We start from the raw sequence: 57,671 nt of genomic DNA, 5'->3' as shown, positions 1-57,671 counted from the left end.
ACCCATGACCTGATGGCCATGGACTTCGGGCTCGGTGCGTACGACGCCGAGGAGTGCGCCGAGATCTTCGCGATGCTGCGGCCGCTGCGGGTGGCGGCGGCGGACTTCACGGAGGGCCAGGGCGAGGAGTAGCGGGGCCGTGCCCGGGGCGGGGGGTGGCGAAGATCGCCCCGGAACGGGCGGTTACGCTCGGGGCATGAAGCGAAGTGTCCTGACCCGATACCGGGCGATGGCCTACATCACCGCCGTGATGCTCCTCGTGCTCTGCACCTGCATGGTTTTCAAGTACGGCTTCGGGATGGGCAAGGACCTGACCCTCGTCGTCTCCCAGATCCACGGCGTGCTCTACATCATCTACCTGGTGTTCGCCTTCGACCTGGGCTCCAAGGCCAAGTGGCCGTTCGGCAAGCTGCTGTGGGTGCTGGTCGCCGGGACGATCCCGACGGCCGCCTTCTTCGTCGAGCGCCAGGTCGTCCGCGAGGTCGAGCCGCAGCTCGCCGAGGCCGCGCCGCAGCCGGTCAAGGCCTGAGGCCGGCCGCCTTCCGCTTCCGCTCTCGTCCGACGCGCCCGCCCCTGTGGGGGACGGGCGCGTTTGCGTTGCGTAGTCGTCCGATCACCCTCGCAGACTCGTCGCCCGCTCCCATCGACAATTACTAGGACGTCCTAGTAAATTCGAAGGTATGGACGCTCACGCGATCGATGAGGGCCGCCGCCGCTGGCAGGCTCGGTACGACTCCGCACGGAAGCGCGATGCGGACTTCAGCACGCTCTCCGGCGATCCGGTCGAGCCGGTCTACGGCCCCCGGCCCGGCGACAGCGTCGAAGGCTTCGAGCGGATCGGCTGGCCCGGTGAGTACCCCTTCACCCGCGGGCTGTACCCGACCGGCTACCGCGGCCGTACGTGGACGATCCGCCAGTTCGCGGGCTTCGGCAACGCCGAGCAGACCAACGAGCGCTACAAGATGATCCTCAAGGCGGGCGGCGGCGGCCTGTCCGTCGCCTTCGACATGCCGACGCTGATGGGGCGGGACTCCGACGACCCGCGCTCGCTCGGCGAGGTCGGCCACTGCGGGGTCGCCATCGACTCCGCCGCCGATATGGAGGTCCTCTTCAAGGACATCCCGCTGGGCGAGGTCACCACGTCCATGACGATCTCCGGGCCGGCCGTCCCGGTCTTCTGCATGTACCTGGTGGCGGCGGAGCGGCAGGGCGTGGACCCGGCGGTCCTCAACGGCACCCTCCAGACGGACATCTTCAAGGAGTACATCGCGCAGAAGGAGTGGCTCTTCCAGCCCGAGCCCCATCTGCGTCTGATCGGCGACCTGATGGAGCACTGCGCGCGCGACATCCCCGCGTACAAGCCGCTTTCGGTCTCCGGCTATCACATCCGTGAGGCGGGGGCGACGGCCGCGCAGGAGCTGGCGTACACCCTCGCGGACGGGTTCGGCTATGTGGAGCTGGGGCTGTCGCGCGGGCTCGATGTCGATGTCTTCGCGCCGGGGCTGAGCTTCTTCTTCGATGCGCATCTCGATTTCTTCGAGGAGATCGCCAAGTTCCGCGCCGCGCGCCGGATCTGGGCCCGCTGGATGAAGGAGGTGTACGGCGCCACGACGGACAAGGCGCAGTGGCTGCGGTTCCACACACAGACCGCGGGTGTCTCGCTGACCGCGCAGCAGCCGTACAACAACGTCGTCCGTACGGCCGTCGAGGCCCTCGCGGCCGTGCTCGGCGGGACCAACTCGCTGCACACCAACGCGCTGGACGAGACCCTCGCGCTGCCCTCCGAGCAGGCCGCGGAGATCGCGCTGCGTACGCAGCAGGTGCTGATGGAGGAGACCGGGGTCGCCAATGTGGCCGATCCGCTGGGCGGTTCGTGGTTCATCGAGCAGCTGACGGACCGGATCGAGGCCGACGCCGAGAAGATCTTCGACCGGATCAGGGAACGCGGCGCCCGGGCGGTGCCGGACGGCCGGCATCCGATCGGTCCGATCACCTCCGGGATCCTGCGCGGCATCGAGGACGGCTGGTTCACCGGCGAGATCGCCGAATCCGCCTTCCGGTATCAGCAGGCGCTGGAAAAGGGCGACAAGCGGGTCGTGGGCGTCAACTGCCACCATGGTTCGGTCACCGGCGACCTGGAGATCCTGCGGGTCAGCCATGAGGTCGAGCGCGAGCAGGTACGCGTCCTGGCGGACCGCAAGTCGGCCCGCGACGACGCCCGGGTGCGCTCCGCCCTGGACGGCATGCTGGCCGCCGCCCGCAACGGCGGCAACATGATCGAGCCGATGCTGGACGCGGTCCGCGCGGAGGCCACCCTGGGCGAGATCTGCGGGGTGCTGCGGGACGAGTGGGGCGTGTACACGGAACCGGCCGGGTTCTGACCGGGTTCTGACCGGGGTCAGGCCGGATTCTGAAGGGCCCCGTTGCGCGCTACGGCTGCGCCACCGGCACCCGCAGCCGGAACAGCGCCCCGCCCCCGGGCGCCCGTTCCGCGGTGAGTTCGGCGCCGTGGGCACGGGCGATCTGGCGGGCCATGGCCAGGCCCAGGCCGGAGCCGGGCAGGGCGCGGGCCGCCTCGGCGCGGTAGAAGCGGTCGAAGACATGGGGGAGGTCCTCGGCCGCGATGCCGGGGCCGTGGTCGCGTACGGTCAGGTCCAACGCGCCTGAGGTGAGGGCGAGTTCGGTGTCGACAGAGGCGCCCGGCGGGGAGAACTTCGCGGCGTTGTCGAGCAGGTTGGACAGCAGCCGGGCGAGGCGGGGCGGGACGCCGGGGACGGCCACGGCGGCCGCGGCCGGGTCGATGCGGGCGGAGAAGGCGATCTGCGGCCAGTGTTCGCGGGCCGCGGCGAGGGCGTGTTCCAGGAGGGCGGCCGGGCGTACCTGTTCCACCAGGGGCTGCGGTTCCTCGTCGCGGGCGAGTTCGATCAGGTCGTTGACCAGGGTGGTGACCTCGCGCAGCTGACGGCCCAGTGCCCCGGCGGCGCGGTCGCGCTGGGCGTCGGTCAGCCGGTCGGCGCGGGCCAGGAGTTCGGCGTTCGTGCGCAGGGCGGTCAGTGGGGTGCGCAGCTCGTGGGAGGCGTCGGCGACCAGGCGGCGCTGGGCGGTGACGGACTGCTCCAGGGCGGTGAGCATGGTGTTGAAGGTGGCGGCGAGGCGGGTGACCTCGTCCTCGCGGGCCGGGGGTCCGGCCGGGAGCTCGATGCGGTGGCGTGGGTCGCGGGTGGCGGCGATGCGTTCGGCGGTGGCGGTCAGGCGGGCGACCGGGGCCAGGCCGGTACGGGACACGCCGTAGCCGAGCGCGGCGGCCAGCAGGACACCGGCGGCGCCGACCGCGGACAGCGCCCAGGCCGCCTGTGTCACGCTGCGCTCGACGGTGTCCGAGCGCAGCGCCACCTGGAGCGCCTCGCGTTCGCCGGGGACGCGGCTGGTGTACATCCGGACGGGCTGTCCGGCGACCGTGAGTTTGCTGTAGTACGCGGTGCGCCGGCCGGCGGCGACCCCGCGGGTGGCGGGGGTGACCGGCAGGACACGGTAGCCGTCGCGGGGGTCCTTGGTGGCGTCGGCGGGGACGATCTGGACGCAGGAGGTGGCCTGGTACTGGCAGGAGGCGTCGGCCGGGGTCGGGCCCCAGCCGCGGGTGTGCCGGGCCTCCTGGGCGGCCGTCTGGACCAGACTGCGGTCGAGCTGGCGGGTCATCTCGTAGCGGATGATGACGAAGGCCGCGGCGCAGGCACCGAGCGCGACCAGCGCCACGGCCGCGGAGGCGGCCAGCGCCAGCCGGGTACGCAACGGCCGACGGCGCACCCAGCGTCCGCCGAGCCCGCGCCGGCCCGTCATGCCTCCTCCGCCCGGTCCAGGCGGTAGCCGATGCCGTGGACGGTGTGGACGATGCGGGGCTCGCCGCCCGCTTCGAGTTTGCGGCGCAGATAACCGATGTAGACGGCCAGCGAGTTGGAGTCGGGCCCGAAGTCGTGCCCCCAGACGCGTTCCAGGATCACCTCGCGCGGCATGATCTGGCCCGGGTGGAGCAGCAGCAGTTCCAGCAGCGCCCACTCGGTGCGGCTGAACTCCAGGGGGCGGCCCGCCCGGTGGCCGCTGCGGGTGCGCGGGTCGACCACCAGATCGCCGAAGGCCAGGGTGGCGTCGTCGGCGACGGGGGCGGCGGCCCGGCGCAGCAGGGCCCGTAGCCGGGCGAGGAGTTCGTCCAGCGCGAAGGGCTTGACCAGATAGTCGTCGGCCCCGGCATCCAGGCCGTCGACGCGTTCGCTGACCGAATCCAGCGCGGTCAGGACGAGGATGGGCGTACGGTCGTCCAGCGCGCGCAGCCGGCGGCAGACGGCCAGACCGTCCAGGACCGGCATCATGACGTCCAGGACGAGGGCGTCCGGCTGCCAGGCGGCGACCTCGGACAGCGCCGCCAGGCCGTCGGCGGCGCCGCGTACCTCGTAGCCTTCGACGGCGAGTCCGTCCTCGACGGCGGCGCGCACCTCCGGCTCGTCATCGACGACGAGGATCCGGGGCGCGGGGGACGGGGGCGCCGGGGGACGGGGCGCGGGGGACCGGGGTGTGGACGGCATGGACACAGGCTGCCAAACACCTCTCTTAGAAGCTTCTTAGGGCACTTCGCGAGCGTGGCGGCCATGCGCACACCACTCTCCGTCGTGATCGGTGCGGGCGGCACCGGCGGCCACATCTACCCGGGGCTCGCCCTCGCCGACGCGCTGCGTCGCGCGGTGCCCGATGCGGTGATCTCGTTCGTCGGGACCGAACGGGGCCTGGAGACCCGGCTGATACCGCAGGCCGGTTACCGGCTGCACACCGTCGACATGATCCCCTTCGATCCGGCGCTCGGCGCCCGGCGCTATCTGCTGCCGGCCGCGCTGCTGCGTGCGGGCGCCCAGTGCCGGGCCATCCTCAAGGACCAGCGCGCCCAGGTGGCCGTCGGCATGGGCGGCTACCCGAGCGCGCCGGTGATCGTCGGGGCGCGGCTGGCCGGGCTGCCGAGCCTGATCCATGAATCCAATGCGGTGCCCGGCCGGGCCAACAAGTTCGCCTCCCGGCTCACCCCGCATATCGCGGTCGCCTTCGACACCGGCCATCTGCCCGGCGCGGTCACCACCGGGATGCCGGTCGCCGCGGCCCTGGCCGGGCTCGACCGCAGCGCGCTGCGCGACGCGGCCCGCCGCGCGCTGCGGGTGCCCGACGGCGCCCGGCTCGTCCTGGTCAACGGCGGCAGCCTGGGCGCCGCCCGGCTCACCGAGGCCGCGATCGGGCTCTCCCACCGCTGGGCCGCCCGCGCCGACGTCCATCTGCTGGTCAAGACCGGGCCGGCGGCCCTGGAGGAGACCGAGCGGCGGCTGGCGGCGAACGCCCGTGCCGTGCCGTATCTCGACCGGATGGACCTGGCCTACGCGGCCGCCGATCTGGTCGTGTGCCGGGCCGGTTCGGCGACCGTCGCGGAGCTGGCCACCGTCGGTGTGCCCGCCGTGCTGGTCCCGTATCCGCACGCCCCCGGCGACCACCAGACCCATAACGCCCGGGTGCTGACGGATGCCGGCGCCGGGCTGCTCCTCGCCGACGCCGAGACCACCGCCGACCGGCTCGCCGCGCTCGTCGAGCCGCTGCTCGCCGACCCGGCCCGCCTGACGGCCATGGGCGCGGCCGCCGACCCCGGCCCGCACGCCCGCGCCGCCGAACTGCTCGCCGAGCGCACCCTGCGGCTCGCCGCACACCCGTACACCACAGCCCTCAAGGAGGCAGCATGACTGCGACAACGAACTGGTCCGGCCGCAAGGTTCTGGTCACCGGGGCCGAGGGGTTCATCGGCTCCACCCTGGTCGATCTGCTCGTCGAGCGCGGCGCGCAGGTCCGCGCCCTGGTCCACTACAAGCCGTATGCCGAGAAGGGATATCTCGCCCACCGGATGCACGAGGTCGAGATGCTCGCGGGCGACGTCCGCGACGCGGGCCGGGTGAGCGACGCCGTTGCCGGCTGTGACACCGTCTTTCATCTGGCGGCGCTGATCGGGATTCCGTACAGCTACGACTCGCCCGGCGCCTACGTCCAGACGAATGTCGTCGGTACGGAGAACGTCGCCGAGGCCTGCCGCCGGCACGCCGTCCGCCGCCTGGTGCACACCTCCACCAGCGAGGTCTACGGGACCGCGCGGACCGCGCCGATCGGCGAGGACCATCCGTTGCAGCCCCAGTCGCCGTACTCCGCCTCGAAGATCGGCGCCGACATGATGGCGCTGTCGCACTGGCACGCCTTCGAGCTGCCGGTGACGGTCGTGCGGCCGTTCAACACCTACGGCCCGCGGCAGTCGGCGCGCGCCGTGATCCCCACGATCCTGGCCCAACTGCACTCCGGAGCCCGGCAGATCAGGCTCGGCTCGCTCACCCCGACCCGGGACTTCACCTATGTCACGGACACGGCCGCGGGCTTCTTGGCGATGGCGGAGTGCGACCGGGCGCTGGGCGAGGTGGTCAATCTCGGCACCGGGCGGGAGATCGCGATCGGGGCGCTGGCCGAGGCGCTGATCGCGGCTTCCGGACGGGAGGCGGAGGTGGTCGTCGATCCGGCGCGGCTGCGGCCCTCGGGCAGCGAGGTGGAGCGGCTGCTTTCGGACAACTCCCGGGCGCGCCGGTGGGCCGGGTGGGAGCCGGAGGTGTCGCTGGAGGAGGGGCTGAAGCGGACGTCGGAGTGGGTGGCCGAGAATCTCCGGCTGTTTTCGGCCGACCGGTACCAGGTCTGATCCGCGGGGCCGCCCCGCCTCGGCCACCGGGCCGGGCAGCCCCGCCTCGGCCACCGGGCCCGGACGCCCCTCAGCCCAGCCCCACCAGCCCCGTCAGCAGCAGCGTCGCGAAGTTCTGCGCCCAGGCCGGGTCCACCGGCTCGGAGGAGACCAGGGTGCGGTGGATGATCGCGCCGGCGATCACGTCGAAGATCAGGCCGATGGCCTGGCCGGCGGCCAGCGCGCCCTCGGTACCGGGGCTGTCGGGCGGCAGTTCCCCGCGCTGCTGGGCGCGTTCGCGGCCCAGGACGACCAGCCGCTTCTGGCGGTCGACGATCGCCGAGCGGATCCGTTCGCGCAGCGCGTCGTCGGTGGTGGACTCGGCGACCACGGCCATCAGCGCCGTTTTGGTCTCGGGCCGGGCGAGCAGCGCGCCGAACTGGAGCACCACGCCCTCGATATCGGCTTTCAGACAGCCCCGGTCGGGCAGTTCGAGCTCGTCGAAGAGGACTGCCACGGCGTCCACGACGAGTTCGTTCTTGTTGGCCCAGCGGCGGTAGAGGGTGGTTTTGGCGACGCCGGCGCGGGCCGCCACCTCGCCCATGGTCAGTTTTCCCCAGCCCACGTCGACGAGCGCGGCGCGGGTCGCGTCCAGGATGGCGCGGTCGGCCTCGGCGCTGCGCGGGCGGCCGGGGCGGCCTTTCCGGGGGCTGGTGGAGTCGGGCATGCGGGCGACCATACCGGCCGGTAGGGGGCCGGGCGGCGCGCCTCGTGAGCCAGATCACGTCCGGCGGGGCCGGATATCGGTGCCGGACGGGGGTCGTGGCCAGTTACGCTACGGGTCGTAGCGTAAGAGCTCGCACGATACGGGCTCGCGCAGCGACAACCACCGGCCGTGGGTGGGGACCCATGGCCACGCAGCAGTAGCGGTCCTCCTCGGGACCGTACGCCGGTTCTCCTCGGGACCGGCTCCGGGTACGGCCCGGGCGTACGTCGGCAAGCCGGCGGGGCGTACGCAGGGTGCAGGCATTCCGGACCGCTTTCCGGATCGCTTTTCGGAACAAGGCGCCCAGGGGGGAGGATGGACCCATGCAGCCACGCAACATGTCCATGAGTGGAGTCGTCGACCTCGCAGCGGTGAAGTCGGCCGGGGAAGCGAAGCAGAAGGCCGAACAGGCACGCGCCGAGGCGGCCCGCACGGGCGCGCCCGCGGGCGGGGCCCAGCTGGTGTTCGACGTCGACGAGGCGGGGTTCCAGCAGGACGTCCTCCAGCGCTCCACCGAGGTTCCGGTCGTCATCGACTTCTGGGCCGAGTGGTGCGAGCCGTGCAAGCAGCTGGGTCCGCTGCTGGAGCGCCTCGCCACCGAGTACGCCGGCAAGTTCGTGCTGGCCAAGATCGACGTCGACGCCAACCAGATGCTCTTCCAGCAGTTCGGGGTGCAGGGCATCCCGGCCGTCTTCGCGGTGGTCGCCGGCCAGCCCATCCCGCTGTTCCAGGGCGCGGCCCCGGAGGCGCAGATCCGCCAGGTGCTCGACCAGCTGGTCCAGGCCGCCGAGCAGCAGTTCGGCATCGTGGGCGCCCCGGTGGACGCCTCGGCCGCGGACGAGCAGCCGGCCGAGCAGCCCAAGCCGGCCGGCCCCTACGACGCGCTGCTGGAGGCGGCGGGTACGGCGCTGGACGCCGGTGATCTGGGCGGCGCGATCCAGGCGTACAAGAACGTCCTGTCCGACGACCCGGCCAACCCGGAGGCGAAGCTGGGTCTGGCACAGGCCGAGCTGCTGCGCCGGGTGCAGGACCTGGACCCGCAGGCGGTGCGCAAGGAAGCCGCCGACGCCCCGGCCGATGTGGCGGCGCAGATCCGCGCCGCCGATCTCGACCTGGTCGGCGGGCATGTCGAGGACGCCTTCGGGCGGCTGGTCGACACGGTCCGGCGGACCGCGGGCGAGGACCGGGAGGCCGCGCGGGTGCGGCTGCTGGAGCTTTTCGAGGTGATCGGCGCGGAGGACCCGAGGGTCACCGCGGCGCGTACGGCACTGGCCCGCGTACTGTTCTGACACCTCTTCGAGGGCTACGGGTTATTCCGCCCCGTACGACCTCCACACACCTCCCACGAGGTGTCTCGGCAAACGGAATGGCGCCTACGCTTTACCAAATCTTGGTAATCGTAGGCGCTGTTACTTGGAGTAAGCCAGGCCACCGGCTTCGCGGTGATGTGCCCGCAAATGCCCGATGTCCCGTCACGGTCAGTACGACGGTGTGTGGCCGTTCGGTATCAGCGGGTCGCGGCTAGTTTATCGGTCCGTTACCCGCAAGTAACGAGCCCCTTGTGCGGCGGCTCCGAATGCACGACGATCGGCCACGCTCGGTCCCTTCCCGCAGCCCGGCATCCGGTTGGCGCCGCGGGGTACTTGGGTCCCCACCGAGTGGTCGGCGACGGTGAGCGCCGGCCGTGGACAGGGGGGTCTCTGCCCCACCCGGCAGGGCCTGTCCAGTGCGGTTGCGCGTGAGCGTGGCCAGTGGTTGTCGCTCGGGGGTGATCGCCGGTAATCGGAACGCGAAGCGCCTCCGAGGACAGGCGCTCTCCTTCCCGAGGACGTAGCACTTCTCCCATCCCAGGTGCGGCTGCTCTCAACTGAGAGGGCGGGTACCGGAGATGTACGTCCGAGAAGGAGGAAAGTCATGGAGTCCCTGGCTCGTGGCGGGACCAGATGGAAGCGGTTCGCCGTCGTCATGGTGCCGAGCGTTGCCGCGACGGCCGCGATAGGTGTCGCCCTCTCGCAGGGTGCGCTCGCGGCGTCGTTCAGCGTTTCCGGCCAGCAGTTCAAGGTCGCTACCGACCGCCTGGACGGCACCGGGTTCGTTCAGTACGGAGCCGTTGACACGCAGAAGGGCGGCAAGAACGTCCCGGTTGCGGTCTCGGGGTTCTCGAACGCCAAGATCCACAACCTGTGCCAGTCCGTCGTGGTGCCGGTTCCGGTCTTCGGCGATGTCTCGATGAAGCTCCAGGCCGGTGGCGGCAGCACGCCGGTGGAGGCCAAGAACCTCTACATCGACCTGGATCAGCTCAGCGCGGACGCGACCTTCAACAACATCAACATCGGTGTTGCTGCGGGCTCGACGTCCAAGGGCCCGGGCATGCACAAGGGCGACAAGGCCGACCCCGGCTCGTTCGCCCAGGAAGCCGACTCGGCCACGCTGACCCACGTCAAGCAGCGCGCCTGGGCCACCACGGCCGGCACGTTCAAGCTCAGCGGCCTCAAGATGAGCGTCAGCCAGGGCAAGAACGAGTGCTACTGACGCACTGAGCGTGCGGGCGCGGGGCGAGCTGTGCGGCGGTATTTCGCCGTGCCCCGTGCCCGTATGCCCCGTGCGCAGAGCGGCACTCCAGCTCAGTACCACCGATTTGCCAGTCCCGAGGAGCTGTACATCATGAGCGCCGACACGCGACCCCGGCTGATCGAGTCCATCGGCCAGAAGCGCCGTTCGTTCGGGGAGTGGCGCGGCCGCCGCCCGTTCTGGGGCGGCATGCTGACGCTGCTCGCCGGCGTCCCGATCATGTACTTCCCCTACGCGCACCTCTCGCTCGGCGGGATGACCCTCAGCATGGCCACCACCGCCGGCGCCGGCTCGCTGATCATCGGCGTACTGCTCGTCGTGCTCGGTCTGACCATGTGGTTCCAGCCCGTTTCGCGGGTGTTCGCGGGTGTGGCGGCGATCCTGCTCTCCCTCGTCTCCTTCGTCGTCTCGAACTTCGGCGGCTTCGTGGTCGGTCTGCTCCTGGGGCTGATCGGCGGTGCGCTGGCGGTCGCCTGGGCGCCGGGCAAGCCGCTTGCGGAGGGTGATGACGGCGAGCAGGACCGCAAGGTGATCGCCGGGCCGGTGGTCGCCACCAATCCCGCGCCGGCTACCGGTGGCGGGTCCGGGTTGGGCTTCGGACTGGGCGACCTGTCAGGAACGAGCCCGAACGACGGATTGAACGGGAGGCACCGTGCCGGGTGATGAGCTGCACGAGAACGCAGCCGCCGGGCAGAGAACCGGGCCGCGGCACGCTGCGCCGAGGAAGCCGCTGCTGACTCGGCTCCACATGCCCGCGGGCAAGGCAATCGCCATCGCCGCCATGCCGTCCGCCGTGCTCATGGGCATGGGGCTCACGCCCCAGATGGCGATTGCCAAGACTGCGCCCAAGAGCCCGTTCAAGGACGGCCCGTGCGTCACCGCCCCGGACAAGGCGGGCGGGGACACCAAGGCCAAGCAGGACACGAAGGACCAGCCGAAGAAGGACGCCACCCAGCCGTCCGCGAAGCCGTCCGCCAAGCCCTCGCCGTCGCCCTCGGCCGGCAAGGACGCGGGCAGCACGCCCGCACCCGCGCCGTCCGCGTCCCAGAAGACCGATGAGCCCTCCGGCTCCGCGACCCCGTCGCCGTCGGCCTCCTCGGACACGAAGGACGACGGCGGTCTGCTCGGCGGCATCGGCGATGCGCTCGGCGGTCTCTTCGGCGGGAAGTCGTCCGACGACTCCTCCAGCAGTCAGCCGTCGTCGTCGCCGAGCCCGTCGGCGGCCAAGACGGCCTCGCCGAGCCCTTCGCCGTCCGCGTCCAAGGACACCTCGTCCGCGGACACCTCGTCCTCGTCCAAGGACTCCGGATCCGGGACCAACCAGCTCTCGGAGACGGTCAACGGCCTCAAGGACGGCGCCACCAGAGCCGTCCAGGACCCGTCGAAGGCGGCCAACGACACCGTCCACGGTGCCGTCGGCACGGCGGACAACGCCCTGCCCGGCGGCGGGCTCGACGGCAAGGACGCCAGCGGCAAGCAGTCCTACCCCTGCGTCGTCGAGAACAAGCAGAAGGGCAAGGACGAGCAGACGCCCGTCACCCTGCCCGACGAGCCCTGGCACCTGGAGTCCAGCGGGCTCACCCTGCGCGGTCTGAACTACGAGGGTGTCGTCAACGTCACCACGCAGAACGGCCACACCAAGCAGGTGCTGAAGTTCACCGCCGACAGCATCGACATCGGCGACCTGCACCAGATCGTGGACGACAAGGCGACCGGCAAGAAGTACCACGTCCAGTCGACGCCCGGGTCCACCTCCACGATCCGCGGCGGCAAGGTGACGATGTACACCGAGCGGCTCCAGGGCAATCTGTTCGGGCTGATCCCGATCGTCTTCGATCCGGAGCACCCGCCGCCGCTCAATGTCTCGTACGCCTATTTCACCAAGGTGAAGCTCGACCAGGCGGGCCAGTTCGGCGGCAATCTCCACGTCCCCGGTATGAACGTGTCCATCAAGGACTCGTGACCATCAGGGACTGAAACCCCCGAGCCCCTCCGGGAGCCGCACAAGGAAGGCCCCGTTCCTCCGAGGAGGAACGGGGCCTTCCGCATGCCGGGGGGAGCCTCAGGCGCGGCCGCCGCCCAGGTGGTGCACCCGCACCATGTTGGTGGTGCCGGGAACGCCGGGGGGCGAACCGGCGGTGATCAGCATGGTGTCGCCCTCGCTGTAGCGCTGGAGCTTGAGCAGCTCGGCGTCCACCAGGTCGACCATCGCGTCGGTGTTGTCCACGTACGGCACGACGAAGGGGTCCACGCCCCAGCTGAGCGCCAGCTGGTTACGGGTGGCGACCTCCGTGGTGAAGGCCAGGATCGGCTGCGCGGCCCGGTAGCGGGACAGCCGGCGGGCGGTGTCGCCGGACTGGGTGAAGGCCACCAGCGCCTTGCCGTTGAGGAAGTCGGCCATCTCGCAGGCCGCACGGGCCACCGCGCCGCCCTGGGTACGCGGCTTCTTGCCCGGCACCAGCGGCTGGAGGCCCTTGGACAGCAGCTCCTCCTCGGCCGCCTCGACGATCTTCGACATCGTCTTGACGGTCTCGATCGGGTACTGGCCCACCGACGACTCCGCGGAGAGCATGACCGCGTCCGCGCCGTCGAGGATGGCGTTGGCGACGTCGGACGCCTCGGCGCGGGTCGGCCGGGAGTTGGTGATCATCGACTCCATCATCTGGGTCGCCACGATCACCGGCTTGGCATTGCGCCGGCACATCTCCACCAGGCGCTTCTGCACCATCGGGACCTTCTCCAGCGGATACTCCACCGCCAGGTCACCACGCGCCACCATGACCGCGTCGAAGGCCATCACGACGTCCTGCATGTTGGCCACCGCCTGCGGCTTCTCCACCTTGGCGATGACCGGGACGCGGCGGCCGACCTCGTCCATGACGCGGTGCACGTCCTGGACGTCCTTCGCATCGCGGACGAAGGACAGCGCGACCATGTCGCAGCCCATGCGCAGCGCGAACTTGAGGTCCTCGATGTCCTTCTCGGACAGCGCGGGGACGTTCACCGCGGCGCCCGGCAGGTTGATGCCCTTGTGGTCGGAGATGACCCCGCCCTCGATGACGATGGTGCGCACCCGCGGGCCGTCGACCTCGACGACCTGGAGGGCGACGTTGCCGTCGTTGATCAGGACCGGGTCGCCCTTGGAGACATCGCCGGGCAGGCCTTTGTAGGTCGTGCCGCAGATGGTCTTGTCGCCGGGCACGTCCTCGGTGGTGATGACGAACTCGTCACCGCGTACCAGCTCCACCGGGCCCTCGGCGAAGGTCTCCAGACGGATCTTGGGGCCCTGGAGGTCGGCCAGCACGCCGATGGCGCGGCCGGTCTCCTCCTGAGCCTTGCGGAGGCGGTGGTACCGCTCCTCGTGCTCCGAGTGGGTCCCGTGGCTCATATTGAAACGGGCCACATTCATACCGGCCTCGATCAGCGTCTTCAGCTGCTCGAAGGAGTCGACGGCGGGGCCCAGGGTGCAGACGATTTTGGAACGGCGCATGGCTTGGATCCTATCGGTTTGTTTCTGAGCGGAATATTCCGGTAGGTGGAAACACCAACGTCTAGGCGTTGACCAGGGCGTATGTCTGCTGGGCGATCTCCAGTTCCTCGTCGGTGGGGACGACGGCGACCGCGACCCGGGCGTAGTCGGGCGAGATCAGCCGGGGCTCGCCGGACCGCAGCGCGTTCAGCGAGGCGTCCACCGCCATGCCCATCTCCTCCAGGCCGGCGATGGCGGCCTCGCGCACCGGGGCGGCGTTCTCGCCGACGCCCGCGGTGAAGGCCACCGCGTCGACCCGGCCGAGCACCGCGCTGTAGGCGCCGATGTACTTCTTCAGCCGGTGGATGTAGATGTCGAAGGCCAGCTGCGCGCGCTCGTCGCCCTCGTCGATCCGGCGGCGGATCTCGCGCATGTCGTTGTCGCCGCACAGCCCGATCAGCCCGCTCTTCTTGTTGAGCAGGGTGTCGACCTCGTCCTCGTCCATCCCCGCCACCCGCTTGAGGTGGAAGGTGACGGCCGGGTCGATGTCGCCGGAGCGGGTGCCCATGACCAGGCCCTCCAGCGGCGTCAGGCCCATGGAGGTGTCCACGCAGCGGCCGCCGCGGACGGCCGACGCGGAGGCGCCGTTGCCCAGGTGCAGCACGATCACATTGACCTCCTCCGGCGCCTTGCCCAGCAGCTCGGCCGTCTTGCGGGACACATAGGCGTGCGAGGTGCCGTGGAAGCCGTAGCGGCGGATGCGGTGGGCGTCGGCGGTGGCCACGTCGATGGCGTAGCGGGCCGCGTACTCCGGCATCGTGGTGTGGAAGGCGGTGTCGAAGACCGCGACCTGCGGCAGGTCCGGGCGCAGCGCCTGGGCGGTCCGGATGCCGGTGATGTTGGCCGGGTTGTGCAGCGGGGCGACCGGTATCAGCCGCTCGATCTCCTTGAGGACCGCGTCGTCGATGACGGTCGGCTCGGTGAACTTCAGCCCGCCGTGCACCACCCGGTGCCCGATCGCCGCCAGCTCGGGCGAGTCCAGCCCCAGCCCGTCGGCGGCCAGCTCCTTCGCGACGGCCTTGAGAGCGGCCGTGTGGTCGGCTATCGGGCCCTCGGTCTCGCGCCGCTCGCCGCCGGTGGCCAGCGGGGTGTGCGCCAGGCGCGAGGTCTCCTCCCCGATCCGCTCCACCAGGCCGACGGCGAGACGTGCGCCGTCGGTCATGTCGAGCAGCTGGTACTTCACCGACGAGGAGCCGGAGTTGAGGACGAGGACACGGGTGGCAGTGGCAGACATGTACGGCTTTCCGGTGAGAGGTGACGAGTTCAGGCGGTCTGTCCGGCGCCGGGCTGCGCGCCCTGCGCCTGGATGGCCGTGATGGCGACGGTGGTCACGATGTCCTGCACCAGCGCACCGCGCGAGAGGTCGTTGACGGGCTTGCGCAGACCTTGGAGGACGGGGCCGACGGCGACCGCTCCGGCCGAGCGCTGGACGGCCTTGTAGGTGTTGTTGCCGGTGTTGAGGTCCGGGAAGATCAGCACGGTGGCCTTGCCGGCGACGTCGGAGCCGGGCAGCTTGGTCTCGGCGACCGCGGCGTCCACCGCCGCGTCGTACTGGATCGGCCCCTCGACCAGCAGATCCGGGCGCCGCTCACGGACGATCTCGGTGGCCTTGCGGACCTTGTCGACATCGGCGCCGGAGCCGGAGGTGCCGGTGGAGTACGACAGCATCGCGATCCGCGGCTCGACGCCGAACTGCGCCGCGGTGGTCGCCGACTGGATGGCGATGTCCGCCAGCTGCTCGGCGTCCGGGTCCGGGTTGACCGCGCAGTCGCCGTAGACCAGGACCCGGTCGGCCAGGCACATGAAGAAGACCGACGACACGATCTGCGCGCCCGGCTTCGTCTTGATGATCTCGAAGGCGGGGCGGATGGTGGCGGCGGTGGAGTGCACGGCACCGGACACCATGCCGTCGGCCAGCCCCTCCTGCACCATCAGCGTCCCGAAGTACGAGACGTCCGCGACCACGTCGTGGGCCAGCTCGAAGGAGACGCCCTTGTGGGCGCGCAGCTGCGCATACAGCTCGGCGAACCGCTCGCGCAGCTCGGAGGTCTGCGGGTCGATGATCTGGGCGCCGGCCAGGTCGATGGCCAGATCGGCGGCGCGCTTGCGGATCGCCTCCTCCTCGCCCAGGAGGGTCAGATCGCAGACATCGCGGCGCAGCAGCACATCGGCGGCGCGCAGCACCCGCTCCTCGCCGCCCTCGGGCAGCACGACCCGGCGGCGGCCGGAGCGGGAGCGTTCGATCAGCTCGTGCTCGAACATCATCGGGGTGACCCGGCCGGAACGGGCGACGGAGATACGGTTCGTCAGCTCGGCGGTGTCCACATGCCGCTCGAACAGGCCCAGCGCGGTCTCCGCCTTGCGCGGCGAGGCGGCGTTGAGCTTGCCCTCGATGGCGAACAGCTCGCCGGCGGTCGGGAAGGACCCGCCCGGTACGGACACGACCGGGGTGCCCGGGGCGAGCCGTTCGGCCAGCGCCATGATGTCGGGGCCGGGCCGCTCGTCGAGGGTGAGCACCACACCGGCGATCGGCGGGGCGCCGGCGCTGTGCGCGGCCAGCGAGCCGATGACCAGGTCGGCCCGGTCCCCGGGGGTGATCACCAGGCAGCCGGGGGTCAGCGCCTTGAGGAACGTCGGCAGCATGGCGCCGCCGAAGACGAAGTCCCGGGCGTCGCGGGCGAGCCCGGAGTCGTCGCCGAGCAGCACCTCGGCGCCCAGGGTGTGCACGATCTGGCGGACGGTCGGCGCCGAGAGCGAACCGTCCTCGGGCAGCGCGTAACAGGGCACGGGCAGCCGGGCGGCGAGCCGCTCGACGACGGCGGTGCGCAGTTCGGGGGCCACCCGGTTGGCGACCATGGCGACGACGTCGCAGCCCAGCGAGTGGTAGGCGCGGTAGGCGTTGCGGACCTCGGCCCGTACGGACTCCGCGTCCTGGCCCTGGCCGCCGACCACCGGCAGCACCGCGGCGCCGAATTCATTGGCGAGACGGGCGTTGAGCGCCAGCTCGGCCGGGAGGTTGGTGTCGGCGAAGTCCGAGCCGAGGACCAGGACGTACTCGTATTCCTTCGCCACCGCGTGGAAGCGGTTGACCAGCCGGGAGACCAGCTCGTCGTCGCCGCGCTCGGCCTGGAGCGTGGCGGCCTCGGTGTAACCGATGCCGTATACGGTGTCGGGGGACTGCGAGAGCCGGTAGCGCGACCGCAGCAGATCGAAGAGCCGGTCGGGTCCGTCGTCGTGGACCAGCGGGCGGAAGACGCCCACCCGGTCGACATGGCGGGTCAGCAGTTCCATGACCCCCAGCTCGATGACCTGGCGGCCGTCGCCGCGGTCGATCCCGGTCACGTACACGCTGCGCGTCACGCGTGCTCTCCGTCCGTCGCATTGTTCGAGCCATTGTGTGGCTCACAAGGTCAAATTACCCGTTATGGTGGGCTTGCCCCTCTTGACAATACCTGCGCAGAGGGATAGGTCGCTCTCCTAGTGTCCCCGAGGGGGCCGGTACCCAGGACGGCAGGGTGGGACGCGGGGTGAGCACGGGCACGGTGCGACCGTGAAACAATCGGACCGGCTCACAAGAACCCACCGCGAGCACAGGAGACACAGCACGATGCGTATCGGAGTCCTCACCGCAGGCGGCGACTGCCCCGGACTGAATGCTGTGATCCGGTCTGTTGTCCACCGGGCCCTGACCGGCCACGGCGATGAGGTCATCGGTTTCGAGGACGGCTTCGCCGGACTGCTCGACGGCCGCTTCCGCAAGCTCGACCTGGAGGCGGTCAGCGGCATCCTCGCCCGCGGCGGCACCATCCTCGGCTCCTCCCGGCTCGAACGCGCCCGGCTGCGCGAGGCCTGCGAGGACGCCAAGGACCACTCCAAGGACTACGGCATCGACGTCCTGATCCCCATCGGCGGCGAGGGCACCCTCACCGCCGCCCGGATGCTCTCGGACGCCGGGCTGCCCGTCGTCGGTGTCCCCAAGACCATCGACAACGACATCTCCTCCACCGACCGCACCTTCGGCTTCGACACCGCCGTGGGCGTGGCGACCGAGGCGATCGACCGCCTCAAGACCACCGCGGAATCGCATCAGCGGGTCATGGTCGTGGAGGTCATGGGCCGGCACGCGGGCTGGATCGCGCTGGAGTCCGGGATGGCCGGCGGCGCCCACGGCATCTGCCTGCCGGAGCGGGAGTTCGACGTCAGCGATCTGGTCGAGATGGTCGAGGAGCGCTTCGCCCGCGGCAAGAAGTTCGCCGTGATCTGCGTCGCCGAGGGCGCCCACCCGGCCCCCGGCACCATGGACTACAAGAAGGGTGCCATCGACCAGTACGGCCACGAGCGGTTCTCCGGCATCGGCACCGCCCTCGCCCATGAGCTGGAGCGGCGGCTGGGCAAGGAGGCCCGCCCGGTCATCCTCGGCCATGTGCAGCGCGGCGGCCCCCCCACCGCCTACGACCGCGTCCTGGCCACCCGCTTCGGCTGGCACGCCGTCGAGGCCGCCCACCGCGGGGACTTCGGCAAGATGACCGCCCTGCGCGGTACGGACATCACGATGGTGCCGCTCGCGGAGGCCGTCACCGAGCTCAAGACCGTCCCCGCGAACCGTATGGACGAGGCCGAGTCGGTCTTCTGACCGCCCGTCAATACCATCCGTCAACAGCCGGGAGGCGGCGCGCCGTTGGGCGCGCCGCCTCCCGTTCTTCTACGGGCCCGCTACTGCGCGCCGATGGCCTGGAGCATGTTCAGCCGGGCGGCGCGGCGGGCCGGCCACAGCGCGGCCAGAACGCCCACGACCAGCGCGATCAGCAGGAACAGGCCGAGCCGGCCCCAGGGCAGGACCATCGCGTACGTCGGGAAGGACGAGCCGACCAGGCTGCCGCCCGCCCAGGCCAGGAAGACGCCCAGGCCCATCCCGAGCACCGCGCCGAACAGCGAGATGACCACCGACTCCAGCCGGACCATCTGCTTGATGCCGCTGCGCGCCAGCCCGATGGCGCGCAGCATGCCGATCTCCCGGGTCCGCTCGAACACCGACATCGCCAGGGTGTTGACCACGCCGACCACCGCGATGACGACGGCCATGCCCAGCAGCCCGTAGACCATGTTCACCACGGTGTCGATCTGCCCCGCGGCCTCCTTGCGCAGATCGTCACGGCTCTGGATCTTCAGCAGCGGGCTGTCGCCCAGGGCGTGCCGGATCTCCCCGGCCACTGCCTCGGATCCGCCGCCGGCGGCCTTGACCAGCAGCGTCTCGTCCTTGGCACGTTCCGCGTGCGGGGCGACCAGGGACATATCGGCGAAGGCATCGCCCAGCGTCTCGTTGTCCGCGTAGACCGCGGCTATCTTCAGCTTCGCCTTCTTCTTGTCGGTGAACTCGGCAGGTATCACCTCACCGGCATGCCAGCCGCGCTGCTTGGCCCAGGTCTGCGAGACGGCGATGCTGTCGCCCCGGACGGCGTCCAACGAGCCGTGGGTGAAGGTGAGTTGGGCGACCTTGCCGAGCTGCGGGACATCGGTGCCGCGCAGATACCCGAAGCCGCCGCCGCTGCCGATGCCCGTCCCGCGGAACGGGACCGCCGCCTCGACGCCCGGTATCTTCGCCACCTTCTTGGACAGTTCGGGGTCCAGTCCGGTGAAGGTCGAGGTCTCGATCTTGTAGTCGGCGGTGAGGCCGTTGGCCGCCATCTTGTCCATGGCCACCTGTGCGGAGTGCCCCACGACCGTCATTCCGGTGATCATGGTGAGGCCGATCATCAGCGCGGAGGCGGTGGCGGCCGTACGGCGCGGATTGCGCAGCGCGTTCTCCTTGGCCAGCTTGCCGCCGATGCCGAACAGCCGGGTGGTGACCAGCCCCGCCAGCGAGACCACCGGCCGGGACAGCAGCGGCGCCAGAATGATCACGCCGGTCAGCGTCAGCATCGAGCCCGCCATGGCGATCGGCAGATCGTCGCCGGACTTCAGGGTCGAGACATACAGCATGACGGCCACACCGGCGCCGGTGACCACCGCGCCGATCGCGTTGCGCACCACCAGACTCCGCGGTGCGGGCGGCGCCTCAACGCTGCTCAGCGCCTCCACCGGGGCGATCCTGGCGGCCTTGCGGGACGGCAGCCAGGCGGCCAGGACGGTCACCACCACCCCCACGGCCAGCGCGGCCAGCACCGTGGACGGGCTGATGACGACCGGTCCGTCCGGGAAGCCCGCGCCGTTGGCGTCCAGCACCGCGCGCAGCCCCACCGCGATGCCCGCGCCCAGCGCGAACCCGATGACCGAGGAGATCAGGCCCAGCAGCGCCGCCTCGGCCAGCACCGAGCGGACGACCTGCCGGCGCGCGGCGCCCACCGCGCGCAGCAGCGCGATCTCGCGGCTGCGCTGCGATATCAGCATCGTGAAGGCGTTGGCGATGATGAACACCCCGACGAACAGGGCGATCCCGGCGAAGGTCAGCAGGGTCTTGCTCAGCGCGCTGTTCTGCTGGGCGATCATCTTGGCCTGCTCGGCGGCCAGTTCACTGCCGCTGGTCGCCAGGGCGCGGCCCTTGGGCAGCAGCTCGCGGACCTTGGCGGTCAGCGCCTGCTGGTCGGTGCCGGGGGTGGCACTCACCACCAGCTCGTCGAACTGCCCCGGGTGCAGATACAGCCGCTGCGCGGTGGCGGTGTCGAACAGCGCCAGACTGCCGCCCGCGGTGACCTGCGGATCGTCCGTCGCCACCGTCCCGACCAGCTTCTTCGTCAGCACCGGCCCATCCGTGGCGAACCGCACGGTGTCCCCGATGCGGTACCCGGCGGCCTTGGCCGTGCTCTCGGCCAGTGCCATCTCCTTGCCGTTGGCCGGGCCGCGCCCCGCCGCCAGCGGATAGCGGCTGTCCTTGCCGTCCTTGCCCGGCTGGTAGTTGACGGCGCGGTTCTGCCAGCCGTTGCCGACGGGTTGGCCGTTCGTGCCCGCGAGGGTCGCCTTGCCGGTGACATCGGACCGTACGGAGGCCACGCCGGGCAGCGCCCGGATCCGGTCCGCCAGCCGGTCGTCGAGGGCGGTGGCTCGCTTGCCGTCCTTGTCCGCCTTGCCGGCGTCGGGTGCTTCGGGGTCGTCGTTGGTCGCCTGGACGGAGACGGCGACATCCTTGAGGTTCTTGGCGGAGGCGTTCTTGACCGCCTCGCCGACGGTGTCGCTGAAGATCAGGGTGCCGGCGACGAAGGCGACGCCGAGCAGGACCGCGAGCGCGGTCATCATCAAACGGGCTTTGTGCGCAAGGACGTTGCGCAAGGCGGTTCGCAGCATGGTGGTGTGTCAGTCCTGAGGTGAAGGAGCCCTGAGGTGAGGGGCCCGGGTGCGGGGAGGCCGGGTGCAGCCGGTGCGTGGGGCGGCCTTGCGCCGCCTCAGCTCGTACGGCCCTTGGCGTCGAACAGCCGCATCCGGTCCAGGACGGCGTCGGCGGTGGGCTCGTAGAGCTCCTCGACTATCCGGCCGTCGGCGAGGAAGACCACCCGGTCCGCGAAGCTCGCGGCGACCGGGTCATGGGTGACCATCACCACCGTCTGCTGCATGGCCTGTACCGACTCGCGCAGAAAGCCCAGCACCTCGGCGCCGGAGCGGGAGTCGAGATTGCCGGTCGGCTCGTCCGCGAAGATGATCTCCGGCTGGGCGGCCAGCGCCCGGGCCACCGCCACCCGCTGCTGCTGACCGCCCGACAGCTGCGCCGGCCGGTGCGCCAGCCGCTCGGACAGGCCCACCGTCTCGATGACGCGGCTGACCCACTCGCGGTCCGGCTTACGGCCCGCGATGTCCATCGGCAGGGTGATGTTCTCCAGCGCGGTCAGGGTGGGCAGCAGGTTGAACGCCTGGAAGATGAAGCCGATCTTGTCCCGGCGCAGCCGGGTCAGCTGCCGCTCGCTGAGCGAGGCGAGCTCGACGTCTCCGATCCGGGCGGAACCGGCGGAGATGCCGTCCAGCCCCGCCATGCAGTGCATCAGCGTGGACTTGCCCGAGCCGGACGGGCCCATGATCGCGGTGAAGCGGGCCCGGCCGAACTCGACGGAGACCGAGTCCAGCGCGACCACGCGGGTCTCGCCCTCGCCGTAGACCTTGGTCAGATCCGTGGCGCGGGCGGCGACGGCCGCGGCGGCGCGGTCGGGGGTAGCGGACGAACCGGAAAATCCGGGGTAGGCGGCGGCCGCATGGGACACGGGGACTCCTGAAGACTATGCGGGACGGGGGACGGTCGAATCTCGATGTCCCTATTCTCGAATCCGCAGGTCAGCCCGGTCGTCAACCCGAGGGACCGAATGCCGCACCGGCCTGGAGTGCCACACCGCACCCCCACGTCATACCGTGGGTGGACCCGTCTCCGACCTCCGGCCGACGGACCGGGTCAGGGTCCGCGGACCCCCGCCGACCGCCCCGGGACCCCGACCGCCCCGGAACCCCCGACCGCCCCGGAACCCCTGGCAGCTTCAGGCCCCCTGCCGGTCGACCCGCTCCCAGAAGGCGTCCAGGATCCCGTCGAGGAAGGCCCGCCCGGCCTTGCCGGACTCGTCCGCGCCGCCCCCGCCGCCCCAGTTCAGCGTCCCGGTCATGCCCGCCTGATAGTCCTCGTGCAGCTCTTGCAGCACGTCCTGGACGCGCTCCTTGGGCAGCGCCGCGAGCTTGCCGATCGGCCGCACATACGCCTGCCACCGCGTGGTGACCGCACTGGTCAGCATGTCGGTCAGGGCGCCGTCCTGCCCGGTGAACCGCACCAGCGCGGGCGCCGGCAGCCGCAGTGCCTCGCCCAGCGCCGCCGCCTGCCGGTCGTTCCCGGTCCACTTCCCGCCGTTCTCCAGCTGCTCGTAGGCCCGCCGGTTCATCCCGAGGCGCAGCGCCAGATCCTCCACCGCGATCCCGAGCGCCAGCCGGTATTCGCGCAGGGTGCGCGGTGCGCTCAGCAGCTCGCCGGGCGCGCACCACAGCGCGCCCGCCAGCGCGGTCAGTTCCTCGGCCGTGGGCGTGGTCTCGCCCAGCTCCCATGACGCCACCGCGGCGGGCGCGATCCGCAGCCCGTAGGCGGCCGCCATGCCGTACGCGACATGGGCGGGCGTCATACCGAGGGCCTCGCGCAGCCGGCGGGCGGCCTCGGCGTTGAAAGGGGGCCTGCGGGCGTCCCCGACGTGCGTGTTCACCGGGCCACGGTAGGTGAGCAGGGGCTTTCGCACCTATTGGGCAGATGAACAAGGTGTTAACTCGTAGATTCATACGGAGGAACGAACCCATGAGTTGTCCACCCATACCGTCCGTACGGTACGGACCGTACGGACGGTATGGCACACCGCTAGGCCCGCGGGCAGGTCGCACCGCCGGTCAGTGTCCCGACCAGCGATAGCGCAGCTCCGGACGGCCCACCTGGCCGTACTGGGGGGCGCGGGCGGCCCGGCCGGTCTCCACGAGGTGTTCCAGATAGCGGCGGGCGGTGATCCGGGAGATCCCCACGCCGGCGGCCGTCTGCGCCGCCGTCAGCCCGCCCTGCGCGGCCCGCAGCGCATCGGTCACCGCCGTCAGCGTGGCGGCGGTCAGCCCCTTGGGCGGCGCGGCCGGCCACGGGGCGCGCAGCGCGGCGATCGCCCGGTCCACCTCGTCCTGCCCGCCGGCCTCGCCCGCGGTGGCGCGGAACGCCGCGTAACGGGTGAGCCGGTCGCGCAAGGTGGCGAAGGTGAAGGGCTTCAGCACGTACTGCACCACGCCCAGCGAGACGCCCTCGCGCACCCTCGCCAGATCACGGGCCGAGGTGACGGCGATGATGTCCGCGCCGTGCCCGGCCGCGCGCAGGGTCCGTACCAGCTGGAGCCCGTGGCCGTCGGGCAGGTACAGATCGAGCAGCAGCAGATCGACGGGGTGCTGGTCGAGGTGGCGGCGGGCGTCGCCCATGGAGTGCACGGTGCCCGAGACGGCGAAGCCGGGCACCCGGCCGACGTACAGGGCGTGGGCGGCGGCCGCGACCGGATCGTCCTCGACGACCAGGACCCGGATGACGGGGGCGCTCACCGCACGCCTCCATCCGCGGCCGGCCCGCCCGGGGACGCGGCGTGCAGCGGCAGCCGTACGGTGAACCGCGCGCCGCCCTCCGGTGCCCGGTCCACGGTGAGCGTGCCGCGGTGACGGCGCACGGCCTGGTCCACCAGGGCCAGCCCCAGACCGCGGCCCGGACCGGCCTTGGTGGACCAGCCGCGCCGGAAGATCTCCTCCATGGCGTCGTCGGCCACCCCGGGGCCGTTGTCCGCGACGCACAGCAGCAGTGCGCCGCCGTCCGCCCGGGCGGTGACCCGTACGGCCGCGGCGGGTATCGGCGGGGCGGCCGCATCGAGGGCGTTGTCGATCAGATTGCCCAGTACCGTCACCAGATCGCGGGCGGGCAGCCCGGGCGGCAGCAGCCCGTCGTCGATCCGGCTGTCCGGCGTCAGAATCAGCTCCACGCCCCGCTCATGGGCCTGCGCCGCCTTGCCGAGCAGCAGCGCGGCCAGCACCGGCTCGGCGACCGCGCCGACGACCTGGTCGGTCAGCGCCTGCGCCAGCTCCAGTTCGGCGGTCGCGAAGTCCACCGCCTCCTCCGCCCGGCCCAGTTCGATCAGCGAGACGACGGTGTGCAGCCGGTTGGCCGCCTCGTGCGCCTGCGAACGCAGCGCCTCGGCGAAACCCCGTACCGAGTCCAACTCCCCGGACAGCGCCTGGAGTTCGGTGTGATCGCGCAGGGTCACCACACTGCCCCGGCGCTCTCCGTCCGAGACCGGGGAGGAGTTGACGACCAGCACCCGCTCGGCCGTCAGATGCAGTTCGTCCACCCGCGGACCGCCCGCCAGCAGCGCCCCGGTCAGCGGATCCGGCAGCCCCAGCTCCGTCACCGGCCGGCCCACCGCATCACCCGACAGCCCCAGCAACTCCCGCCCGCCGTCATTGATCAGGGCGACCCGGCGCTCGCCGTCGAGCAGCAACAGCCCCTCGCGCACGGCGTGCAGCGCAGCCTGGTGGTAGTCGTACATCCGGCTCAGCCCGGCCGCGTCCAGCCCATGGGTGTGCCGCCGCAGCCGCGCATTGACCACATACGTCCCCAGCCCGCCCAGCGCCAGCGCACCCGCCGCCACCGCGAGGACCGCCAGCACCTGGTCGCGCAGATGCGCGCTGATCGTCTCGATGGTGATCCCGGCGCTGACCAGCGCGATGATCCGCCCGCCCCGCCGCGGATCGCGCACCGGCGCGACCACCCGTACCGACGGCCCCAGCGTCCCCTGATACGTCTCGGGAACGATCCGGCCGCGCAGGGCGGGCCCGATGTGCCCCAGGTACTTCCTGCCGATCGCCGACGGGTCCGGATGCGTCCAGCGGGTCTTGTCCGGCGCCATCACCACCACGAAGTCGACGCCCGCGGCGCGCCGCACCCGCTCGGCGTACGGCTGGAGCGCGGCCGTCGGATCCTTCGTACGGGCCGCCGCCACCACCGCCGGGGAATCGGCGACGGCACTCACCACGGCGGTCGTCTTCTGCCGCGCGGCCGCCTCCGCCTGCCGCTGCGCGCTCAGATACGCGAACAGCGCGCAGCCGGCCACCACCGCCGCCATCAGCACCACCTGCATGGCGAAGAGCTGCCCGGCCAGACTGCGCGGGCCGCGCGGCCGCCGGGACGGCCGGGGACGGGGGAGGGGCATGGACAACAGTCTGCACGCTCTCCCCGGGAACCGGCCCTGCGGTCACTTTCCTTCGTGGTTCCCGTGAACGAAATGCACGTAAGGGTGACGGGCGCCACAGCGCCGTGCATAGTCGCCGGAGCCCGTCGTGCACCGGAGCCGCAGATCAGCGCACGACCGTTACCCGAGGAGGCAGCCGTGGCTGCACAGACCCCGCCGTCCGGGGACATCGCCGAGGAGACCGCGCCCGCCGCGGAACCGGCACCGAAGAAGCGGGACCGGACCCACTATCTCTATCTCGCCGTGATCGGCGCCGTGCTGCTCGGCATCGTCGTGGGCTTCGCCGCCCCCGGTGTCGCCGTCCAGCTCAAACCGCTCGGCGCCGGGTTCGTGAACCTCATCAAGATGATGATCTCGCCCGTCATCTTCTGCACCATCGTGCTGGGCGTCGGCTCGGTCCGTAAGGCTGCCAAGGTCGGCGCCGTCGGCGGGCTGGCGCTGGCCTACTTCATGGTGATGTCCACCGTCGCGCTGGCCATCGGGCTGGTCGTCGGAAATGTGCTGGAACCCGGTTCGGGCCTGCATCTGACCGAGGCCGTACGGCATGCGGGCCAGGCGCAGACCACCGGCAGCGCCGAATCGCTCTCCGGCTTCCTGATGGGCATGATCCCCACCACGCTGGTCTCCGCCTTCACCCAGGGCGAGGTGCTCCAGACGCTGCTGGTGGCGCTGCTGGTCGGCTTCGCCCTCCAGGCGCTGGGCACCGCGGGCGAGCCGGTGCTGCGCGGCGTCGGGCACCTTCAGAAGCTGGTCTTCCGGGTGCTCGCCATGATCATGTGGGCGGCTCCGGTAGGGGCGTTCGGGGCGATGGCGGCGGTGGTCGGCGAAACCGGGCTGGGCGCGCTCAAGGATCTCGCGCTCCTCATGGCCGGCTTCTACCTCACCTGTCTGCTGTTCGTGATCGTGGTCCTCGGCACGCTGCTGCGCCTCGTCGCCGGGGTGAACATCTTCGCCCTGCTTCGCTATCTGGGCCGGGAGTTCCTGCTCATCCTGTCCACCTCGTCCTCCGAGTCGGCGCTGCCGCGGCTGATCGCGAAGATGGAACACCTGGGCGTGAGCCGCTCGGTGGTCGGCATCACCGTCCCCACCGGCTACTCCTTCAACCTCGACGGCACCGCCATCTATCTGACGATGGCCTCGCTGTTCGTCGCCGACGCGATGGACAAGCCGCTGAGCCTCGGCCAGCAGCTCTCCCTCCTCGTCTTCATGATCATCGCGTCCAAGGGCGCGGCCGGCGTCACCGGCGCGGGCCTGGCCACACTGGCCGGCGGCCTCCAGTCCCACCGGCCCGAACTCGTCGACGGCGTCGGCCTCATCGTCGGCATCGACCGCTTCATGAGCGAGGCCCGGGCGCTGACGAATTTCGCCGGCAATGCGGTCGCCACGGTCCTGGTGGGGACCTGGACCCGGGAGATCGATCGCGGCCGGGTGGCCGACGTGCTGGGCGGCCGCCGACCGTTTGTTGGCTGATACCGCACGTTGTCGGCTTTCCCGCCGTGGGGGTTCTTCGCCGTTGCGCCTGCGGCGGGCGTTGCCGCTGGCGCGGGGCTGTTCGGCAGCGGGACCGGGCCTCCGGACTTCGTCCTGCGGCCCGGCCCCTCCCCGTTGGGGGTGGGAGAAAACCAGTGGGGGATCCGTGGGCGGTCGGGTGCCGCTTGTCCATCGAGTCGTACGGCAGTGGACGCACAACGCCCGCCCCCACCGGCCCCTTCCCCCCACCCACGGGAGGGGCCGCGCCGCAGGACGAAGTCCGGAGGCGTGGCACCGCACCCGAAAACACCACGCCCGCCGCTGGGGGTACCTCCCAGCGTTAGCTGGGGGAGCAACGGCGAACAACACCCGCGGCGAGAAAGCCGACAACGTGGGGAGAAACCCGCGATGGCGGGACGGCCGACTACGTGGGGAGAAACCACACCGTGGCAAGCGGCGGCAGTGTCGCCGCCACCGACACCTCCCGCCCGTTCCACGGCGTCGGCTCCGGCGAAAGGGGCTCGGGGTTGCCAACCCCGCTACCCCCATAACGGACCGCATCCGTATTGAGGGCCTCGCGCCACGCGGACACACCCCCGGGAACGCCGAGGCGGTAGGAGTGACGGACGACCGGGGAGAAGTTGGTGACCGAGACCAGCGGGGTCCCATCGGCCGCGTGGCGGACGAACGAGAAGACGTTGTCCTCCGCGGCGCCGCCGTCGATCCAGGCGAAACCGGCCGGATCGGTATCGCGCTCCCACAGCGCCGGCGCCCCCGCATAGGTGTGGTTGAGATCGCGGACCAGATCGCGCACGCCCCGGTGGTCCGCCTCCGCCCCGTACGACGGGTCCAGCAGCCACCAGTCCGGGCCATGGCTCTCCGCCCACTCGGCGCCCTGGGCGAACTCCTGGCCCATGAAGAGGAGTTGCTTGCCGGGATGGGCCCACATGTAGGCGAGGTAGGCACGGTGGGTCGCGCGCTGCTGCCACCAGTCGCCGGGCATCTTCGAGACCAGTGCGCGCTTGCCGTGCACGACCTCGTCGTGGGAGATCGGCAGCACATAGTTCTCGGAATAGGCGTAGATCATGGAGAAGGTCATCTCGCCGTGGTGGTACTTGCGGTGCACCGGCTCCTTGGAGACGTAGACCAGGGAGTCGTGCATCCAGCCCATGTTCCACTTCAGCCCGAAGCCCAGCCCGCCGAAGCCGCCCGGCCCCACATGGTGGGTGGCGCGGGTGACGCCGTCCCAGGCGGTGGACTCCTCGGCGATGGTCACGACGCCGGGGCAGCGGCGGTAGACCGTGGCGTTCATCTCCTGGAGGAAGGCGACGGCATCGAGGTTCTCCCGGCCGCCGTGGACGTTCGGGGTCCAGTCGCCGTCCTCGCGCGAGTAGTCGAGGTAGAGCATGGACGCGACGGCGTCCACGCGCAGGCCGTCGATGTGGAACTCCTCGCACCAGTAGACGGCGTTGGCCACCAGGAAGTTGCGGACCTCGGCACGGCCGTAGTCGAACTCCAGGGTGCCCCAGTCCGGGTGCGCGGCCCGCGCCGGGTCCTCGGGCTCGTAGAGGGGGCGGCCGTCGAACTGCGCCAGCGCCCAGTCGTCCCGCGGGAAGTGGGCCGGCACCCAGTCCATCAGCACGCCGATACCGGCCCGGTGCAGCGCGTCGACGAGGTGACGGAAGTCGTCCGGGGTGCCCATCCGGGCGGTGGGCGCGTAGAAGCCGGTGACCTGATAGCCCCACGAACCGCCGAAGGGGTGCTCGGCGACCGGCATGAACTCCACATGGGTGAAGCCCAGGTCCTTGATGTAGGAAGGAAGTTGCTCGGCCAGCTGGCGGTAGGTGAGGCCGGGGCGCCAGGAGGCCAGGTGGACCTCGTAGACGGAGAACGGCGCCTGGTGGACGGGCCGCTCGCCGCGCCGCGCCATCCAGTCGGCGTCCTTCCACCGGTGGTGCGACTCCTCCACCACCGAGGCGGTGGCCGGCGGGCACTCCGTGCGCCGGGCCATCGGGTCCGCGCGGACGGTCTTCGAGCCGTCGGGCCGGGTGATCTCGAACTTGTACAGCTCGCCCTCGCCGACGCCCGGGACGAACAGCTCCCAGATCCCCGACGACCCCAGCGAACGCATCGGATGGGCGGTGCCGTCCCAGAAGTTGAAACCGCCGACGACCCGCACGCCCCGGGCATGCGGCGCCCAGACGCCAAAGCGCGTCCCGGTCACCCCCTGGTGGTCCATGGTCCGCGCACCGAGCGCCCGCCACAGCTGCTCGTGCCGGCCCTCGGCGAACAGATGCAGATCGAGTTCGCCGAGCGCGGGGAGGAAGCGGTAGGGGTCCTTGACGGTCACCGTGGCGTCGTCGTAGTCGACCAGCAGCTCGTACTCGGGAATCGTGCGCAGCGGCAGCACCCCCGCGAACAGCCCGTCGCCCTCGGGGTGCAGCCCGGCGCGCAGTCCCTTCGCCAGGACCGTGACGCTGCGGGCGTACGGCCGCAGCGCCCGTACGAGGACCCCGCCGCGCACCGGATGCGCGCCGAGCAGCGCATGCGGATCGTGATGGGCGCCGTCCAGCAGCCGGCCCCGGTCCTCGTCGCCGAGCGGGGCGGCGGCCCGTACCCCGCGGGTCGCGGCCTTCCCATCGCCGGTGCGGGAGGCGGCGGACTGCCGGGCGTTACGGGCCGGTGCGGCGGCCGCCGGGTCGGGGGCGGTACGCCGGGACGGCGGTGACCCGGAGGCGCCGCGCGAGGCGTTGGTGTCCGGAGCGGCGGCGGGTGACGAGGAGGTGTATCGCGGAGCGATTCCGGCCGGGGTGGTGGGCGACGGGCGGGCGGTCACGGAGGGTGCCTCCTCGGGGCGGGGCAGGACGTCGGGTGGAGCACGGGCAACGGAACAGGGGTCACGGGACGTACGGGGGCACGGGGGTCACGGGTCAGTCGCCCGCCGCCAGCCGACGGACCGCGGCCATCGGGACGGCCAGCCAGTCGGGCCGGTGCCGGGCCTCGTACAGCACCTCGTAGACGGCCTTGTCGGTCTCGTAGGCGCGCATCAGCTCGGGCGCCGCGTGCGGATCGAGGCCGCCCGCCTCGGCATAGCCGAGGCAGTAGGCGTCGCGGGTGCGCTGCGCCCACTCCAGCGACCAGGCGTCGCCGCCGGACGGACCGCTGCGCGCCGCATAGTCGAAGGACCGCAGCATCGCGGCGACATCGCGCAGCGCCGGCTGGAGGCGGCGGCGTTCCGCCAGCGGCCGGGCCGGTTCCCCCTCGAAGTCGATCAGCGACCAGCGGCCCTCGCCGGCGGTGCGCAGCGTCTGGCCCAGATGCAGATCGCCGTGGATGCGCTGGGCGGCCCAGCCCCGCCCGTCGTGGCCGAGGGCGGCCAGCGCGTCGAACGCCGTCCGCAGCCGCGGCCGGTAGGGCTCCAGCAGGGGCACGGCCCGGGCGGTGGCCTCCAGCCGTGCGTGCATCCGGGCGGCGATCTCGGCCAGCTGCGGCCGGTGCAGCGAGGTGGTCGGCAGCGCGCCGGCGAGCGCGGTGTGCACCTCGGCGGTGGCATGGCCCAGCGCCCGCGCCGGGCCGGTGAAGTCGGACCGTACGGACAGGGCGTGGAGCGCCAGCTGCCAGCCGTCCGCCGAGTCCGGCAGATAGGGCTGGAGCACGCCCAGGGTGGTCGGCTCGCCGCCCTCCTCAGGGGCCTCCGACTCGAACCACGCCACCGGCGCGGGCACCCGCGGGCAGTGGGCTCCGGCCAGCGCTCGCGGCAGTTCCAGGTCCGGGTTGAGACCGGGCGCGATCCGCCGGAAGACCTTCAGGATGAACGTATCTCCGTACACCACCGAGGAGTTGGACTGCTCGGTGGTGACCGGCCGGGCCGGCAGCCCAGAGGGCAGCTCCATGCCCGGCTCGCGGCAGAAGCGCAGCGCGCCGATCCGGCCGGGCACCCGCAGCCGTTCCAGCAGCAGCCCGCACAGCCGGTTGTCGAGGAGCGCGTCATAGACGGTACGGCCGCGCAGCGGGCCGCCGGCGGGACGGCCGAGCGCGGCCGGTGCCAGCCGCGGCGGCAGTGCGGCGTGCACCCCGAGCAGCAGCTGGTAGCAGTCGCCCGCGACGGTGGCCCGGTTCGGCGGCGCGGCCTGCTGGGCGCGTACCAGCAGCTGCACCATCCCCGGCGCGGTGCCGTCGCCGGTGCACGGCAGCAGTTCGGTCGCCGAGACCAGCGAGAAGCCGGTGATCAGCCGTCCCTTGCCGGCGAACCAGCGCTGGCGGGGCACCCAGGCGGCGAGCAGCGGCGCGAGCGAGGACAGCAGATCGGGGGCGGCGTGCAGCGGACGGTCAGGGGTCTTTCGGGTGGCACGGGTCGAGGCGGTCTCCGACATGGCGTCGCGTCCTTTCCCCGGGCACACGACAGTTAGCGCAAAGTGTCCCGGAATGCGGCCTTGACTGTGCGGCGGCGCGGTGGGGGTACCCCCAGACGGAGGTCCGGGGGAGATGTGCCCGAGCGAAAGGTCAAAAAACGCCCGTACGCGCATACGGTCGCGTACGGGCGGATTTCTGGGAGCTCGCGCCCGGTGGGGCGGCTCCGGTCGGTCGGCGCCCGTGCGGGGCTCAGGCTGCGGGGTTCTTGCGCAGCCGGAACCAGTAGAACCCGTGACCCGCGAGGGTGAGCAGGTACGGCAGTTCGCCGATCGACGGGAAGCGGACGCCACCGATCAGTTCGACCGGATGGCGGCCGCTGAAGGCCGTGAGGTCCAGCTCCGTCGGCTGCGCAAAGCGCGAGAAGTTGTTCACGCACAGGACGAGGTCGTCGTCCGCGCCGCCGGTGCCGGGCGATTCCCGCAGGTAAGCGAGGACCGCCGGGTTGCTGGAGGGGAGTTCGGTGTAGCTGCCGAGGCCGAACGCCGGGTTCTGCTTACGGATCTCGATCATCCGGCGCGTCCAGTGCAGCAGCGAGGAGGGCGAACACATCGCCGCCTCCACATTGGTGACCTGGTAGCCGTAGACCGGATCCATGATCGTCGGCAGCGAGAGCCGGCCCGGGTCGCAGGAGGAGAATCCGGCGTTGCGGTCCGGCGTCCACTGCATCGGGGTGCGCACCGCATCGCGGTCCCCGAGCCAGATGTTGTCGCCCATGCCGATCTCGTCGCCGTAATAGAGAATCGGCGAACCGGGCAGCGACAGCAGCAGCGCCGTGAACAGCTCGATCTGGTTGCGGTCGTTGTCGAGCAGCGGGGCGAGCCGGCGGCGGATGCCGATGTTGGCGCGCATCCGCGGGTCCTTCGCATATTCCGCGTACATATAGTCGCGCTCTTCGTCCGTGACCATTTCGAGGGTCAGCTCGTCGTGGTTGCGAAGGAAGATGCCCCACTGGCAGCCGGACGGAATCGCCGGGGTCTTGGCGAGGATCTCCGACACCGGGTAACGCGATTCCCGGCGGACCGCCATGAAGATCCGCGGCATGACCGGGAAGTGGAACGCCATATGGCATTCGTCGCCGCCGACCGCGTAATCACCGAAGTAGTCGACGACGTCCTCCGGCCACTGGTTGGCCTCGGCCAGCAGCACGGTGTCCGGATAGTGCGCATCGATCTCGGCGCGCACCCGCTTGAGAAAGGCGTGCGAGGCGGGCAGGTTCTCGCAGTTGGTGCCCTCCTCGGCGTAGAGATACGGCACCGCATCCAGCCGGAAACCGTCGATGCCCAGATCGAGCCAGAACCGCAGGGCGGAGATCATCTCCTCCTGCACCGCCGGGTTCTCGTAATTGAGATCCGGCTGATGGGAGAAGAAACGGTGCCAGTAGTACTGCTTGCGCACCGGGTCGAAGGTCCAGTTGGACGCCTCGGTGTCGACGAAGATGATCCGGGCGTCGCCGTACTGCTTGTCGTCGTCCGCCCAGACGTAGTAGTCGCCGTACGGGCCTTCCGGGTCGGTGCGCGACTCCTGGAACCACGGGTGCTGATCGCTGGTGTGGTTCATCACCATATCGATGATGACCCGCATACCGCGCTGGTGTGCGGCGTCCACGAATTCCACGAAGTCGGCCAGATCACCGAATTCGGGCAGCACCGAGGTGTAATCGGAGACATCGTATCCGCCGTCCCGCAGCGGTGATTTGAAGAACGGCGGCAGCCACAGGCAGTCCACCCCCAGCCATTGCAGATAGTCGAGCTTCGATGTGATGCCCTTGAGATCCCCGACGCCGTCGCCGTTGCTGTCCTGGAACGACCGCACCAGGACTTCGTAGAAGACGGCCCGTTTGAACCAGTCGGGATCACGGTCCTTCGCCGGTGTGTCCTCGAATGTGTCGGGGACGGGCTCATTGACGATCAATTGGGTGACCCTCCGATCGGTGAGGACGGTCGCAGTGACAGCACATGAGCGGGTGCGGGCGCACGACCCGGCTCCAGGCGCACATAGTTGTCCCTGCCCCAGTGGTAGGTGTCGCCGGTGAGCTCGTCGCGCACCGGCAAGGAATCGTGCCGGCCGAGGCCGAGTTCCGGCATGTCCAACGACACCGTCGCCTCGTGGGTGTGGTGCGGATCGAGGTTGACCACTGTGAGCACCGTGTCGGCTCCGTCCCCGTGGCCCGACCGCTTGGAGTAGGCGATCACGGAATCGTTGTCGACGTGGTGGAAGTGCAGGTTGCGCAGCTGCTGGAGCGCCGGATGGCGGCGGCGGATGCGGTTGAGCGCGGTGATGAGGGGGGCGATGGTACGCCCTTCGCGGGCCGCCGACTCCCAGTCGCGGGGGCGCAGTTGGTACTTCTCGGAGTCGAGGTACTCCTCGCTGCCCGCTCGCAGCGCGGTCCCCTCGCACAGCTCGTAGCCTGCGTAGACGCCCCAGGTGGGAGAGAGCGTGGCGGCCAGTACGGCGCGCACCTCGAAGGCCGTGCGGCCGCCGTTTTGAAGGTAGGCGTGCAGGATGTCCGGGGTGTTGACGAAGAAATTCGGCCGCAGATAGTCCGCGCTGACGCGGGACAGCTCGGTGAGGTATTCGGTCAGCTCCTGCTTGGTGTTGCGCCAGGTGAAGTAGGTGTACGACTGGTGGAAACCGATCTGCGCGAGGGTGTGCACCATCGCGGGACGGGTGAACGCCTCGGCCAGGAACAGGACATCGGGGTCGGTGCGGTTGATGTCGGCCAGCACCTTCTCCCAGAACGCCACCGGTTTGGTGTGCGGATTGTCGACGCGGAAGATCCGTACGCCCTTGGCCATCCAGAAGCGCAGCAGCCGCTCCGTCTCGCGCACCAGCCCCCGGAAGTCCGTGTCGAAGGCGAGGGGGTAGATGTCCTGGTACTTCTTCGGCGGGTTCTCGGCGTAGGCGATGGAGCCGTCGGCGCGGTGGTGGAACCACTGCGGGCGCTGCTCGACCCAGGGGTGGTCGGGGGAGCACTGGAGGGCGAGGTCCAGGGCCACCTCCATCCGCAGATCGCGGGCGGTGCGCACGAAGTGGTCGAAGTCCTCGAAGGTGCCCAGGTCCGGGTGGAGGGCGTCGTGGCCGCCGTCGGCGGAGCCGATCGCCCAGGGGGAGCCGACGTCGTCCGGCCCGGCGGACAGCGCGTTGTTGCGGCCCTTGCGGAAGGCGGTGCCGATGGGGTGGACGGGCGGGAGGTAGACCACGTCGAAGCCCATCGCGGCGACGGCGGGCAGCCGTTCGGCGGCGGTGCGCAGGGTGCCGGAGACGACGCTGCCGTCCGGGGCCGTGACCGCGCCCTCGGAGCGCGGGAAGAGCTCGTACCACGAGCCGTACAGGGCGCGTTGGCGCTCGACGACCAGCGGCATCGGGCGGGAGACGGTGAGCAGTTCGCGCAGCGGATGGCGACTCAGGGCCGCGGTGACCTCGGGGACGAGGGCGGCGGCGAGCCGGGCGGCGGCGGGGAGTTCGGTGTTGCGCAGCGCGTCGACGGCGTCCAGCACCGCCTCGCGGCCGTCGCTCTTGGGGACGTCGGCGGCGGCCCGTTCGTACAGCTCGGCGCCCTCGGTGAAGGTGAGTTCGGTGTCCATGCCCGCGGGGATCTTGACGGCGGCGTGCCGGCGCCAGGTGGTGAGCGGGTCGGACCAGGCCTCGACGGTGTACGTCCAGCGGCCTTCGAGGCCGGGGGTGACCTCGGCCCGCCAGCGGTCGGTGCCGGGGGCGGCCTCGTGCATCGGGGTCCAGGGGCCGCAGCGGCCGGCGGGGTTGCGGAGGACGACATTCGCCGCGACCGCGTCGTGGCCTTCGCGGAAGACGGTGGCCGAAACCTCCAGCGTCTCGCCGACCACCGCCTTCGCCGGGCGGCGGCCGCAGTCGATCTGCGGGCGGATGTCCAGTACAGGGATGCGACCGATCATGGGCTCACCTGGGCTAGTGATGCTCTGCGCGATTTTGTCCTTTCTATCCGCTCCACGGTAGGGGGGCGGGGTCCGGGCATCGGCGCTCCTGTCCGCTTTCACTCGGTTGGCGGCGACCGCGGCGGGCGACGGCCCTACGGGAGAGCCTGCCCGCGGCGCGCCGCCGGGCAATCCGGTGCGCAGGTGAACTACTCGTTCGTAACCCTGGGCCGGCCGTGGACCGTCGGGCATCCGTCAGAACTCCCGCGGGGCGGGGCACAAAAGCGCTGACACGAGGGGGTCGCCTCCTCAACTCCGGTGCATCACAAGAGATTTGAATCACAAGCGAGGTGCGTTTGCGCAAGTCCGGTGCCGCACCGGGCCCGTCGGCGCCACACCGCAGCCTCTCGCCAGGAGAGGGTCCGTACAAGAGCGCCTGAGGGGGTGGAATCGGCCATATCGACGTACGCGGTAGTACGGGCGGAGGGGGGCCAGGGTGACGGGGGATGCCGAGGGGGTGTCGTCGCTTTGCGTCACGACGCGCGAAGGCGGTGCCCGGAGGATCTCCGGACACCGCCCGCTCCGGGGTGCTTCACCCCGGGCCGATCAGCGCATTCGCACGCAGTGCGGTACGTGACCGCGCCGTGTTGCCTGATCGCGATGTGCTACTTGACGATGTGTTACTTGACCGCGACGCCGACCCAGGCCGATTCGACGCCCTTGACCTCGGCGCTGTCCTTGCCGTAGAGGTCCGTGGCGGCCTTGACGGTCGCCTCGCGGGCACCCTTGTAGTCGGTGTTGGACGTCATGTACGCGGTCAGGGCCTTGAACCAGATCTTCTCGGCCTTGTCCCGGCCGATGCCGGTGACCTTGGAGCCGTCCGCCGTCGGGCTGTCGTACTTGACGCCGTTGATCTCCTTCGCGCCGCTGCCCTCGGACAGCAGGTAGAAGAAGTGGTTGGCGACGCCCGAGGAGTAGTGCGGGTCGAGGCCACCGGTGCTGGAGTCCCAGAAGTCCTTCGACTGGCCGTCCTTGCTGGGCTTGTCCATGTAGCGCAGCGGCTTGCCGTCACCGTTGATGTCGATCTTCTCGCCGATGAGGTAGTCGCCCGGGTCCTTGGCGTTCTTGGCGTAGAACTCGACCGAGGTGCCGAAGATGTCCGAGGTGCCCTCGTTGAGGCCGCCGGACTCGCCGCTGTACTCCAGGTTGGCGGTCGCGGCGGTGACACCGTGCGACATCTCGTGCGCCGCCACGTCCAGCGCGGTGAGCGGCTTCTTGTCGCCCTGGCCGTCGCCGTAGGTCATGCAGAAGCAGCTGTCGTCCCAGAAGGCGTTGACGTAGCCCTTGCCGTAGTGGACGCGGGACGTGGCGCCCTTGCCGTCGCCCTTGATGCCGCTGCGGCCCTGCACGTTCTTGTAGTAGTCCCAGGTCTCGGCCGCACCGTAGTGCGCGTCGACGGCGGCGGTCTGGGGGTCGTCGGGCTTGCCCGTGCCCCAGTTGTCGTCATCGTCCGAGAACGGCTTGCCGTCGCCGCTCTCGCTGTTCCCGAGGTCGAGGGTCTTGTGGCCGCCGCGCCCGTCGTCGGTCAGCGTGAACTTGTTGCCGTCCTTCTTGGTGCCGAGCTCGACGCTGCCGCTGTACTCGCTCTCGCCCTTGCCGGTGTGGATCTCGTCGTACTGGAAGAGCTTCTTGCCGGTGTTGGCGTCGGTGATGACGTGCAGCTTGCTGGGCGTGCCGTCCTTGGCGACGCTGGTGACGACGGTGTCGTAGGCGAGGGTCGGGGTGCCGGAGGCGGCCCAGACGACCTTGCGCGCGCTCTTCGCCGCGGGCGACTTGGCGCCGAGGGTCTTGGCGGCGACGCCCTGCGCCGACTGCTGGGCGGCCGACGGCGCGATCTTCGCCGTGGTGGAGGCGACCGCGATGCGCTTGCCGGTCGCCTTGGTGGTGCTCTTGATGGCGCCGCCCGGGGCCGTGTGGACGACCATGTCGCCGCCGAGGACCGGCAGTCCGCCGTAGGTGCGCTCGTAGCGGGTGTGCGTGGTGCCGTCGACGTCCTTGATGACGTCCTTGACGTGCAGCTTCTCCTGCGAGCCGAGGCCGAGGGCGGCCGCGGTGTGCGCCTTGGTGGCGTCCGCGTCGCGCAGCAGTTCGGCGCGGTGCGAGGCGCTGAGCACCAGCGGGGAGCCGCCCAGTGGGGTGGGCTGCTTCGGGGCCGGCGAGGCGCCGGCCGTGCCAACCGTGATGCCGGCGGCCAGAAGGGCCGCCGCCGCGAGGGCGGTACCGGTCACACGGGTCTTACGGGATATGCGGGGGGTCACGCGGACTCCTTCAACTTTGCCAAGTGGTGGGGGTGCAAAGCGATGCGGGTGTGACGTGCGTTCGGGAAGACTGCCATTCGAACGCGTGCATGTCAGGAGTCTGTTAAAGGTTTGGCCGAAATTCGTCCGTTGAGTGGATCCCGCCGTCCGTTTAACGGAAAGGGGGCGTCGCCCCAGCACTCCCCGGGGCAACGCCCAACTCGCCTCCCTCACTGGTCAGTTGAGGTGCAACCCGCCTCCCGGCCCATCCGCCGCCCCCTTGAACACATCAAGATGAAGCGAAGATGAAGACCGACGAGGCCGCACCGTCAGAACGTGAGCTTCCAGTCGTTGATGTAGCCCGAGTCCTCCGAGTAGACGTCCTGGACCCGCAGCTTCCAGGTCCCGCTCGCCGTCTCGGTCGAGGCGTTGACGGTGTACGTCGTCTTCACGTTCGCCGCGGAGTCGTACGGGTCGGATTTCTTCAGCCGGTACGCCGTGCCGTCCGGGGCGATCAGGTCGATGACCAGGTCACCGCGGTAGGTGTGCACGATGTCCACCCCGACCTTCAGCGTGCTCGGCGCCTTGCCGCTGCGGCTGACGGTGATCGGCGAGGTGACCGCCGCGCCCGCGTCCGGGATTGCCACGTCGTCGGAGTTCTCGAAGACGCTGCCGCCGCCTGCCGCGTTGACGGTCCAGGTGAAGGAGGCCGTACCGGTCTTCTTCGCGGAATCGGTCACCGTCACGTTGACGGTGCTGGTTCCGGCCGTGGTCGGCGTCCCGGAGATCAGACCGGTGCTCGCATTGAGCGACAGCCCGGCCGGCAGCCCGCCGGCGGCGTACGTCAGCGCGCCCGCCGTCCCGCTGCTGGCCTTGATCTGGAGGCTCGCCGCCTGGCCCACGGTGCTGGTCTGGTTGCCCGGGTTGGTGACGGTGACCCCGCCGCCGTCCGGGACGCGCGAGCCGACATTGACCGCCGCCCAGGTGTTGGCGACCGTGTTGTACGAGGCGCTGCCCTGGCCGAAGAGGTCCGCCGCGGCCTGAAGCGTGGCGGTACGGGCGCCCGCGTAGTCGGTGTTGGCGTTCATGTACTGGGTGAGCGCCTTGAACCACACCTTCTCGGCGTTGGCCCGGCCGATGCCCGGAACGGGCAGGCCGTCGTAGGTCGGGCTGTCGTAGTGGACGCCGTTGATGTCCTTCGCGCCGCTGCCCTCGGACAGCAGGTAGAAGAAGTGGTTGGCGACGCCGGAGGAGTAGTGCACGTCCTTGTCGCCGACGTTGCTCGACCAGTAGTCCGCCGAGGAGCCGTCCTTGGAGGGTTTGTCCATGTAGCGCAGCGGGGTGCCGTCGCCGTTGATGTTGATCTTCTCGCCGATGAGGTAGTCACCGGGGTCGGCGGGGTTGTTGGCGTAGAACTCGACCGAGGTGCCGAAGATGTCCGAGGTCGCCTCGTTGAGGCCGCCGGACTCGCCGCTGTACTCCAGGGCTGCGGTGGCCGCGGTGACACCGTGCGACATCTCGTGGCCGGCCACGTCCAGCGAGGTCAGCGGGTCGTTGTTGCCGCTGCCGTCGCCGTATGTCATGCAGAAGCAGCTGTCGTCCCAGAAGGCGTTGACGTAGCTGTCGCCGTAGTGGACACGCGAGTACGCGCCGACGCCGTCGCCCTTGATGCCGCTGCGGCCGTGCACGTTCTTGTAGTAGTCCCAGGTCTCCTGCGCGCCGTAGGCGGCGTCCACACCGGCGGTCTGGGCGTTGTGCGTCGTCCCGTCGCCCCAGGTGTCATCGGCGTCGGTGAACAGCGAACCCGTCCCCGACGAGCCGTGCTTGAGGTCGTAGGTCTTGTGGTTGCCGCGGGTGGGGTCGGTCATCGAGAAGTTCGGCGCCGAGCCGGACGTCCCGATGGTGACCTTGCCGCTGTACTCGCTGTTGCCGACGCCGTTCTCGATGCCCTGGTACTGGAAGATCCGGGCGCCGGTGGTGGCGTCGGTGATGACATGCAGCTGGTTGGGCGTGCCGTCGTCCTGAAGTCCGCCGACGACCGTTTCGTACGCGAGGACCGGCTTGCCGTCGGCGACCCAGACCACCTTGCGCGGTGCCTTGGCCGCCGCGGTCTTCTTCGACCCGAGCGCCTGCGCCGCCTTGACGGCCTTCGCCGCGGCCGCGGCCGGATGCACCGTGGCGGTGGTGCTCGCCACCCTGATCTGCGAGCGGACGGCCTTGGTGACGCCCTTGAGCGCGCCGTTGCGGCTCTGGTGCACGACGAGATCGCCGCCGAGCACCGGCAGTCCGTCGTAGGTGCGGGCATAGCGGGTGTGGACGGTGCCGTCGACGTCCTTCGAGACGTCCTTGACGATCAGCTGCTCCTTCCCGCCCAGCTTCAGCAGCTTGGCGGTGCGGGCGGTGGTCGCGCCGGCCTGCCGTATCAGCTCCGCACGCTGGGACGGGGACAGCTTGGCCGGCAGGGCGCCGGGGCGGGGTACGGCGTGTGTGGTGCCGTGCCGCGGGGCGGCCGCCGTGCCGGTGCCGGCCTGGATTCCGACGCCGAGCATTGCAGTGACGGCGACGAGCGCGCCGGTCGCAACGGCGCGTCCATGGGGGGTGCGTCTCACACTGACTCCTTCTGCGGTGGCCGCGACATGACGGTGCGGCCGAGGGGGACCGGGCGGCCTGTCGGCCGTCCGGGCAGAGCGAGGCAGAACTCTTGGAGCGTGTGGGGGGAGACGTACGGTGGTGCGCGGGTGGAGGTGCACGCGTGCACACGCGGACACGTGCCTGGTGTGCGGACGTGACTGTCGTGCAGACGGTGCAGGCAGTGCAGGTGGTGCCGGTGGTACGGCGGCCGGGCGGGCGTGGTGCTGTGGGGGCCCGTGCGGCGGTTGCGGGGAAGAGTCCCACCACGGATGGCCGGTTGTCAGGGTCCGTTCAACTAATTGGCCGGAAAACGTCCGTTGGGCGGAATCGGTGTCCGGAAGCCGGACGAGGCGGGCCGGGGCGGCCGTGCCGCGCTCCGGCCCCGGCCGGGTCGCCCGGCTACCCCACGCTCTCCCGCCAGGCGCGGTGCAGGCGGGCGAAGTGGCCGTGACCGGTGGCCAGTTCGGCGGGCGGGCCGTCCTCGACGATCCGGCCGGCGGACATGACCAGGACGCGGTCGGCGGTTTCGACCGTGGACAGGCGGTGGGCGATGATCACCGCGGTGCGGCCGCGCAGCACGGTGTCCATGGCGCGCTGCACGGCCCGTTCGCCGGGGATGTCCAGGGAACTGGTGGCCTCGTCCAGGATGAGCACGGACGGGTCGGCGAGCAGCGCCCGGGCGAAGCCGACGAGCTGCCGCTGGCCTGCGGAGATGCGGCCGCCGCGCTTGCGGACGTCGGTGTCGTAGCCGTCCGGCAGGGCGGCTATGAAGTCATGGGCGCCGATGGCCTTCGCGGCCCGTTCGATCTCCTCGCGGGAGGCGTCCGGGCGGCCGAGGGCGATGTTGTCGGCGACCGTGCCGGAGAAGAGGAACGCCTCCTGGGTGACCATCACCACGCCGCGGCGCAGTTCGGCGGTGGACAGCTCGCGCAGATCGACGCCGTCGAGCAGGATCCGGCCCTCGGTGGGGTCGTAGAAGCGGGCCAGCAGCTTGGCGAGGGTGGACTTGCCCGCCCCGGTGGAGCCCACCACGGCGGTGGTCGTGCCGGCCGCGAGGGTCAGTCCGAAGCGGGGCAGCACCTCGCCGCCGGTGCGGTAGGCGAAGCGTACGCCGTCGAACTCCACCTCCCGGCCGGGCCGGCCGGCCGCGGCGGCGGGCAGCGCACGCGGTGCGGCGGGCTCGGGGACGGTGGGCCGCTGGGCGAGCAGCCCGGCGATCTTTTCCAGCGAAGCCGCCGCCGCCTCATAGGAGTTGAGGAACATACCGAGCCGGTCGATGGGGTCGTACAGGCGGCGCAGGTAGAGCACCGCCGCGGCCAGCACGCCGAGCGCGAGGCCGCCGACGGCGACGCGGTAGGCGCCCCACAGGACGAGCGCGGCCACCGCGACGTTGGCCACCAGCCGGGAGGAGACGACGTAGCGGGCCATCTCCAGGATGGCGTCGCCGTTGATCCGCTCATGGCGGTGGTTCAGCCGGGCGAAGGCGGCGTCGTTGGGCCGCTCGCGGCGGAACGCCTTGACCGGGCGGATGCCGTTCATGGTCTCGGTGAACTTCACGATGAAGGACGCGGTGGCGGTGGACTTGGCGCCGTAGACGCGGCGCGAGCGGCGCTGGAAGGAGCGGACGAGGAGGTAGAGCGGCCCGGCGGAGACGACGGCCGCGGCGCCCAGGCCCACATCCAGCCAGAGCAGCGTCGCGGTGATGTAGAGGGTCTGGAGGACGATGACGATCAGTTCCTGGAGGCCCTCGTCGAGGAGTTCGCGCAGCGACTCGACGTCGGTGGTGGCCCGGGATATCAGCCGGCCGGAGGTGTAGCGCTCGTGGAAGTCCAGGCTCAGGGCCTGGCCGTGGCCGAAGATCCGGCCGCGCAGATCGCGCAGCACGTCCTGGCTGACCCGGGCGGAGAGGCCGATGAAGGCGAACTGGAGGCCCCCGGACAGGGCGGCGCAGAGCGCGGCCGTCACCGCCACCGCGATCAGTGGCCCTCTCTCGCCCGCCCGCAGCGCCGGTACGGCACGGTCGAGGGCGTACGCCACGAGCAGCGGGCCCGCCTGCACGGCGGCCTGCTGGACCAGCAGCACCGCGGCCGTCAGCCAGACCCGGGCCCGGTACGGCGCCAGCAGGGACCGCAGCAGGGTGCGCGAGGCGTGCGGGGGAGCGGGCAGCACATCCCGTTCGAAGGCGTCGGGCCCGTGCTCCTCGGCGCCCTGGGGCGGGCCGGTCTCCTCGTGGTCGCCGTCGGCCGGCGCATGGGCCGCGGTGGTCGTCATCGGGCGTCCTCCCTGTCCTGGCGGCCGGGCTCGCCGGACATCAGCGCGGCGTATTCGGCGTTGTCCCGCAGCAGTTCGTGATGGGTGCCGACGGCGGTTATCCGGCCACCGGAGAGCAGTGCCACCCGGTCGGCGAGCAGGACCGTGGACGGCCGGTGGGCGACGACCAGGGCGGTGGTGGTGGCCAGCACCCGGCGCAGGGCGGCCTCCACCAGGGCCTCGGTGTGCACATCGAGTGCGGAGAGCGGATCGTCCAGGATCAGGAAGCGGGGGCGGCCCACCACCGCGCGGGCGAGCGCGAGCCGCTGGCGCTGACCGCCGGACAGGCTCAGGCCCTGCTCGCCCACCTGGGTGGTGGTGCCCTGGGGCAGGGCGCGGACGAATCCGTCGGCCTGGGCCACCTCCAACGCCCGTAAGAGATCGGCCTCCTGGGAGTCCGTGGCACCGGAGGGGGCGGGGGCGCCGGGGTGGGCCATCAGGACGTTGTCCGCCACCGTGGCCGAGAACAGGGTGGGCTCCTCGAAGGCGACCGACACCAGCGCGCGGGCCTCCTCCCTCTCCAGGGTCGCCAGATCGCGGCCGTCGAGGGTGATCCGCCCCGCGGTGGGGTCGTAGAGCCGCGGCACCAGCGCCGTCAGGGTCGTCTTCCCGCTGCCGGTCGCGCCCACCAGGGCCATCGTCTCGCCGGAGCGGATGTGCAGGTCCACGCCCCGGAGGGTGGGCGGGCCGTCCGCCGGGGCGTCGGGGTAGGAGAACTCCACGCCCTCGAAGCGCAGCCCGTCGACGGGGCGTTCGCGTTCGCAGGTGTCGGCAGCGTCCGGCGCTTCACCAGCTTCACCAGCTTCGCCCGCTTCGCCCGCGTCGGCCGTCCCGTTGGCGGGCCCGTTCCGTACGCCGTTCCCGCCCGCCGCCCCTTCGTCGTCCACGGCCGGCACGTCCAGGACCTCGAAGTACCGGTCCGTGGCCGTCGCCGCCTCGTTGCTCATGGCCAGCAGGAAGCCGATGGAGTCCACCGGCCAGCGCAGCGCCAGCGCCGTCGAGAGGAAGGCGACCAGGGTGCCCGGGGACAGCGCGCCGTCGGCCACCTGGAGCGTGCCCAGCACCAGGGCCGTGGCGATGGCCAGCTCCGGGAGCAGGGTGATCACGCCCCAGATCCAGGCCAGCAGCCGGGCCTTGTGCAGCTCGGTCGTGCGGATCTGCCGCGTCAGCCGCTCGAAGGCGCGGGCCTGGCTGCGGTGGCGGCCGAACCCCTTGATGATCCGGATGCCGAGCACTGACTCCTCGACCACCGTCGTCAGATCGCCCAGCTGGTCCTGGGCCCGCCGGGCGGCGAGCGCATACCGGGACTCCAGCACCGAACACATCACCATCAGCGGCAGCAACGGCCCCAGCAGCACCAGCCCCAGCGACCAGCGCTGCACCATCAGCAGCACGCAGCCCACCACGATCGTCGTGCCGTTGACCAGCAGGAACGTCAGCGGAAAGGCGAGGAAGAGGCGCAGCAGGGTCAGATCGGTGGTGGCGCGGGAGAGCAGCTGGCCCGAGGCCCAGCGGTCGTGGAAGGCGACCGGCAGCCGCTGGAGATGGTGGTAGAGCGCCTCGCGCATGGCGGCCTCGACGCTCGCCAGCGGCCGCGCCACCAGCCAGCGCCGCAGCCCGAACAGCCCCGCCTCGGCCACCCCGAGCAGCAGCAGACAGCCGCCGCCCAGCCACACCTCGCCCGGATCGCGCACCGCCACCGGCCCGTCCACCAGCCACTTGAGGACCAGCGGGATGACCAGCCCGAGGCACGAGGCGACCACCGCCACGAACGCCGCCGTGAACAACCGCGCGCGCACCGGCCGCACGAACGGCCACAGCCGCAGCAGCGAACGGACGGCGGAGTGCCGCGGGGCGGCGGCCGCAGCGGCCGGTAACGGCGCCGGGTCCGCTGCCGGGGCCGGGGTCGGGTCGGTGGATGTCTGTCCGGACGTCGTCTGTGCATTCGCGGTGGGGGCCACACTCGCGAGCGTAAGGCGCACCACTGACAATGCTCATGTGGTTTTCGCCGCACGGAAGTTGGCGCGGACGAGACCGCGCCGGCCGTGACATCCCCGGCGACGCCTCAGCCCGGTACGGCGCGGAACAGCAGCACCGACCGCCCCGGCAGACCCACCTCGCCCCCGGCCGGATACGGCGCCTCGGCCGCCCCCGGCTGCTCCTCGCGCGCCGTGTCGACCAGCAGCTCGTACGCCCTTGCCCACGGCGGGCCGGGCAGGACGAAGGGCCGGGGGTGGGCCTCGGCGTGCAGCACCGCGAGGAAGCTGTCGTCGACGATGCGGTCGCCGAGGGCGTCGCGCTGGGAGATGTCGTTGCCGGAGAGGTACATGCCCAGGGTGGCCCCGGGGGCGTACCAGTCCGCCTCGGTCATCTCCGTGCCGCCCGCGGTGAACCAGGCCAGATCGCGCAGTCCGCCCCGCCCCTGGGGGCGGCCGGAGAAGAAGGCGCGGCGGCGCAGTACGGGATGGGCGCGGCGCAGCGCGATCAGCCGGGCGGCGAGGTCGGCCAGCGGGCGCCACCGGGGGTCCGTGAGCAGCGACCAGTCGACCCACCCGGTGGGGTTGTCCTGGCAGTAGGCGTTGTTGTTGCCGTGCTGGGTGCGCCCCATCTCGTCGCCCGCGACGAGCATCGGGACCCCGGTGGACAGCAGGAGGGTGGTCAGGAAGTTGCGCAGCTGGCGGTGGCGCAGGGCGGTGACAGCGGGGTCGTCGGTCTCGCCCTCGGTGCCGCAGTTCCACGACCGGTTGTCGTGGGTCCCGTCCCGGTTGCCCTCCCCGTTGTCGCCGTTGCGCTTGTGCTCGTAGGTGACCAGGTCGCGCAGGGTGAAACCGTCGTGGGCGGTGATGAAGTTGACCGAGGCGTACGGGCGGCGGCCGCCCCAGGCGTACAGGTCGCTGGACCCCGACAGGCGGTAGCCCAGATCGCGCACATCGTGCTGGGCGCCGCGCCAGAAGTCGCGGACGGTGTCGCGGTAGCGGTCGTTCCACTCCGTCCACAGGGGCGGGAAGGCGCCGACCTGATAGCCGCCGGAGCCGACGTCCCAGGGCTCGGCGATGAGTTTGACCCGGCGCAGCACGGGGTCCTGGGCGATGACGGCGAGGAACGGGGAGAGCATGTCGACGTCGTGCAGGGAGCGGGCCAGGGCGGCGGCGAGGTCGAAGCGGAAGCCGTCGACGCCCATTTCGGTGACCCAGTAGCGCAGCGAGTCGGTGATCAGCCGCAGGACGTGCGGCTGGACGACGTGCAGGGTGTTGCCGCAGCCGGTGTAGTCGGCGTAGCGGCGGGCGTCACCCGACAGGCGGTAGTAGCCGCGGTTGTCGATGCCGCGCAGACTCAGGGTCGGGCCCCGTTCGCCCGCCTCGGCGGTGTGGTTGTAGACGACGTCCAGGATGACCTCGATGCCGGCGTCGTGCAGCGCCCGCACCATCCGCTGGAACTCACCGACCTGCTGGCCGCGGGTGCCGGTGGCGGCGTAACCGGCGTGTGGCGCGAAATAGCCGATGGAGTTGTAGCCCCAGTAGTTGCGCAGCCCCCGGCGGACGAGATGGTCCTCGTGGGCGAACTGATGGACCGGCAGCAGCTCGACCGCGGTGATCCCGAGCCGGACGAGATGGTCCAGGGCAGCGGGGTGGGCCAGTCCCGCATACGTACCGCGCAGCCGCTCCGGGATCCCCGGGTGCCGCATGGTGAAACCGCGCACATGCAGCTCGTAGAGGATGGAATCCGGCCATGGGGTCTTGGGCCGGCGGTCGTCGCGCCATGCGTCGTCGTCCTCGCCCCCGTCGGCCCCGGTGCCGCCGACCACCACCCCTTTGGGGACGTACGGCGCCGAATCGCGGTCGTCGCGCACGGTGTCGGCGACCCGCTGTTCGGGCCAGTCGCGGACATGCCCGTAGAGCTGGGCGGGCAGTGCGCGCCCGGCGCCCACCGACTCCGTTCGGGTGCCGAAGTCGCCGTCCACGGCCCTGGCGTACGGGTCGAGCAGCAGTTTGGCCGGATTCCAGCGGGCGCCGGTCCAGGGGTCCCAGCGGCCGTGCACCCGGTAGCCGTAGCGCTGTCCGGGGTGCACACCGGGCAGGAAGCCGTGCCAGATCTCATGGGTCAGTTCGGTCAGCGGATGGCGGCTCTCGCGGTCCTCGTCGTCGAAGAGACAGACCTCCACGGCCTCGGCACCGCCCGCCCACAGGGCGAAGTTGGTGCCCGTGACGCCGTCGGGTCCGGTGCGGTAATGGGCCCCCAGGGGGGTGGGGCTGCCGGGGCGGACAGCGGCGGGCGGGGCGAGCGCCCCGCCCTGGACCGCCTCCTGCTCGGGTGCGCTCGACACGTGCCGGCCTCCTGCGGCTCGGGGCTCGGTCGGGCGGCGGCCCGTGCCCGGGTGTCCGGCCCCGCGCCTGTCCCCGCCCTCCCCGTTGTTCTGCCCGCAACCGGGCGTTGCCTCACGCTTCGGGCCGGAGCCTCGTCGGTGTTCCCGGCGCCTCGTGACATTCAAGGGCATGGCATTCCCGCTCGTTTCGTCCTGATCCGTCACAATGCGATCCATGACCGGCGGTACGCAGCGCTCAGTGAAGGATCCGGCAGAACCGGCGCCCGGCCGCGGGCGCCCCCGGGCGCGCCGACGGCGCATCCGCTTCGCCGCCCTGGCCGCGCTGGCCGCCCTGCTGCTGCCCGCCGGCTGCTCCTCCTCGGAGGGCTTCGACGGGGACAAACCGCGCTCCCTGAAGGAAGCGATCCGGATCGTCCCGCACGACGGCGCACGCGGCGTACGGGCCGGCGGGCGCTTCGAGGTGGAGGTGCGCACCGGGCACCTGGAGCGTGTCGAGGTCGTGCGCACCGGGGACGCGGGCCGGCAGCGGGTGGCCGGCCGGATCTCACCGGACGGCCGGGTCTGGCGCCCGGCACCGGGCGGGCTCGCCCCCGGTGTGCGCTACACCGTCGACGTGGTGGCCCGCGACGACGCCGGCCACCGCGCCGTCCGGCACGTCACCTTCACCACGTCCGTGCCCCCCGGCGCGTTCGTGGGCGTCTTCCACCCCGAGGACCGCACCACCGTCGGCGCCGGCCTGATCGTCTCGCTGGAGTTCAGCCGGCCGATCGCCGACCGGGCGGCCGTCCAGCGCGCCATCAGTGTCACCGCCCGCCCGTCCGTCGAGATCGCCCCCCACTGGTTCGGCAACCGGAGGCTGGACTTCCGTCCCCGTAAGCACTGGCGGTCCGGCACCGATATCGCCGTCCGGCTGCGGCTGCGCGGGATCCGGGGCGGGCCGCACACGTACGGCATCCAGAGCAAGACGGTCCATTACCACGTCGGCCGCGACCAGACCGCCACCGTGGACGCCGCCCGGCACACCCTGACGGTGCGCCGCAACGGCCGGGTGCTGGCCACCTACCCCGTCACCGCGGGCGACGCCAAGAACCCCACCTACAACGGCACGATGGTGATCCTGGAACGCCGTACGGTGACCCGGATGAACGGGCACACCGTCGGCTTCGGCGGCGCCTACGACATCAAGGACGTCCCGCACGCGATGCGGCTGACCCGGTCCGGGACCTTTGTGCACGGCAACTACTGGGCGGGGGCCCGGGTCTTCGGCACCCGCAACACCAGCCACGGCTGTGTCGGCCTCAGGGACACCAGGGGCGGCGGCCGTGGGACCCCGGCCGACCGGCTCTTCCGACAGTCGATCGTCGGCGACATCGTGCAGGTGCGCCACTCCCGGGGCCGGGGCCCGGCAGGCACCGTCGCTCCGGACAACGGGCTCGGCGGCTGGAACATGACGTGGCAGCAGTGGAAGCGGGGCAGCGCGCTGCGCTGATCTCCGCCCTCGCCCGCGCGCACTTGGGACTGAACGGTGACCTCGGCGGGGAGTTCACTGTCAGTGCGATGTGGTTGTCTGACGACAGGCGCGCGGTGCGTGCGCGCGCGGGAGACCGCAGGTCCGCGCGGGGGCGACGAGGGGAAAAGGGGCCAGGAGTGACAGTGCAGCCGATTGCGGGGGAGCCGGCTCGCCGGCGGCGGCCACACGGGAGCGGCGGTGTGCTGGCACTGCTGCTCGGCTCGATGCTGCTGCTGGTGACCGCGTGCGGTGGTGACGAAGCCGACGGCGGGAAGGCGTCCGGGAAGGCGGGGAGCGACCGGGCCGCCTCGCAGGCCGCGGTGACGATCGCGCCCAAGGACGGCGCGGACGGCGTCGCCACCAGCGGTGCGCTGGCGGTGACCGCCAAGAAGGGCAGGCTGAAGTCCGTCAAGGTCACCGACCCGAAGGGCAATGAGGTGGCCGGGAAGATATCCGGCGGCGGTGCGTCGTGGCGGCCCAGCGGCCATCTGGGCGCCTCGACGGAGTACACCGTCGACGCGGTGGCGGTGGACGCCAAGGGCCGCGAGGCCGCCGAGCACGCGAAGTTCACCACCCTCGTCCCCAAGAACACCTTCATAGGCCAGTACACCCCCGAGAACGGCCGGCAGGTCGGCGTCGGGATGCCGGTCTCGATCCGCTTCAGTCGCGGTATCACCCACCCCGAGGCCGTCCAGGACGCCATCAAGGTCACCGCCGAGCCGTCGGTGCCGATAGCGGGCCACTGGTTCGGCAACGACCGCCTCGACCTCCGCCCCGAGAAGTACTGGGCGGCGGGCACCAGGGTCACCGTCCGCCTCGACCTCGACGGCGTCGAGGGCCGCCCCGGTGTCTACGGCACCCAGGCCAAGACGGTCGCGTTCACCATCGGCCGCAGCCAGGTGAGCACCGTCGACGCCGGGACGAAGATGATGACCGTGGTCCGCGACGGCAAGAAGATCAAGACCATTCCGATCACCTCCGGCGCGCCGGGCACCGAGACGTACAACGGCCAGATGGTGATCAGCGAGAAGCATCCGGTGACGCGGATGAACGGCGACACCGTCGGCTTCGGCGGCCAGTACGACATCAAGGACGTCCCGCACGCGATGCGGCTGAGCACGTCCGGCACCTTCATCCACGGCAACTACTGGTCCGGCCGGGACGCCTTCGGCACCCGCAACGCCAGCCACGGCTGTGTGGGCCTGTTCGACGAGCGCGGCGGCGGGGACCCGTCGACCCCGGCGGCGTGGTTCTTCGACCACTCCCGGATCGGCGATGTGGTGATCGTCAAGAACGCGCACGACGAAACGATCCAGCCGGACAACGGCTTCGGTGACTGGAACCTCTCCTGGGAGAAGTGGAAGGCGGGGCGCCGGCCGCGGACCGGGCTGTGACCCAGGGCACTGTGCCCCGGTGCACCGGGCGCCGCGCCGTTAACGGCGACTAACCTTCCCCCATGACTGTGAACCTCGAGGTCGCCGACCGCGTCGGCACCATCCGCCTGGACCGCCCGCCGATGAACGCGCTGGACATCGCCACCCAGGACCGGCTCCGCGAACTGGCCGCGGAGGCCGCCGGCCGCGACGATGTGCGCGCCGTGGTGATCTGGGGCGGCGAGAAGGTGTTCGCGGCCGGTGCGGACATCAAGGAGATGCAGGCCATGGACCACCCGGCCATGGTCGCCCGCTCCAAGCACCTTCAGGATGCGTTCACCGCCGTCGCCCGCATCCCCAAGCCGGTGGTCGCCGCGGTCAACGGCTATGCGCTGGGCGGCGGCTGCGAGCTGGCGCTGTGCGCCGACTTCCGGATCGCGGCCGACAACGCCAAGCTCGGCCAGCCCGAGATCCTGCTCGGCCTGATCCCGGGCGCCGGCGGCACCCAGCGGCTGGCCCGCCTGGTGGGCCCGTCCAAGGCCAAGGACCTGATCTTCACCGGGCGCCATGTGAAGGCCGATGAGGCGCTGGCCCTCGGGCTGGTCGACCGGGTGGTGCCGGCCGCCGAGGTCTACGAGCAGGCGCACGCCTGGGCGGCCCGGCTCGCGGCGGGGCCGGCGATGGCGCTGCGGGCCGCCAAGGAGTCCGTCGACGCGGGCCTGGAGACGGATATCGACACCGGTCTGGCCATCGAACGCAACTGGTTCGCGGGCCTCTTCGCCACCGAGGACCGGGAGACCGGAATGCGCAGCTTTGTCGAGGAGGGGCCGGGCAAGGCCACCTTCCGCTGAAACGGCCGGGGCTGACGGGGCGCATGGTGCCTGGCCGGGACCCGATGCCTCGTGTGGGCGAATTGCGGAAAACTTAATCCGGACTTAAGGGCACCTTGTCCACGGCCGGACCGCTTCGCCCGACGGCCGTTCAGCCGCGGCGCGTTGACGCAGGTCAGCCCGTAGGTGGCGGCGGCCCGGCTGCCGTTGGCATATGTCGCGCCGGGTGGAGGAATCGACGATTCCGGTCATGGGATTCCGTTGGTTCCTCCACCCCGACCGCCAAGTAGCGGCCATGATGGGAGACATGGCGGGCCTCGAAGGTATGGAGCAGCCGCGGCCGGAAAGCGACCCGGCCGCCGCGGGCTGGGGGACCCCGGACGGGGACGCGGACACGGCGGTGCCGAGGCAGGCGACCGGACCGGCCCGCCCGCTGTCCGGGCTCGATCTCGTCGGCGACCCCACCCTGGACGAGGTACGGCTGCCCTCGCGCCCCCAGTCCGCCCGGATCGCCCGCCGGCTGACCGGCTGCGCCCTGCTCAAACAGTGGTCCCTGACCCCGCAGCTCGCCGAGCACGCCGTCCTGCTCGTCTCGGAACTGGTCGGCAACGCCGTACGCCACACCGGCGCCCGCTCCTTCGGACTGCGGATGCTGCGCCGCCGTGGCTGGATCCGTATCGAGGTGCGTGACCCGTCCCGCGGGCTGCCCTGTCTGATGCCGGTGCACGAGCTGGACACCAGCGGCCGTGGCCTCTTCCTCGTCGACAAGCTCTCCGACCGCTGGGGCGTCGATCTGCTGCCGCGCGGCAAGACGACCTGGTTCGAGATGCGGGTCGGTGACCGCTGATACGGGGCCAGGGTCTGTCCGATGGATGGGCCCACGCCGGCCCGTCGGACGGACCCCGGGGCCCCGGGCGAGGCGGCGGGCGGCCGGCGGTCCGTAGGATGGGACGTTCACGCTCGCGCCAGGAACGCCGGAGGAGGGACATGTCCGGGCAGCTATCCGCGCACCGGCTGCGCCGGTCGCCGGCGATGCTCCTGCTGCTCCTCCTGGCGGTCGCCTTCGGCCCGATGCTGTGCCGGATCGGCGGCGACCAGGCAGGACCGGCGGCCCGCCCGGCGACGGCGTCCGCCCCGTCCGCGGCCACCGCCCCGTCCGCCGCAACCGCCGCAACCGCGGCATCCGGTGCGTCCGGGCCGTCGGCGCCGTCCGTCCACCGCCCGGCCGCTGCGACCCCCGCGGTCGCCGACGCCGGGGGAAAGCGCTGCTCGAAGGGCCACGCCCCGGCGTCCGACGAATCCGCCCCGCTGCCCTCGCCGCACCGCGCCGAACCCCTGGCCCCCGCCACCACGGGCCCCGCCCCGCTCTGTACCGACCCCGCCGCCCAGTGGGCCCTCGCCCGCCCGCCGACCGGCGCCGTCCGCACCACCGACCCCACCGCGCTCCTGCCCGTACTGCGGATTTAGGCCCTTCTGACGGATCTCCGCGGCGTCGCGCCGTCCGGCACGCCCTCTCGCCGCACCGCACGAAAGCCCAAGTAGCGCCTCCCCCACGCTCGGCTCCGCTCGCGCGGGGACACCCCCATCGAGGACTTCCGCGCGGCACTCCCCCAGCCTTCGGCCGGGGGGACCCCCAGAGCACGCACCGGACGCCGCTCCTTCTCCCACGGAGATCCACCAGAAGGGCCCTGGGCTCTTCTGCCGCGTCGCCGGCCGGCGCACCCGGCCTCAGATCCCCGCCGCACGCCTCCCTGCGCAGGCGTGGGCACCCGTACGCACCACTGGAGCTTTCGCATGCCCAAGTCCGCACCGCCCGCATCAGCCGTCACCCCCGCCCGCAAACTGGCCGCCGTCGGCGCGGTCATCGCCCTGGTCGTGGCCGTCCTCGCGGTCGCCGTCGCGGTCGGCAAGGCCGTCGAGAGCGGCGACCGCACCGGCGAGCCCGAGGCGGCGGCCTCGGTGCACACCGAGGAGGACCCGGCGCAGCAGAAGGCGTTCGACGACCTGGCCCGGCGCGCCAGCCGTCGCGAGGCCGGCGATCCGCTGGCCGTCGGCAGGAAGGACGCCCCGGTGGTCCTGGTCGAATACGCCGACTACCAGTGCTCGTTCTGCGGCCGCTTCGCCCGCGAGACCCAGCCCGAGCTGATCAAGAAGTTCGTGGACGCGGGCACCCTGCGCATCGAGTTCCGCAACTTCACCCTCTTCGGCGATGCCTCCGAGCGCGCCGCCCGCGCCTCCTGGGCCGCGGGCCGTCAGGGCAGGTTCTGGCAGCTGCACGATGCGCTGTACGCCACGACCCGCAAGGGCGATGCGCTGGCCGAGGGCAAGCTGGTGGACCTGGCGCGGCAGAGCGGCGTGCCGGACCTGGAGAAGTTCCGTACGGACATGAGCAGTGCGGCCGCCAAGCGCGCCCTGAAGCGCGACCAGGACGAGGGCTACCAGATAGGCGTGCAGTCCACCCCGTCGTTCCTGATCAACGGGCGGCCGGTGTCGGGCGCCCAGCCCACCGACGTCTTCGCGCAGGCGGTCAAGGACGCCGCGGCACGGGCCCACAAGGCGGCCGCCGAATGACCGACATCGGATTCCTCGCGGCGTTCCTGGGCGGCGCGCTCGCCCTGCTCAGCCCGTGCAGCGCGCTGTTGCTGCCGGCCTTCTTCGCCTATTCGCTGGCCCACCCCGGCCGGCTGCTGGCCCGTACCGGGGTCTTCTATCTGGGGCTGGCCACCACGCTGGTCCCGCTCGGCGCGGCCAGCACCGCGGTCAGCCGGCTCTTCAACGGCCACCGCGATCTGCTGATCACCCTCGGGGGCTGGGCCGTCATCGCCATGGGCCTCGCCCAGATCCTGGGCCTGGGCTTCGCCTCCCGGCGCGCCCAGGCCGCCGCGGCCAGGATCACCCCGCGCTCGGCCGTCTCCACCTTTCTGCTCGGCTGCGTCTACGGCCTCGCGGGCTTCTGCGCGGGCCCGATCCTGGGCGCGGTGCTGACGGTGACGGCGGTCAGCGGCTCGCCGCTGTACGGCGCCGCGATGCTCGCCGTCTACGCGCTGGGCATGGCCCTGCCGCTGTTCGTGCTGGCGCTGCTGTGGGACCGCTTCCGCCTGGGCACCCGCACCTGGCTGCGCGGCCGCGAGATCACCCTCGGCAGGCTGCGGCTGCACACCACATCCCTGCTGTCCGGTGCCTTCTTCCTCGGCATCGGCGTCCTCTTCCTGCGCTTCCGGGGGACCAGTTCGCTGCCCGGCATCCTCGACGCGGACGACGAATTCGGCCTGGAGGAGTGGGCGGCGAAGATCGGCAACGGCGTACCCGACGCCGTTCTGATCGCGGTGGCCGCGCTGGTCGTGGCAGCCGTACTGGGCCGGATCGCCCTGCGGCCGGGCAAGAAGGCGGACGGCGGCAAGGAATAGCCCTGCCGAGGGGCGGCCCGGCCGGCGGACGGCCGGGCCGCCGCCCTACGCCGTCTGCCGCGGCCGCCCGTGCAGCTTCAGATGCGGGCGGCGCGGGCGCAGATGCGGATGCGGGTGGTGGGCGTCGGCCCGGCGCCGGCGGTCGTTGCACAGCAGGCATTTGCCGTAACCCGGCGGAAGCGGATCCTCCCGGTCGCCGTACAGGGGGTCGACGGCGCCGTGCGGATGCTCGGCGCAGCCGGTCGGGCCCGTTTCGGCGCCCAGCGCGTCGGCGACGCTCAGGGCGCGCCGCAGGACGTCGACGAGCCGGGCGGCGTCGTGCCGGGTCGGGGCCTGCTGGAGAGTGGAGGCGAGGTCGGAGGCGGTGGTCAGCGCGGTCTGGAGTTCGCGCAGCTCTGCGTAACCCATGCCTTGGAGCGTAGGTGCCCCCACTGACAGTTGATCTTGAGATCGCACTTCACGGCTTCCCATGACCGTATGCATGCCCGTCCGGGCCCACGGCCCGGCACCGCAGCGGTGACCGTAGCCTGGACGGGCGATGACGGTTATGTCCGAGGGGCCCCGGCGCCTCAGGGGGCGATCGGCAGTTCCCGCTTGTGGGCGGTCAGGCGGTAGCGGCGCACGATCGCCTCGAAGGCGCGCTCGTCGACCGGCTGCCCCTCCAGGAAGTCGTCGATCTGGTCGTAGCTCACGCCGAGCGCGTCCTCGTCGGGCTTGCCCGGATCCAGCGTCTCCAGATCGGCCGTCGGGACCTTCCACACCAGCTCCGCCGGGGCGCCCAGGGCCTGCCCCACGGCGCGCACCCGGCGCTTGGTCAGACCGGTGAGCGGGACGACATCGGCCGCGCCGTCGCCGAACTTGGTGAAGAAGCCGGAGACCGCCTCGGCCGCGTGGTCGGTGCCCACGACCAGGCCGTCATGGGCACCGGCGACCGCATACTGCGCGATCATGCGCTGCCGGGCCTTGATGTTGCCCTGCACGAAGTCCTGGTGACGGGCATCACGGAAGACCACACCGGAGTCCACCGCCGCCGCCAGCGCCGCATCGCTCGCCGGCCGGATGTCGACGGTCAGCTCCTTGTCGGCGCGGATGAACTCCAGCGCCCGCTGGGCGTCCTTCTCGTCCGCCTGGACGCCGTAGGGCAGCCGCATCGCGAAGAACGTCGCCTCGTGGCCGGCGGCCCGGGCCCGCTCCACGGCGAGCTGGCACAGCCGGCCCGTGGTCGTCGAGTCGATCCCCCCGCTGATGCCCAGGACCAGCGACCGCAGCCCCGTGGACGTCAGCCGCTGCGTGAGGAAACTCACCCGGCGCTCGATCTCCCGCTCCGCCTCGAAGGACGCGCTCACCTGGAGATCCCGGGCGATCTCCTCCTGAAGGGCCTTGGCCGCCGGGTCACTCACGGCTGCTCCTTGGGTCTCGTACGTGCGCCGGTGGCGCGCGTGGTGCCGGTCGTACGCATGCCGTACGACGCCGTACGGAACCATGCCGGAGGAATTATGCCGGGTGCGCCCATTTCTTGAGCTCGGCCCTGCTCCCGAAGGCGGCGACGTCCTTGTCCAGGGGGCTGTCGGTGTACTGGTGGATCCGCCACTTCGCCTTGATCCGCGGATGGCCGGCGGTGACGTAGTCGGCGATCCACAGTCCGTCCGCGGCATAGGACGTGGTGTCGTGGTGGAGCCAGAAATCGCGGTTGCAGTAGAGCATCACGCGATGTGTGGGCCGCAGCCTCTTGACCTCCCGCAGAAACTGGTCCTTCTGCGCATTGCTCGCATGCGTCCCCGCGCCGGTGCTCTCCCAGTCGGCGGCCAGGAGGTCGCCGTGCACCGAGGCGCACTTCTCGACGAAGTACTCGGCCTGCGCGGTGATGTTCCCCGGCCACAGGAAGTGGTAGAAGCCGACCACACAGCCCGCCTCACGGGCCCTCGCCGCCTGCGCCGACTGGTTCGGATTGATGTAGGAGCGGCCCTCGGTGGCCTTCACGAAGACGAAGTCCAGCCCCTTGGTGGAAAACGAGGAGTTGTACGAACTGACATCGACACCATGCAGCATGCGCGGCCTCCTGCCGATCGGACCTGCCGTGTGAACCGCCATCCCGGCGTCATGGGCATCAACTGCCGAACTGCCGGACAGGTTCCAGCAGTTCAGCACCTTTACGGTCCGGGACGCCAGATTGCGGCACCGAAGTTCCCTGCGGCGACGGAGCGATGGCCCGGCGGCGGGCCGGTGCGGCCGCTCAGCCCGCCGCGCCGACCGTACGCTTCAGCCGCCGCAGCCCGCCCCGCACCAGCCCGCCCAGACGCCGCCGGGCGCCGCCCAGTGCACGCCGCAGCGCCCGGCTGTGCCGGGTGCCCCGCAGCTGTGCGAAGAGGTCGCGGTAGCGGTCGGCGATCGGCTCGGGGTCGTAGCGGCGGGCGCTCTCCAGCGCGGCCGCCGCCATCTGCCGGCGCCGCGCGGGATCCTCGATCAGCTCCAGCAGCCCGCCGGCCAGCGCCCGACCGTCACCGGGCGGCACCAGCAGCCCGTCGTGGCCGCTGTCGATGATCTCGGCCGGGCCCAGCGGGCAGTCGGTGCTGACGACCGGTACGCCGCAGCGCATCGCCTCGACGAGGGTCATCCCGAACGACTCGGCGTCCGAGGCCGACGCCACGATCGACGCCTTGGCGAACTCCGCCTCTATCGGCGAGACCGGCCCGGTCAGCTCGGCCCGCCCGGTGAGCCCGAGCCCGTCGATCAGCCCCTGGAGCGCCTCCCGCTCGGCGCCGCCGCCGTGGATCCGCAGCCGCCACTCGGGGTGCTTGGCGGCGACCGCGGAGAACGCCTCTATCAGCAGGTCGAAGCGTTTGCCGCGGACCAGCCGGCCGGCCGCGGCGATCAGCGGCGCATCGCCGTCGGAGGGCGTCCGGTCGGGTGCGGGCACGATGTTGGGCACGGCCAGCACGCGGACGCCCGGCAGCGGCATCCGCCTGCGGTAGACCGCGGCATCCGCCTCGGTGGTGGTGACCAGGGCGTCCAGGTGCCGGTAGTGGCGGGCGAGCTCGGCCCGCAGCCGCTTGGCGTGCGCATCGTGGCGCAGATGCTCCTGGGCGATCCGCAGGGCCCGGCGCGGCCCGAAGCGGGCGAGATAGACATTGATCCCCGGCCGCGTCCCGATCAGCACCTCGGCATCGGTCGTGCGCAGGAACTCCGCGACCCGGACGTCGATCAGCCGGCTGTACTGATGGTGCCGCTTCTCCGCGGCGGGAAAGTCGCGGGCCGGTTCGGCGAAGAGCGGATCGGCCATGTCGTCGCTGCCGACCCGGGTGTCCACCAGGGGCACCAGGCGCACCCGCGGGTCCAGGGTGAACCGTGGGACCTCGCGGTGCCGCATCATCGAGACGATCTCCACCTCGTGGTGCGCGGCGAGGGCCGCGGCGAGGTTGAAGGTCGTGCGGACGGTGCCGCCGATGGCGTACGCGTTGTGCAGCAGCAGGGTGATCTTCATCCGGAGTCTTCCCATGGCCCTTTTCCGGCGGGGCCATCGCCGTTGCCGGGCGGTCCGGCACCGGGCCCACGGTTCCCGCAAGGGGTAAGCCGGCGGCGTGCTCATGGTGAGAGTCCGGAGTGGTGGCGGTGAGAGCCCGGTAAGAACCCCGGGTGAGAGCCCGGTAAGAAAGCCGCCTCCCGGCTGCCCGCCCTCCGTCGCCCCGCCGTGACCTTGGCATGCTTGCCGGGTGACCCATTTGGTACTGCTCGCCGAGGACGACCGCCCCATCCGCACCGCGCTGGAGCGGGCGCTGACCCTGGAGGGCTACCGCGTCATCGCCGTCGCCGACGGCATCCAGGCGCTGGCCGCCGCCCACCGCGAGCGGCCGGATGTGATCCTGCTGGACGTGATGATGCCGGGCATCGACGGTCTCCAGGTCTGCCAGG

The 57,671-nt window shown here is 71.4% G+C and carries 43 protein-coding genes (2 of these 43 running past the window's edge); 19 read left to right on the top strand and 24 right to left on the bottom strand.

Annotated elements, in window-relative coordinates:
- From SNA_RS32215 to SNA_RS32205, 3 genes are all read left to right on the top strand, one after another.
- Positions 1–132: the 3' portion of a MarR family winged helix-turn-helix transcriptional regulator gene (locus SNA_RS32215; protein WP_030068076.1), read on the top strand. The gene continues 390 nt to the left of window position 1, outside the view; only the last 132 of its 522 coding nucleotides appear in the window; its start codon lies off the left edge, out of view; it ends in the stop codon at positions 130–132.
- A 64-nt stretch (positions 133–196) separates the two neighbouring features.
- Positions 197–529, top strand: a complete 333-nt coding sequence (locus SNA_RS32210) for a DUF3817 domain-containing protein (protein WP_030068075.1) — start codon at positions 197–199, stop codon at positions 527–529.
- A 151-nt stretch (positions 530–680) separates the two neighbouring features.
- On the top strand, positions 681–2,381 hold the full coding sequence (locus SNA_RS32205; protein WP_044367956.1) for a coenzyme B12-dependent isobutyryl-CoA mutase large subunit: 1,701 nt from the start codon (positions 681–683) through the stop codon (positions 2,379–2,381).
- 49 nt (positions 2,382–2,430) lie between these two features.
- Here the strand turns inward: SNA_RS32205 and SNA_RS32200 are convergent, their stop codons facing one another.
- Together SNA_RS32200 and SNA_RS32195 are read right to left on the bottom strand one after the other, a co-directional pair.
- Positions 2,431–3,837, bottom strand: coding sequence for a HAMP domain-containing sensor histidine kinase (locus tag SNA_RS32200; RefSeq protein WP_044367955.1), 1,407 nt, complete (start codon positions 3,835–3,837; stop codon positions 2,431–2,433).
- The gene (locus SNA_RS32195) at positions 3,834–4,577 is read right to left on the bottom strand and encodes a response regulator transcription factor (protein ID WP_044368333.1); all 744 of its coding nucleotides are present in this window, start codon (positions 4,575–4,577) and stop codon (positions 3,834–3,836) included. The genes SNA_RS32200 and SNA_RS32195 overlap by 4 nt, the downstream gene beginning before the upstream one ends.
- 63 nt (positions 4,578–4,640) lie before the next feature.
- On the opposite strand from SNA_RS32195, the gene murG reads away from it, so the two are divergent.
- A complete protein-coding gene (gene murG, locus SNA_RS32190) occupies positions 4,641–5,765 on the top strand; it encodes an undecaprenyldiphospho-muramoylpentapeptide beta-N-acetylglucosaminyltransferase (RefSeq protein WP_044367954.1) in 1,125 nt (374 codons plus the stop codon).
- Positions 5,762–6,754, top strand: a complete 993-nt coding sequence (locus SNA_RS32185) for a GDP-mannose 4,6-dehydratase (protein WP_030068070.1) — start codon at positions 5,762–5,764, stop codon at positions 6,752–6,754. The genes murG and SNA_RS32185 overlap by 4 nt, the downstream gene beginning before the upstream one ends.
- 70 nt (positions 6,755–6,824) lie before the next feature.
- Here the strand turns inward: SNA_RS32185 and SNA_RS32180 are convergent, their stop codons facing one another.
- The gene (locus SNA_RS32180; protein ID WP_030068069.1) at positions 6,825–7,472 is read right to left on the bottom strand and encodes a TetR/AcrR family transcriptional regulator; all 648 of its coding nucleotides are present in this window, start codon (positions 7,470–7,472) and stop codon (positions 6,825–6,827) included.
- Positions 7,473–7,822: 350 nt separating this feature from the next.
- Here SNA_RS32180 and SNA_RS32175 point away from each other — a divergent pair, with 350 nt between their 5' ends.
- The 4 genes from SNA_RS32175 to SNA_RS32160 all read left to right on the top strand — a co-directional run bounded on the left by SNA_RS32175 (position 7,823) and on the right by SNA_RS32160 (position 12,033).
- Positions 7,823–8,788, top strand: a complete 966-nt coding sequence (locus SNA_RS32175; RefSeq protein ID WP_044367953.1) for a tetratricopeptide repeat protein — start codon at positions 7,823–7,825, stop codon at positions 8,786–8,788.
- Positions 8,789–9,413: 625 nt separating this feature from the next.
- Positions 9,414–10,031: a DUF6230 family protein gene (locus SNA_RS32170; protein ID WP_030068068.1), complete on the top strand. Its 618-nt coding sequence runs from the start codon at positions 9,414–9,416 to the stop codon at positions 10,029–10,031.
- A 132-nt stretch (positions 10,032–10,163) separates the two neighbouring features.
- A complete protein-coding gene (locus SNA_RS32165) occupies positions 10,164–10,733 on the top strand; it encodes a DUF6114 domain-containing protein (RefSeq protein ID WP_030068067.1) in 570 nt (189 codons plus the stop codon).
- 85 nt (positions 10,734–10,818) lie between these two features.
- Positions 10,819–12,033: a hypothetical protein gene (locus SNA_RS32160; protein ID WP_030068066.1), complete on the top strand. Its 1,215-nt coding sequence runs from the start codon at positions 10,819–10,821 to the stop codon at positions 12,031–12,033.
- A gap of 99 nt (positions 12,034–12,132) precedes the next feature.
- On the opposite strand, the gene pyk is transcribed toward SNA_RS32160, so the two are convergent.
- The 3 genes from pyk to pta all read right to left on the bottom strand — a co-directional run bounded on the left by pyk (position 12,133) and on the right by pta (position 16,959).
- Positions 12,133–13,560, bottom strand: coding sequence for a pyruvate kinase (gene pyk / locus SNA_RS32155; RefSeq protein WP_030068065.1), 1,428 nt, complete (start codon positions 13,558–13,560; stop codon positions 12,133–12,135).
- A gap of 61 nt (positions 13,561–13,621) precedes the next feature.
- On the bottom strand, positions 13,622–14,833 hold the full coding sequence (locus tag SNA_RS32150) for an acetate kinase (protein ID WP_044367952.1): 1,212 nt from the start codon (positions 14,831–14,833) through the stop codon (positions 13,622–13,624).
- 29 nt (positions 14,834–14,862) lie between these two features.
- On the bottom strand, positions 14,863–16,959 hold the full coding sequence (gene pta / locus SNA_RS32145) for a phosphate acetyltransferase (RefSeq protein ID WP_030068062.1): 2,097 nt from the start codon (positions 16,957–16,959) through the stop codon (positions 14,863–14,865).
- A 247-nt stretch (positions 16,960–17,206) separates the two neighbouring features.
- On the opposite strand from pta, the gene SNA_RS32140 reads away from it, so the two are divergent.
- Positions 17,207–18,232, top strand: a complete 1,026-nt coding sequence (locus SNA_RS32140) for an ATP-dependent 6-phosphofructokinase (protein WP_044367951.1) — start codon at positions 17,207–17,209, stop codon at positions 18,230–18,232.
- A gap of 80 nt (positions 18,233–18,312) precedes the next feature.
- Here SNA_RS32140 and SNA_RS32135 read toward each other — a convergent pair whose 3' ends face one another.
- The 5 genes from SNA_RS32135 to SNA_RS32115 form a co-directional block, all read right to left on the bottom strand.
- The gene (locus SNA_RS32135) at positions 18,313–20,877 is read right to left on the bottom strand and encodes an ABC transporter permease (protein WP_044367950.1); all 2,565 of its coding nucleotides are present in this window, start codon (positions 20,875–20,877) and stop codon (positions 18,313–18,315) included.
- Between the two features lie 98 nt (positions 20,878–20,975).
- The gene (locus SNA_RS32130) at positions 20,976–21,782 is read right to left on the bottom strand and encodes an ABC transporter ATP-binding protein (RefSeq protein ID WP_044367949.1); all 807 of its coding nucleotides are present in this window, start codon (positions 21,780–21,782) and stop codon (positions 20,976–20,978) included.
- Positions 21,783–22,049: 267 nt separating this feature from the next.
- Positions 22,050–22,676 (bottom strand): helix-turn-helix domain-containing protein, encoded by a 627-nt coding sequence (locus SNA_RS32125; RefSeq protein WP_107070891.1) that lies wholly within the window; start codon positions 22,674–22,676, stop codon positions 22,050–22,052.
- 256 nt (positions 22,677–22,932) lie between these two features.
- Positions 22,933–23,613, bottom strand: a complete 681-nt coding sequence (locus tag SNA_RS32120; RefSeq protein ID WP_044367948.1) for a response regulator — start codon at positions 23,611–23,613, stop codon at positions 22,933–22,935.
- Positions 23,610–25,268, bottom strand: coding sequence for a sensor histidine kinase (locus SNA_RS32115; protein ID WP_044367946.1), 1,659 nt, complete (start codon positions 25,266–25,268; stop codon positions 23,610–23,612). The genes SNA_RS32120 and SNA_RS32115 overlap by 4 nt, the downstream gene beginning before the upstream one ends.
- Positions 25,269–25,445: 177 nt before the next feature.
- Between SNA_RS32115 and SNA_RS32110 the strand changes: the two genes are divergently transcribed.
- Positions 25,446–26,777 carry a cation:dicarboxylate symporter family transporter gene (locus tag SNA_RS32110; RefSeq protein ID WP_420823532.1) on the top strand — a complete coding sequence of 444 codons (1,332 nt, stop codon included), beginning with the start codon at positions 25,446–25,448 and terminating at the stop codon, positions 26,775–26,777.
- A 424-nt stretch (positions 26,778–27,201) separates the two neighbouring features.
- On the opposite strand, the gene glgB is transcribed toward SNA_RS32110, so the two are convergent.
- The 9 genes from glgB to glgX all read right to left on the bottom strand — a co-directional run bounded on the left by glgB (position 27,202) and on the right by glgX (position 46,642).
- Positions 27,202–29,640 carry a 1,4-alpha-glucan branching enzyme gene (gene glgB / locus SNA_RS32105; RefSeq protein ID WP_420823540.1) on the bottom strand — a complete coding sequence of 813 codons (2,439 nt, stop codon included), beginning with the start codon at positions 29,638–29,640 and terminating at the stop codon, positions 27,202–27,204.
- Positions 29,641–29,707: 67 nt separating this feature from the next.
- Entirely contained in the window at positions 29,708–31,150 is a 1,443-nt protein-coding gene (locus SNA_RS32100) for a maltokinase N-terminal cap-like domain-containing protein (RefSeq protein WP_044367945.1), read from the bottom strand.
- Positions 31,151–31,379: 229 nt separating this feature from the next.
- A complete protein-coding gene (gene treS, locus SNA_RS32095; RefSeq protein WP_044367943.1) occupies positions 31,380–33,101 on the bottom strand; it encodes a maltose alpha-D-glucosyltransferase in 1,722 nt (573 codons plus the stop codon).
- The gene (locus SNA_RS32090; protein WP_044367942.1) at positions 33,098–35,101 is read right to left on the bottom strand and encodes an alpha-1,4-glucan--maltose-1-phosphate maltosyltransferase; all 2,004 of its coding nucleotides are present in this window, start codon (positions 35,099–35,101) and stop codon (positions 33,098–33,100) included. Before SNA_RS32090 ends, treS begins: the two co-directional genes overlap by 4 nt.
- A gap of 659 nt (positions 35,102–35,760) precedes the next feature.
- A complete protein-coding gene (locus tag SNA_RS32085; RefSeq protein ID WP_044367940.1) occupies positions 35,761–37,398 on the bottom strand; it encodes a M4 family metallopeptidase in 1,638 nt (545 codons plus the stop codon).
- Between the two features lie 308 nt (positions 37,399–37,706).
- Positions 37,707–39,986 carry a M4 family metallopeptidase gene (locus SNA_RS32080; protein ID WP_044367938.1) on the bottom strand — a complete coding sequence of 760 codons (2,280 nt, stop codon included), beginning with the start codon at positions 39,984–39,986 and terminating at the stop codon, positions 37,707–37,709.
- Positions 39,987–40,407: 421 nt separating this feature from the next.
- Positions 40,408–42,279, bottom strand: a complete 1,872-nt coding sequence (locus SNA_RS32075; RefSeq protein ID WP_044367936.1) for an ABC transporter ATP-binding protein — start codon at positions 42,277–42,279, stop codon at positions 40,408–40,410.
- Positions 42,276–44,279 (bottom strand): ABC transporter ATP-binding protein, encoded by a 2,004-nt coding sequence (locus SNA_RS32070; protein ID WP_078970348.1) that lies wholly within the window; start codon positions 44,277–44,279, stop codon positions 42,276–42,278. The genes SNA_RS32075 and SNA_RS32070 overlap by 4 nt, the downstream gene beginning before the upstream one ends.
- Positions 44,280–44,383: 104 nt before the next feature.
- The gene (gene glgX, locus SNA_RS32065) at positions 44,384–46,642 is read right to left on the bottom strand and encodes a glycogen debranching protein GlgX (protein WP_044367933.1); all 2,259 of its coding nucleotides are present in this window, start codon (positions 46,640–46,642) and stop codon (positions 44,384–44,386) included.
- A 214-nt stretch (positions 46,643–46,856) separates the two neighbouring features.
- Between glgX and SNA_RS32060 the strand changes: the two genes are divergently transcribed.
- The 7 genes from SNA_RS32060 (at position 46,857) to SNA_RS32030 (ending at position 53,762) form a co-directional block, all read left to right on the top strand.
- Positions 46,857–48,131: a L,D-transpeptidase gene (locus tag SNA_RS32060; RefSeq protein ID WP_078970347.1), complete on the top strand. Its 1,275-nt coding sequence runs from the start codon at positions 46,857–46,859 to the stop codon at positions 48,129–48,131.
- Positions 48,132–48,289: 158 nt separating this feature from the next.
- On the top strand, positions 48,290–49,546 hold the full coding sequence (locus SNA_RS32055) for a L,D-transpeptidase (protein ID WP_420823531.1): 1,257 nt from the start codon (positions 48,290–48,292) through the stop codon (positions 49,544–49,546).
- A gap of 62 nt (positions 49,547–49,608) precedes the next feature.
- Entirely contained in the window at positions 49,609–50,376 is a 768-nt protein-coding gene (locus SNA_RS32050) for an enoyl-CoA hydratase/isomerase family protein (protein WP_044367932.1), read from the top strand.
- A 274-nt stretch (positions 50,377–50,650) separates the two neighbouring features.
- The gene (locus SNA_RS32045; RefSeq protein ID WP_063753015.1) at positions 50,651–51,202 is read left to right on the top strand and encodes an ATP-binding protein; all 552 of its coding nucleotides are present in this window, start codon (positions 50,651–50,653) and stop codon (positions 51,200–51,202) included.
- Positions 51,203–51,342: 140 nt separating this feature from the next.
- Entirely contained in the window at positions 51,343–51,822 is a 480-nt protein-coding gene (locus SNA_RS32040) for a hypothetical protein (RefSeq protein ID WP_030073650.1), read from the top strand.
- Positions 51,823–52,149: 327 nt separating this feature from the next.
- Positions 52,150–52,926 (top strand): DsbA family protein, encoded by a 777-nt coding sequence (locus tag SNA_RS32035; RefSeq protein ID WP_030072188.1) that lies wholly within the window; start codon positions 52,150–52,152, stop codon positions 52,924–52,926.
- The gene (locus SNA_RS32030) at positions 52,923–53,762 is read left to right on the top strand and encodes a cytochrome c biogenesis CcdA family protein (protein ID WP_030072190.1); all 840 of its coding nucleotides are present in this window, start codon (positions 52,923–52,925) and stop codon (positions 53,760–53,762) included. The genes SNA_RS32035 and SNA_RS32030 overlap by 4 nt, the downstream gene beginning before the upstream one ends.
- Before the next feature lie 45 nt (positions 53,763–53,807).
- Here the strand turns inward: SNA_RS32030 and SNA_RS32025 are convergent, their stop codons facing one another.
- The 4 genes from SNA_RS32025 to SNA_RS32010 form a co-directional block, all read right to left on the bottom strand.
- On the bottom strand, positions 53,808–54,170 hold the full coding sequence (locus SNA_RS32025) for a hypothetical protein (protein ID WP_044367930.1): 363 nt from the start codon (positions 54,168–54,170) through the stop codon (positions 53,808–53,810).
- A gap of 161 nt (positions 54,171–54,331) precedes the next feature.
- Complete coding sequence (gene nadE, locus SNA_RS32020) at positions 54,332–55,162, bottom strand: ammonia-dependent NAD(+) synthetase (protein WP_030072194.1); 831 nt, start codon at positions 55,160–55,162, stop codon at positions 54,332–54,334.
- Positions 55,163–55,256: 94 nt separating this feature from the next.
- A complete protein-coding gene (locus tag SNA_RS32015) occupies positions 55,257–55,811 on the bottom strand; it encodes a GH25 family lysozyme (protein ID WP_030072196.1) in 555 nt (184 codons plus the stop codon).
- Between the two features lie 184 nt (positions 55,812–55,995).
- Complete coding sequence (locus SNA_RS32010) at positions 55,996–57,243, bottom strand: glycosyltransferase family 4 protein (protein ID WP_044367929.1); 1,248 nt, start codon at positions 57,241–57,243, stop codon at positions 55,996–55,998.
- Between the two features lie 229 nt (positions 57,244–57,472).
- Here SNA_RS32010 and SNA_RS32005 point away from each other — a divergent pair, with 229 nt between their 5' ends.
- Positions 57,473–57,671, top strand: the beginning of a protein-coding gene (locus tag SNA_RS32005; protein WP_030072200.1) for a response regulator transcription factor. Its footprint extends 539 nt past the window's final position; only the first 199 of its 738 coding nucleotides appear in the window; the start codon lies at positions 57,473–57,475; the stop codon falls past the right edge of the window.

The organism is Streptomyces natalensis ATCC 27448 (genome assembly GCF_000935125.1).
Taxonomy (GTDB): domain Bacteria; phylum Actinomycetota; class Actinomycetes; order Streptomycetales; family Streptomycetaceae; genus Streptomyces; species Streptomyces natalensis.
This window is presented reverse-complemented; position numbering and strand designations above follow the sequence as displayed.

Bases quoted from the DNA above. Each gene is read 5' to 3' on its own strand.
- SNA_RS32210 (WP_030068075.1), top strand. From the start codon at position 197: ATGAAGCGAAGTGTCCTGACCCGATACCGGGCGATGGCCTACATCACC.
- SNA_RS32205 (WP_044367956.1), top strand. From the start codon at position 681: ATGGACGCTCACGCGATCGATGAGGGCCGCCGCCGCTGGCAGGCTCGG.
- SNA_RS32200 (WP_044367955.1), bottom strand. From the start codon at position 3,837: ATGACGGGCCGGCGCGGGCTCGGCGGACGCTGGGTGCGCCGTCGGCCG.
- SNA_RS32195 (WP_044368333.1), bottom strand. From the start codon at position 4,577: ATGCCGTCCACACCCCGGTCCCCCGCGCCCCGTCCCCCGGCGCCCCCG.
- murG (WP_044367954.1), top strand. From the start codon at position 4,641: ATGCGCACACCACTCTCCGTCGTGATCGGTGCGGGCGGCACCGGCGGC.
- SNA_RS32185 (WP_030068070.1), top strand. From the start codon at position 5,762: ATGACTGCGACAACGAACTGGTCCGGCCGCAAGGTTCTGGTCACCGGG.
- SNA_RS32180 (WP_030068069.1), bottom strand. From the start codon at position 7,472: ATGGTCGCCCGCATGCCCGACTCCACCAGCCCCCGGAAAGGCCGCCCC.
- SNA_RS32175 (WP_044367953.1), top strand. From the start codon at position 7,823: ATGCAGCCACGCAACATGTCCATGAGTGGAGTCGTCGACCTCGCAGCG.
- SNA_RS32170 (WP_030068068.1), top strand. From the start codon at position 9,414: ATGGAGTCCCTGGCTCGTGGCGGGACCAGATGGAAGCGGTTCGCCGTC.
- SNA_RS32165 (WP_030068067.1), top strand. From the start codon at position 10,164: ATGAGCGCCGACACGCGACCCCGGCTGATCGAGTCCATCGGCCAGAAG.
- SNA_RS32160 (WP_030068066.1), top strand. From the start codon at position 10,819: ATGCCCGCGGGCAAGGCAATCGCCATCGCCGCCATGCCGTCCGCCGTG.
- pyk (WP_030068065.1), bottom strand. From the start codon at position 13,560: ATGCGCCGTTCCAAAATCGTCTGCACCCTGGGCCCCGCCGTCGACTCC.
- SNA_RS32150 (WP_044367952.1), bottom strand. From the start codon at position 14,833: ATGTCTGCCACTGCCACCCGTGTCCTCGTCCTCAACTCCGGCTCCTCG.
- SNA_RS32140 (WP_044367951.1), top strand. From the start codon at position 17,207: ATGCGTATCGGAGTCCTCACCGCAGGCGGCGACTGCCCCGGACTGAAT.
- SNA_RS32135 (WP_044367950.1), bottom strand. From the start codon at position 20,877: ATGCTGCGAACCGCCTTGCGCAACGTCCTTGCGCACAAAGCCCGTTTG.
- SNA_RS32125 (WP_107070891.1), bottom strand. From the start codon at position 22,676: ATGACGCCCGCCCATGTCGCGTACGGCATGGCGGCCGCCTACGGGCTG.
- SNA_RS32115 (WP_044367946.1), bottom strand. From the start codon at position 25,268: ATGCCCCTCCCCCGTCCCCGGCCGTCCCGGCGGCCGCGCGGCCCGCGC.
- SNA_RS32100 (WP_044367945.1), bottom strand. From the start codon at position 31,150: ATGTCGGAGACCGCCTCGACCCGTGCCACCCGAAAGACCCCTGACCGT.
- SNA_RS32090 (WP_044367942.1), bottom strand. From the start codon at position 35,101: ATGATCGGTCGCATCCCTGTACTGGACATCCGCCCGCAGATCGACTGC.
- SNA_RS32075 (WP_044367936.1), bottom strand. From the start codon at position 42,279: ATGACGACCACCGCGGCCCATGCGCCGGCCGACGGCGACCACGAGGAG.
- SNA_RS32060 (WP_078970347.1), top strand. From the start codon at position 46,857: ATGACCGGCGGTACGCAGCGCTCAGTGAAGGATCCGGCAGAACCGGCG.
- SNA_RS32050 (WP_044367932.1), top strand. From the start codon at position 49,609: ATGACTGTGAACCTCGAGGTCGCCGACCGCGTCGGCACCATCCGCCTG.
- SNA_RS32045 (WP_063753015.1), top strand. From the start codon at position 50,651: ATGATGGGAGACATGGCGGGCCTCGAAGGTATGGAGCAGCCGCGGCCG.
- SNA_RS32040 (WP_030073650.1), top strand. From the start codon at position 51,343: ATGTCCGGGCAGCTATCCGCGCACCGGCTGCGCCGGTCGCCGGCGATG.
- SNA_RS32035 (WP_030072188.1), top strand. From the start codon at position 52,150: ATGCCCAAGTCCGCACCGCCCGCATCAGCCGTCACCCCCGCCCGCAAA.
- SNA_RS32030 (WP_030072190.1), top strand. From the start codon at position 52,923: ATGACCGACATCGGATTCCTCGCGGCGTTCCTGGGCGGCGCGCTCGCC.
- SNA_RS32025 (WP_044367930.1), bottom strand. From the start codon at position 54,170: ATGGGTTACGCAGAGCTGCGCGAACTCCAGACCGCGCTGACCACCGCC.
- SNA_RS32015 (WP_030072196.1), bottom strand. From the start codon at position 55,811: ATGCTGCATGGTGTCGATGTCAGTTCGTACAACTCCTCGTTTTCCACC.
- SNA_RS32010 (WP_044367929.1), bottom strand. From the start codon at position 57,243: ATGAAGATCACCCTGCTGCTGCACAACGCGTACGCCATCGGCGGCACC.